The organism is Terriglobia bacterium (genome assembly GCA_032252755.1).
Lineage (GTDB): Bacteria > Acidobacteriota > Terriglobia > Terriglobales > Acidobacteriaceae > JAVUPY01.
On the sequence record JAVUPY010000007.1, the window covers coordinates 1 to 57,671 of the forward strand.

A 57,671-nucleotide genomic window follows, 5' to 3' on the forward strand; every position below is an offset into this window, starting at 1 on the left:
CGCCCGCAGTTCCGCACGGAAGAGAACGCCTTCCTGTCGCAGAACGCGATCTTCACCAGGTGCTTCGCGGTGGCAAGTAAGAATCCTCGCGCGCGGGAGAGGGTCGGGTCGGCCGGCGGCCTCTCCACTGGAAACCGGGCCTGTTGGTGGAAAGTGGTGTCGCATAAAACCGCAGTCTCGGGGGGCCGTTACGCATGCGTAACGATCATTAGAGTGAGAACTTATGCGACACCCGGAGGAAAAAAAGAGGGCCTAATCCTGTGAGCGTTGTTGCGCCCGCCATGCCGCGACGATCCTGCGGGTCGAGTATCCGGCATACAGATACTGTTTCCAGTGGTGGGGGAGAATGCCGACGATCTCGATGTGGCGGATCAGGCCCTCGCTACATCCGGCGATCCTGGCCAGCCTTCGGTGGCTCACGCCGTAGTCACGCAAACGAACGACGGCTTCGCCGCGTTCAAGATCGGTCCATGTCTTCCAGTTCTGGTTGATCTGGAAGGCGAGTTCTTGAGCAGTTTCGTAGTCCATACATACCTTTCGGCAATGAGGTGGTCATGACCCCGAATGCAAATAGAGTCTCTGCTCGTAAGGTAGTATCGTTCCGCTTCGTAAAAGTGAATGGAGCGCCTTCCTGATCCCCCGCCCGCCCCCTCGGCAAACAGGCGATGTGGAGGCAGCGCCTAGAACTGTGATCTTTTGCAGTTCTTGATTGCAGACCGAACTGCGACATAGTAGTTACGAAACCTTTACTTGTCACCGGAATCAAACACGATCGTTCCGAAATCCACTATGGGTGAGGAGTAGAGCGTGTTCGGACTCTGCCGCTTCCATCTCGCGCTGACTACTTCATATTTTCAGCGTTCAGGTCGAATATGTCGGATAAAACGATTTTCACGTCAATCCTGGCTCTGGTGTTCGCGGTCTCAGCTTCGAACTGTGGTGGCATGCACGAAGCCTCCAATCAGATGCCCAGGGAGACTCGCTTTGCGTTTGTGGCGAACTATTTTTCAAACAGCATTTCCAGTTATGAAGTGGACCCGCAAACCGGCAGGTTGACGCTGAGGAACACGCTTCCAGCCGGTGGTGTGAACTCCAGAGTTGTCGTTGTAGAGCCTTCCGGTCGATTCGCTTATGTTGGAAATCAAGGGTCTGACAATATCTCCGTTTTTGCTATCGACACGAGCTCCGGTGAGTTGTCCATGGTTGGTCAACCTGTTCCAACCGGCCACGGACCCCGATTCATGCTTTTCGGACCGACGGGGAATTTGCTTTACGTTGTGAATCAAGACTCCAACGAGATCTCGGTATTTTCGATCAACAAGAGCACGGGAATCTTAACGCTCGTTGACAACCCAGCCCAATCAGACGACCTGCCAGTGGCGTTGGCACTGTATCCGTCGGGACAATTTGCGTATGTAGCAAATGCCAATTCCAGTGACATAACCGTGTACAGGATTGACAGCGCAGGAAGGTTGGGGCTTACCGGTGCAGTTCCGGCCCCCACAAATCCCGTCTGGCTTACGATTCACCCAAATGGGAAGTTCGCCTACACTGCCAACTTTGGGTCCAATGACATTTCCACCTTCTCAGTCGACGCAACGGATGGAAGTTTACGACCGCAGGTCGGGCGCACCACAACGGATGCCCCTACCTCGATCAATATCGATTCGCATGGCCGGTTTGCGTACGTGACTAACACGAGGGCAAATACGATATCCGTGTTCGCAATAGATGCGGACACAGGCGCTTTGACCCCAGTTTCAATCACGCAAACCGGGAACAATCCAGTCGCCTTCATCCTCGATCCCTCGGGGCGATTTGCGTATGCCGTCAACCAAGGTTCAGATGACGTAACCCAATATAGCGTCGACCCTGCCACCGGCTTATTGACCCAGGTTGGATCGTCTGTCGACACTGGTGAGGGCCCGGTATGGCTAACGCTAAGGAAATGAAGAAGCGGAACACCGGCGTTCTCTCAAACCGTGACGGATTCTTGTCGCTGAATCAAGTCACGATTAGAAGCGCTCAGTTGCGCGATCTCGAGCGATTAGCAAGCCTTTGCTGTGCGCTCTGGCCGAAGCGTTCGCTCGAAGACAACTTCGGAGAGCTTCGACTGATTCTCGAGGGTAAAACTGAACTAGTCCTTACCATGCCGCTCGCCATCTTCATCGCAGAAACCAACTCGAAAGAGTTGGTCGGGTTTGTGGAAGTCGACCTGCGTTCGCATGCGGACGGATGCAGTCCCGCAAAGCCAGCAGCATATATTGAAGGATGGTATGTTGCGGAGAGCTTCAGTCGGCGTGGAGTAGGGAAGATGCTGATTGAAAAGGCTGAGGAGTGGGCACGCACTCAGCACTGTCTTGAAATTGCATCAGACGCAACTATCGATAACTGGAAATCCCATCGTGCACACGAGGCCTTGGGCTATGAAGTCGTGGATGCTTGTGTTCATTTCCGCAAGGACTTGGGCGGGCGTCGTCAGCAAAAGTGAGTTCCCGTCTCAGAATATTTGCCGAGCCGTCAATTCTGCTTGGAGTTGAGCTTAACGTAAAGACGCTTGTTAATGCTCCCCTTATTCTCAACGCGCTCCACTGACATCCTGCCGATGAGGGTCGTATTTTCGATGTGAGTTCCACCGCATGCCTGCGCGTCAAACCCTGCGATTTCAACTATCCGAACGCGGCCATCGAAAACGGGTGGGCGCACCTTCAGAGTCCGAAGCAGTTCGGGGCGGGCATTAAATTCCGCTTCGGTAATGGAATAGGCCCGAATGGACCGACTTGAACCGATTTCCCGATTAACTTTAGCCTCGACGTCGTTGCACAACGAAGGCGAGAATCCATCCCACTTGAAGTCAATGCGAGCGTACTCAACATCGATTTGCGCGCCCGTGATCCACGCGCCATAATCGCGAAGTGCAATCGTGTTCACGAGGTGAAGCACGGTGTGATATCTGGACAGCGCAGACCTGCGTGGTAGGTCCAACGAAAGTTGTGCTGTCTTTTGTTCCCAACCCGGATCTGCCCATTCGCAGCAATGCCACAGGATTCCATCAGGATCGGCTTTAACATCATTCACAGTTACCGATGTTTCTTCGGTCGACAGAATCCCTCGATCTGCCGGTTGGCCTCCGCCACCTGGATAAAAGCACGTCTGATCGAGAGCCACATCTGTGCCGCGAACACACAAAATCACGCCAGTCGCATGTGAAGCGTGATCGTCTTCCCAATAAAGTCGTTTCGTTGGGTTCATAAACTTCGCACTCCCTTACCGAGCCAGCGCAATCCCCTAATCAGCCCTAACCGTTCGTTTCAATCTATCTCGGACCTGCAGCAATTGCTACTTGAGCAATAGAACTTCCTGCGGTGGAACCATCCGTCTATCGAAAATGCACTAGGTCCGCCGATTGCCAGGACCAGCAGTCCGGCAATGTAAAGCAGATTCAGCTCATACCCAACTGGCCCAAACTCAGCTCCTGACGCTGTAACTGCTTTCAGGGTTATAGATGAAAATCCGTATCGAAGGTGAACGGTAAACAATGCCGTCAACATAATGACTGTAAATGGCACAGTCAGGAGTGCGACGAACGCACCGGCCATCATGGCAATGCCGCCGAAGAACTCAACAAGAGAGGTAACCCATGCCGTCAGGTGTGGCTGAGGAACGCCGATGGCGGCAAGGATATTAGCAAATCTCTCGGGGCCGCGGTGGAGTTTGGCAAATCCGTGCGCGGCAAATCCGAATCCGATCACCAAACGCAATGGCAACAACGCCAACCTGGTTCGTGTGACATGCGAGTGAAACACTGAAAGACCTCCTTGTGGTTTTCCAATCGTTTGTCGGAGTGTGATTCGACCAGTCCGGAAACTGAGTGGCCGCGCGGATGGACGGACTGCTTACTACGACAATGAGCGGCTAAAACACTCGTCAAAGTTCTCCATGCCCGTTGGATTCGTGGGCGACGCGGATGTTACGTCACTATTGCGTAAATTGATTGTTACTGAGTCTGCGCAATCGAATATCGGTACCTCATTCCAGCGCGAGCCGAGATGAGTTCATGGCTTGGCCGATCTGAGTTCAGCTCGGTGACATTAAAATTACAGAGACCTACCGCCTGTTTACAGACCTATCTCACCTGTACTGAATCTATTCTGTGCGGAGAGTCGTAGTGGAAGGAAGGAGTCGGCAGTACAATTCTCTTTTGTATTGCTGTTCTCAGCGGAATCGTATCACCGCACCGGCTCGTAAATTCAAACAGGAGGGACTGGCAGTGTCTGTCAAGAAATGTGCATGGCTCATGATTGCTGTGATCATTCTCATATTCTTCATCGGCTGTAATGTGTTTAACAGTTCCTGCTGTACGCCCGCTCCGGTTTCCGGGCGGTACTTTGCGGGTGTGTGGCCAATCTGTTTTGCAATAGCTTCAGTGGTACTGCTGCCAGGGTGAGCGCCCCCTCCGAAGGGCGCTCGCACATGGAAGCCATGCCAGGGTTCCGCGGTATCCACTACGGATCATCAGACCATTCCAACTCATCCGGAACTGTGCTCTGCAGTACGCGCAGATCTCCAAGGGGAAAGAGCTACATCAGCGGTTTCTTCCCCGCTGGAAACCAGGACCACAAAGTATTTGAGGTCGCGTTTGATAACTACATTTACACGAAGCTGGACCCGAAGGGGCGCGGTGCAATCTGTATCATCTATCCGTCGTTTGCCAAGGCACAGTTTGCACTGGAGCGCTGGAAAGAGGAAGAGAAGGCCGGCGCAGGGAGTCACCAACTAGTCGAGACCGGGTGGGTATACCAGGGTCCGAACGCTACTCCGGACTATTGACAGCGGGATCAGAACTCTAATCCTGGTCAGCACGCACCTTGAGTTGACCGACGAGAACCTTTCGGAGGTGAACTCTAAACAACACCATAGCCCAGGGGGCTCGACTTACACTTGCGAGGATCCTCATCGCAAATTAGATCGAGGGCGGTTTGGGAACCGGAGTCGACCTAAATCGCGCCATGATATGGAGGTTACCCCGCCGCCTCGATGTAAGCAGTTAGGATCCAGCGCACACAATTGTCGCGAACGTCGACGACTATGCCGGTTGAGGACGGCAGTTGGAAATGTTCCCAACACAAACGCCGTGTTGGCTTCATATCGATTTACGGTACGAATTTATAGCCAATACCGTGAACAGTCAGGAAGTGGGCAGGCTTTGTTGGATCGGCCTCAAGCTTTTTTCGCAGCTTCATAATGCGGTTATCGACGGTACGAGTAGTGGGATAGTTCTGATATCCCCAGACTTCGTCCAGAAGTTGTGCTCGACTTATAACCACTTCTGGATGCGAGACGAAGTATTTCAATGTTTTGAATTCATGAGCTGTCAGGACGATGGACTGCCCGCTACGCAAAACTGTCATCCTTTGGAAATCAATCTCCACTTCGTCGAAGCGCGCCCACGTATCAGTAATGTGCAATCTGGTTGTGACCGAGGGGGGTACAACGTGCAGTTGCTTGTGCTCCAAGTCGCCGATGAAGTGCCTCTTTAACGATTGATTGGCCTCTGCGGCACTGGTGAGCACTATTTCTGCCCGACGATCCTCCTTCTGAAACCTGAACACGATTTCGAAGTAGGATTCAGTTTCGCTGGACAGGAGTGAAACCAGGCTTTCCAGAGAAAGTTCATCCCGTGTTGCGACTTGCAGCATCGAGGTTTTCTCAAACTCTGTCGGTCCCAATGATTTAACCTCCCACATACCCATAACTTTCTCCCCAATGGAAGACGTTCCATGATTTCCTCAATAGGGTCCGTTAACGCCAGTTAATATGCCGCCTAGGTGCGCTGTTGCCGCAATTAACATGACGGCCGTAAATTCAATCGCTAATCGATAGCCCGGCAGTGCTGTCCGTGGTGCACGTCTTGCGATCGTATGGATCCATGCAACGAAAAGGACGACCGCTGTCGCCGAGGTGCCGAGCAGCAGGTGAACCAACAAGACACCCTTTAGTTGTTGCCCTTCTAATGCCCAGCGCCAAGCCAACAAGCCGGAAACCACGGTGGGCAGAGTGGTTGCCGCCGCAAGTAGAAGATTGAGATAGGTGACTATCGCGAATTCTTCCCGTTGTGTCCATTGCCACAGGAAGTCAAAGGCCACGGCGGTGGTGAAAAGCGCAATTGGGAAATGAATTAGCACGACATGTTGTGCATGCCGTGCCAACACCACACTTTTGAGGTCAAAAGGACTCACAAAGGTTCCTTTACTTGACGACTACTTTGCCTGTCATCTTCGGATGGATTGAGCAGAAGTATGGAAAAACCCCTGCTTTGGTAAATGTGAATGAATAGCTTTCATTCGTGTCCAGAACCTTGGATTTGAAAACTTTCTCCGTGCTTACAATGTTGTGAGGAATGTCGTCATGATTCGTCCATGTGACAGTTGTGCCCACCGCAACGGTGAGTGTTTCCGGCCCGAAGCTGAAATTGTCGATCGTTATCTGGGCGCTGGTCGGAGCGTTAGTCGATTCGTCATCGGCTGTCTTGCTCGACACGACCGCCAGTGCGGTAAATTGGAGTATTAGCAAGGCAGCTAAAATCAATAGAGTTCTTCTCATTTCATTTCTCCTTTCTTAGCCCTCAAGCGTTGAATCAACGACAGCGATGGAGTGCTTTCCGTGTATCTGGGTTACGGCGGTTATTCCCAATAGAGATTTCAACTTGTCGGCCGGTACTGTCATCGGTCCAGGGGACTTAGCCATACCGGGTTGCGGTTGGGGAAAGGCAGTGGAGGCGGCCGAATGAAAGGTCACGTTCCCTTCGACTTTTTGCATCACCTGGTGGATATGGCCATTCAGGACTGTCACAGACCCGAATTTCTTCAGATACGAAAGGGCTTCGGCACTATCTTCTGTTCCCCAGCCCCATTCCGGATAGACCGTCCACAAAGGAATATGGGCAAAGACGACAACGGGGGTGCTGTGCTTTAGATGTCGCACGTCGTCCCGCATCCATTTCAGCTGTTCCGGACCGAGGGTTCCAAGACCTCCCGCCTTCAGGTTTAGTACGTTGACGAGCCCAATGAAATGAACACCCTTGTGGTCGAAACTGTACCAGCCATCTCCCTTGGTCCCCCGCCCGCATCTTTCCAGGAAGCCCTTCCCATCGTCAGTAAGGACGTCATGTTCTCCAGGAACGTAGAAGACGTTCTTCGGATTGGCACTCTTGATGATCTGGTCCATCAAGTCGAACTCTTCAGGTTTGGAGAGGTGCGTTATGTCGCCCGTATGCAGGATGAATTCGGGAGAAGAGGGGAGTGCGTTGATTTTGTTTACGGCCGCTATGAGGGTTCCTGTGACATCTGGATTTGCCGGCTTGTTGAACCCCATATGGCTGTCGCTGATTTGGACGAAGCTCAGGTCGCCCATGAATTTGTCGGGCCCTTGGGATATCTCGCTGAGGGCATACGACTGGAGCACACCAGCTTTCATCACACAAATTGCTCCCGTTCCAGCCCATGCCATGCATTTCAGGAATCCTCTACGATCTATCCCATCGGTATGTTGATCGTTATTTAGAAGATATTCATTCGATTCAGCCATCCTCGTCCTCCTGCCACTGTCTAGAAATTTGCGGACGTCTCACCCCGTTCGCGAAGTGTCATCACTTTCATTCAAGTCAACGAGGATCACAATGGATGGGAAATCCTCAGTTAAAGGACTTTGGGTTCCCGGGCATCCTGCTGAAAACGCTGTGGAAAAATTGAAAAGTTCCTTTCGAAATCGCCGTGCATCTAGTAGGTGTTGGCTTTGCAATTCCCAGTGAGAGCCGGTTTACGTGACGCAAGTGAGTCGAGAAAACGAGCGGCTCCGTTTTGGAGTGTTTGAAGTTGACCTCCGTGCGTCAGAACTGCGGAAGCAGGGCCTCAAGATCCGGCTACAGCGACAACCGTTTCAAATCTTGACTATGCTGCTCGAGCGCCCTGGAGAAGTGGTTACGCGCGACGAGTTGCGAAGTGCACTGTGGCCCGCGGATACATTCGTAGATTTCGATCACGGTCTAAATAAGGCCGTTCGGAAATTGCGCGATGCGTTAGGTGATTCGGCAGATAGCCCCAGGTTTGTGGAGACGGTTGCGCGGAAGGGATACCGATTCCTGGCGGAGGTCAGGCCTGTCGAGTCAAATTTTTCGGTTCCGCCGTTAAACTCCGCTGCGGACGAGAATAGTATCGGCTCCGAGACACACGTCTCAACTGAGACTACTGCTGCGACGGATCGGATCAATGTCTCCGTGAAGGCCCTGGCAGTAGGTTTGGTCGTAGTTGTCTGTTTGGCGGCGACACTCTGGCTACGTTCACGGATGGCCTCTACCCCTACCATTCGTTCGCTGGCTGTCCTTCCATTTGAAAGCCTTTCGACTGATGCGAACCAGGATTACTTCGCCGACGGCGTGACAGATCAACTGATCTCTGATCTTGGACAGTTGCACGACCTGCGGGTGATATCCCGAACTTCTGTGATGGGATACAAGCGCGCACATAAGCCATTGCCTGAAATCGGCAGAGAGTTAAACGTCGATGCGATCGTTGAAGGCACAGTAATTCGTTCGGGTACTCAGGTTCGGATCACGGCACAGCTGATTGAAGCGTCTTCAGACAAACATCTTTGGGCACAAAGTTATGACGGCAATCTGAGCGAGACACTTGAACTCCAGAGCAAGGTTGCCGTTGCAATCGCTGACCAGGTGAGAATCAAGCTCAGTCACCAGGATCAAGTCGCACTGGAACACGCGAAACCGGTTAACCCCGATGCGTATGTCTCGTATCTGAAGGGGAGATACTTCTGGAACAAGCGGACCCCCGACACCTTGAAAGTGGCGCTGAGCTACTTCAATCAAGCGATAGAAGAAGACCCCGCTTATGCACAAGCATATACAGGGCTGGCGGATACTTATGCACTCTTGGGAGATTGGCAATATGGTGTGATGTCCCCAAAAGAGGCACTGCCCAAAGCGAAGGAAGCTGCGCTCAAGGCATTAGAGCTGGACAATTCACTTGCGGAAGCACACACATCTCTGGCGTTTTGCTTGCGGAGCTTCGAATGGAACTTCCGCGTTGCTGAAGACGAATTTAAGCGTGCCATTGAACTGAATCCAGGGTATGCCACTGCCCACCATTGGTATGCTTGGCATCTTGCAATCCTCGGGCGCTACACGGAAGCGATTGCGGAAATGAGAAAAGCTCAAAGCCTGGATCCCCTTTCGCTTGTCATCAACGCCGATCTTGCTGAGCTGCTGGAGATCGCTCATTCCTACGACGAGTCAATCGCGCAAAGCAAGAAGACTATTGAACTGGATCCGAACTTTGGTCTCGCTCACAATCACCTAGGACAAGCTTACTTTGACAAGCATATGTACAACGAAGCGATTGCAGAGTTGAAGACGGCTGTACGGTTATCCGGCGGTAGCCCGACTTGCGTCGCAAACCTTGCACGCAGTTACGCGGCCGCCGGAGACAAAAAGGATGCTTTCCGCTTACTTGAAGACCTAAAGACCCGGTCGAGTGAGATGCATTCTTATGGTTCTGAGATTGCAATCGTTTACGCATCTCTTGGAGACAACGACCAGGCAATGGCATGGTTGGAAAAGAGCTACAGCGAGAAATTCAATCCCGGTGTTCTTATGCGGCCAGGTTTTGATCCACTGCGCAGTGACCCTCGATTTCAAGATTTAGTTCACCGCATCGGTCTCTGACAACTGATCTTCGGAATATCCATTCAGATTAAGACCCGGTGACAATCTGTTTACATCCCTACCCGAAACATCTATAGCTCCTGCCAATCGAACCATGTAACCGACAGGTCAAATCGTCGGACTTCTGTGGTATGAAAGGCAAGAAATGATCAGGACAGCCCGGGTTGTGTTCGGTGTCACATTGATGCTGAGCATGGCTTTTTCAAGTTTTGGTGAAGCTCAATCTTCAGCGAGCAGGAACGACCGCTTCGCCCTATTCGTGATGACAAATTCTGCTGTAAAAAATGAAGTCATCTCGTTCACCCCTGGCACCGATGGCCAGTTGCACAAATTCCGTGCTTTTGCGACCGGCGGAAGAGGCAGCGGGGGAGTAACGGATCCATTGGAGTCGCAGGGGTCATTGACTCTCAGCGAAGATCGTGAACTGTTGTTCGCGGTCAATGCGGGGTCTGGAGAACTTACAGTTTTTCGTGTGCAAGGACCTGAACTGGCACGCCTCGACGTAGTTCCCTCTGGCGGTAGCAATCCCACTGCGGTTGCGCAACGTGGAAATCTTGTTTTCGTACTGAATGCCGGAGGAGGCAGCAACGTGACTGTCTTCGCTCTCCAGCCTAATGGGAAGCTTCGTCAAATTGACGGTGCCAAATCGTTCCTGAGTTCAAATAATCCCCGTGCAGGGTCGCTCGCAATCTCCCCGGACAGACGCTTCCTTCTTGTAACAGAGAAAGCTACAAACCAATTGGATGCATTCCCAATCAATCCAAATGGAACGCTTGGTCCTGCAGTAAGGACTCCAAGCGCCGGCCCAGGGCTGTTTGCAGTTGTATTTGCGCCGAACGGCTTGGCAATAACTTCTGAGACCGGGCCGGGAACGCCGGGCAACACTTCCGCAGTTTCGTCATACGCCCTGGCTCCAAACGGGACACTTGTGCCCATCAGCGTAAGCATCCCGACGGCAGGTGCTGCCACTTGCTGGCAAGTCGTGACTCCAAATGGAAAGTTCCTGTATACGGCAAACTCAGCGACATCAACCATCTCGGGATTCCGCATCGGATTGAATGGGACACTCGATCCGCTGCCCGGAACAGTTCTCGCTAATCTGTCGCAGGGCGCTGTAGATCTGGATGTTGCTGTGAGCTCAGACGGGCGCTTTCTCTACTCCCTGAATTCCGGATCGGGGACTGTCGGTGTATTCCAGATTAACCAAGACGGGACACTAAACGAGTTGGGAGAACTGGAGGGGCTGACTGCCACTGCTGGATTTAACGGAATTGCTGCTCGATAGCCGGAAAGGGAGCTGCTGCATCATTGCAGCTCCCTTAGTTAATCTATGTCGCGGTTCTGACGTCTTCAGAGTTGTAGATCCATCCAAATCCTGTCACGAACCGGGATACCATCGCAGATCAGGGATTTGGGGTATCCCTTCTCGACTGTAAAGACGTCCCGTTCCACTCGCAGTAAGCGAAATCCATTCCTCTGGTAGAACCTGATTACATCGTGATCTGCAGTGCTTGTGGATACATGAATTTGCCTCGCCCCATTTCGTTTAAGAAGTGCTATCACTCTTTCAACGAAATAAGTTCCCATCCCGATGCGTTGGATTGCCGGCGAAATCGAGAGACTCTTGATTTCGACCACACCTTCTCCATGTTCCCACAGCAGAAGCTGACCGATCGGGAGTTGGTCAGAATCTCCAAAGTAAAGTAAGAACAGTCGTCCCGTCGGCAGGTATCCTAGTATTTCGCTTTCAGAGTCGTCGGCCAGTCGCATCAAGTCGATGACCAGTGTTCGGTCAAACGACGGGGGTGCCTCGACAAGTCTGATTTCTCGAATCGGTTTAGAAGTACTCACGTTCATCACTTATTAGGAAAACCAGGGCTACTTAACAACTGGTCGACCTGCCAGAGATGACGTCTTGTATGAGCATTGATGATAAGAAGTCCGGTCGCCACCGTGAAATTGAAGCCGGGAACTAGTGGGTTTTTAAACCTAACCCCACAGAGGTCGAGGTCAGCTGTCCGCCGAATGAAACTTCTGAGTGTCCTGTTAGAGCTCTGATAGTGTTCTAGGACTTCCTGTTTATCTAATTGGCTTTTGGGTCGGATACTCGCTGGCGCCTTGATTCGCAATGAAACAGGCGGCTCTGTTTTTTTGAGGAAATACCTGGAGATGAATCCTCCGGGCTCCAATGGTGTATGTCCGAATTGCGCTTTCTTCGACGCCAACTCCAAAGCCTCAAGATATTTCTCATTGGTTAGCGCAATGTGATTGACGCATTCGCAAACGCTCCACCCATTTCTCCCCAATGGCCGCCAGTGTGATTGGTGACTATTCAGCTCACTAAGGACTTTTGTAACATGGCACTCCGCTTCATCGACCGAGGACAAATACGATAGGAGGTCACCAGGGAATTCCTCGATCGGAGCTGAGGATGAAAGTCGAAAACTATTGTTCTCTGCCATATAGCATCTTCTGAAGTAACGACCCGTTCGCAGGGATTGGAAGAATGGGCTGATTTACCAATTCACTCTCAGGGGAGCGATGAATCCAATCCCGCCACGATACAACTCCAAGAGTAGGCCGGGGCGGATCGGGAAGCATTGCTATCAATTCCAAGAGATTGTCATCTGGATCTCGGAAGTATATTGCGGCTGCCGGCATCCAAGCCAGTACGACAGGTGCATCTGCCGGTTTGCCTTCGAAATCCAGGGCCTGGACGCCGGCTTCATGTAACTCGACGAGAGCCTTCGGCAAGTCGCTGCGTGAGATTCTGAGTGCAACGTGAGAGAGCGATTTCTGGGGCGAAGTTCCAACTTCCCACAGCCCGAGCATCGACTGGCCCGGATCACCGACCCACACGAAGCTTACCCGCCTTTCGGGAAAACTTGCCGCTAAAGGCAGCCCCAGAACGCCATTGTAAAAGGCCAATGCCCGGTGAAGCTTTGATACGTTCAGATGAGCTTCAAAGACGCCATGTAGTGGAATCAGCAAGTGTCACCCTCCCCAAGAGAACTATTCGTTGCGTGTGGTCCGGATTCGGTGCCATCCGAGGACGACTGAGAAGCGCTGTCTTTTAGTTGTCTCAAAAGCTCGCGACTTCCGTTGACAGAGCCCATTACAGGGCTCAGCAGGAAATCATGGAACTCACTCCCGAGCCCGTTCAACCGGATATGAGTGGAGACCTGTGCCCAGTGTCTTATCTCGTGAAGCAAGACATGGACGGCGAGCTTCCGCGAAGTAATCTGAACGGTGGCATTCATGATTGACAGTGGGCGAGGAACGTCCCATTCACGGCTGGGCAAAGTGAACACGAATTCTTCGAAAGTTGATCGACTCAGCTGCCCAAACTGAAAGAGTGCTTCAACATCGAGTGACGAGAAAGATGAAGTGTCGCGCGGCGAACGCCCTAGGAGTCTGTCTGAATATCTCAGCTCGGATGAAAATATGTGGTGAATTAAGTCTCCGATGCAGTGAAATCTCCCACCTCTGTGCAATCCAAGGTCGAAGCGCAGTGCATGTTCTCCGTTATTCGTAAGCCATGCGTGCCATTCCAGACGCTCCCATTGCGTGTAGTCCATCAGCGTGGTAATTCCAATCAATACCGACATCTGATCTCCATTGATTGCTCGCTGCACTTGCGCAGCGTATCTGACACTTTGACGTGCAAAACAGGGATCGGAAGTTAAAGTCATGTCAACAAGTTGTCATAGATTCACCTTCATAAAATCCTTGGGCACTAGACAAATTGTTGGCAGGAACAAGACAAGTTTGTGACAGCGAACTGTGTTGGTATCTGTAGTCTCCTTATCGAGCTACATGAAGGAGGAAACTTGCATTATCACGACTCGGAAGACCTGAAGCATTTGGGAAGCCTGAAAAAACTGGCGCCTGTTGAATTTGCAGCGTTTGTTTCGTTCGATCAGACGGTTGGGCAAGATGATGGGAAGATTCCTAGAAAATATCGTGAGCTGATCGCGATTGCGGTCGCGTGCACTACTCAATGCCCCTACTGCCTCGAGGTACATACGCGAGCTGCAAAAGTTGCAGGAGCGTCGCGCGAAGAAGTGGCTGAGGCTAGTTTCTTGGCGGCCGCTTTGAGAGCAGGCGCAGCAGTCACTCATGGCTCCTTGGCTGTGAGGTTGTTTGATCAGGCCGATGTTCCGCAAGCGAATGTTAATGCTGCCGACTAGCAGGAGGTAATGCGCGAAGAGATCTGCCCGATTCCGGAGTCGGATCTCCTCGCGTAGTGATTGCGATTACTGGTCGCCTCAAAACAGAAAAGTACTATGGACAGACGCAGATTCATAGCGATGGTTGGCGCAACGTCAGTTGGTTCAGCAATGGGAGCCAGCAATTTTAGACCCCCATACTCGCCTTCTTCTCGAAAGGTGCGGGCAATTGCATTCGATGCATTTGTGATCTTCGATCCGCGCCCCATTGCAAAGCGGGTTGAAGAAGTATTCCCTGGCCGGGGACCTCAACTGACAGTGCAGTGGCGCTCCCGTCAATTTGAATACACTTGGCTTCGAACGTCTGGAGCACAGTACAAGGATTTCTGGCATGTAACTGATGACGCCTTGACCCAGGTAACAGAGTCAATGGGAGTTGAACTTGATTCGAACGAGAGAGAGTACTTGATGAGTGCCTATCTCGAGCTTCCGATATGGCCTGAAGTACCGGCAGTATTGGAAAAGGTTCGGCACCGGAGAATCAGAATGGCGTTTCTATCTAATTTCACAGCCGAAATGATGCGCACGAATCTCCGCAGGGCAGGTCTTTCCGAATACTTCGAAGATCTCCTAACAACAGATAGGGTGAAATCGTTCAAACCAAGTCCACGGGCATATCAGATGGGGCTCGACCATTTCGGCCTGGCGAGGAATGAGGTACTGTTCGCAGCATTTGCTGGTTGGGACGCGGTCGGGGCTAAGTGGTTCGGATATCCGACCGCCTGGGTCAATCGGGCGAAAATGCCTCCCGAGCGACTCGACCTCACCCCCGACTTTACGTTGGCTGATATGGATGAGCTATCAGAAGTAATTCCGTTTAAGTGAGCGCTAATGGGCAGTGTCGATCGAAGCTGCACCTGTGATTCCACTACGATCTTCCACCCAAACCACAACCATAATGTTGTTCTTCTTCCAGGAAGCATCAAGCTCGGTCGGAACAGCGGAATGATAGGAGCCGGCAGAAATAGTTCCCAATTTCTCTAATTTCCTCACGACTGCGGTGTGGCGCAATATCCGCCCACCATTCTCCCCGGCACGGACATTCGTTGTCACGTTGTCCTCCGTGATCGCCAACATTAATGTAGATTCAGCACGAGTCACACCCCGAATAGTGACATCAAGTAAAGTCGGCGTGGACCATACAAGTTGTAGTTCAATCGGTTTTGCGCGTGTACTCTCTGTGTGAATCGCCTTGCTGATGGCAGGCGCATCGTTTCCTACTATCTCAAGTCGCCCATCAACTACCATCTGGGGTGTATATGCACTTCCAAGCTTGAACCGATGCGAGTAAGCGGATTGGCGATCGGTGAATACACGGGACGAGAAACGGTCCTTCCATCCAAGGCCGTCCCAGTAGTCCACGTGTTCCCCCAGGAGAATCAATTGGAACTCTTCTTGCTTTGCGCGTCGGAATTGCTCAAGGAGGTGGTCCGCAGGCGGGCAACTCGAGCATCCTTCTGAGGTGAAAAGCTCCACAACGACTGGAGTGGGTCTCTTTTGTTGGGAAAAGCCAGCTACGCTAAGCAAGAGCATCGACAGCGGGACAAGAACAGAAATGGCAACACGCATGCCCAGTAGATGGAGCGCACTGTAAGAAGTTACATCGCCGGCCAGACAGTGTCTGAGGACCGGAACCTACACTCGGGCAGCCCTGGCAAACGTTTTCTCTTGTCGATTCTCTTTGGTGCCTTTCCGTCGGAATAACACGTCTAGAGCAAATTTGCCTGGACCAAAAAACAACACAAGCAGGGAAGCGAATAGGAACGTGTAGGGAGCTGCGCCATAGAACTTTTCGGGGTCAGAGATGATTGACATCAAGGCTTCACGATCGGCAGCGTAGAATGCGACAGACATGTTTGCGGTCAAAAGGAATGCGGTCGGGCGCGAGGCGAGACCTACAAAGATAAGCACACCGCCGACGAGTTCGAGGACAGCGACAAACCACGCGTTTGCCGCGGGCGAAGGAATACCCAGAGAAGCAAAGAATTCTGCGACTTGGTGAATGTTTTCGAACTTGCCCCACCCAGTTTGGGCGAACTGCCACCCCCAATAAACTCGCACCGCCAATAACAATAAATCCTGTCCACGATCGGCAGTTTGTAGGAATCTCGCGTACAAGTTTCTAGCGTGTTTTGATAACTGGTGACTCACTGTCTGCTCCTTTAATTCGTTCGTCCGATCCAACCCAGGGCCGCAAAGAGTTCGAAGTTGTTGCGGAGGTGTTCTTCCCAGCAGCTTTCGCTGACGGTCGAATCTCGAAATGCGGCTTCAAGCACGTTTCCAAGAGGAAGCCCTTTGGAAATGTGATCGAGCAACGCGAAAGTGTTCAAATCGATACGCTTGTAATGGACCTGAAAATCTAGTCTATGGACCACTAGTCCAACTGGAAACTGCAGGTTGCGTGGCGCTTTGCGCAGTTTCCTTATGGACCCCTTAGCACTAAGCTGGTCACGTACGTTCAGCAGGGTTTCGTCGACCGAATAGCAAAGTTTCAGAAGTCTGATATGAGGCTGCAGAGCCAATCTGGAATTCGCTGTGAGTTCCGAAAATTGTTCTGTGGCCAAAGGTCGGAATTCCGCGCCATCGAACGCTTCGATGTGAGCCCATTCAAGTCGTGCCATTTCCAGTGCGAGTGGAAGGCGAGGACCGACCAGCCATCCGTGCCTCTCGATCCAGTGCGGAAGTTGCTCCCCAAGGTTGCGGAGGGTGAACGTTCGAGATGGACAATCCTCCAAGTACTGTTTTCTGATCAAATCGAACCGTTTAGCGCCGAGTACTGCTCGTAGTCCGGGGAAGTCCTCGCCAAGAGAATCAAGAACTCGACTCCAGTACGAGCGGGTGTAGATACCAAGGCGTTCCTGGGCGCCGAGCCGGGGAGTGGCGCGGAGCAGCTTCATTGCTCTTGCCTGGCCTGTCCGGCGCACATCTCCCAACGCGGTCACCGGTCGCATTATCGACGTGGCGAAGAGCCGTTGCATTTCTGCAAGTCTGCTCACGAGGCCGCCTCACAACACGTTGCCTGTTCAAGAAACGAGCGAGACTTCAATGCCTCGGTCATCACTTCATCAAAACTCGGAATGCGATCGTCCCACTCCAGAAGTGTGGCGGTAGGGCCGACTCGATCGATGACTCGGCTGTAAAGCCTCCAGACATCATTCACTACGGGATGATCGTGAGTGTCCAGAATGTAATTGTCATAGTTTGAATGACCCGCAATATGAATCTGCGCAACTCGTTCTGTTGGGACCGAGTCGACATAGAGGGAGGGATCGAACTCGTGATTCCTGGAACTCACGTAGACATTATTTACGTCGATAAGTATTCCGCAGTCGGCGCGTTCAACGATCTCGGAAAGAAATTCCCACTCTGTCATCACGGAGTCCGAAAATTCGGCGTAGCTGCTGACGTTTTCTACGATCAGCGGTACCTCGAGAAAGTCCTGTGCACACTTAATATTCGCGACGCATATTTCGACTGCTTCCCAGGTGTAGGGGAGTGGAAGCAGGTCGTGCGAATAGCGACCGTCGACGCTACCCCAGCAGAGGTGATCCGAGACCCAAGGTGTCCCTGTTCGTTTGATCAGCGCTTTCAATCGGCGGAGATGATCTTGGTTCAATCCGTCCGTGGATCCGAGATACAGGGAGACTCCGTGCTGGACAACCTTGTAGTGCTCGAGGATCGAATCGAGTATTGCAAGCGGCCGTCCACCGTCGATCATGTAGTTTTCAGAAATAATCTCGAACCAATCAGCAGCGGGCCGGGTCTCAAGGATGTGACGATAATGCGGGACTCGGAGGCCGATTCCGACTCCGTAGTTAGTGAATCCGTTGAATCGATTTGCAGGCATGATAGTCCTGTTTGCGAATGGGACCGGTGGAACACCGGTCCCGGTGATTAGAAGACGTGCTTTTCTTGGTCTTTGTCCTTGTCATTCTTGTCGCCAAAGAGTGCGGCGGTGTTGACTCCATTGCCATTTGTGTTGGTAGTGAGTGTTTTGGCGAATGCGGAGCCAGAACCAGCCAGCAGTCCTGCCATGGCAGCAGCTAATGCGAGAGACCTGAGATCGTTGTTGCTCATTTCCGGTGTACCTTTCGAAGTTTAATTGCGACCGTCCTCGTGGTCGGCTGCCAGTTCGTATCTGCGGCAACAGCGATGAGAGTGTCTTTATGCGGAAAAGTTACGGGGCAGCTGTGAGTTAATCCACGACCAGCAGATCAAGAAGATGTGTAACTTTTCGGCCCTTTGCAGCGTCGATAAAAGACCGAAGAGAATACGTGCAGGATTCCAGCGCAAAGTCGACGAATTCCGAGGAAGCCACTACTCGAGAGTCGGGTATGATCGCCCGTATCCTCTCGGGCGAGCGCGACCTCTTTCACGATTTGATAAAGCCTTACGAACGGGGCGTATATGTCGCCGCATATTCAATCCTGCAAAACGAGGCAGACGCCGAGGACGTCGCGCAGGAAGCAGTTCTCAAAGCGTTCGTCGGACTAAGGAATTTTCGTGGCGAATCCCGGTTCAATACATGGTTGCTTGCGATCACGCTGAACGAAGCTCGCGCCCGATTGCGACGAGTGCGGAGTTCGAGGTTCGAGTCCTTGAGCGAAAGCATGGAGGAGGACGATGGAGATTACACTCCTGCGGTGCTGGCGGACTGGCGTTTTGTGCCTTCTGAAGCACTGGAGCAACAGGAACTGCGGAACCTGATTCAGGAGGCGATCGCACAACTATCGCTGCGAGATCGCGAAATACTATTGTTGCGCGACATCCGGGAGCTTAGTATCGCGGAAACCGCAAAGGCCCTGGGAAAAACTGAAGGAGTTGTGAAAATACGACTCTTCCGGGCCCGGCTAAGGCTGCAGAAAATGCTTGCACCTCGGCTCGGAACGAATCGTCGCGGGTTGCTGGCTTGGTTCGCGCGGAAGGGGGGTGTTCGATGACAATCAAGTGCAGGGAAGTCTGGGACCAGATTAGCAATTACATCGATGGAACTGTACCGCCTGAGTTGAAGAGCGCGATCGAAAAACACCTCGCCCAGTGCAACTATTGCTCTGCCGTTCTCGACTCGACGAAGAACATCCTGATATTGGTAGCCGATGATCGAACTTTTAAGATTCCCATCGGGTATACAGAAAGGTTGCACGAAAGATTACAGCAGCTAATGGATGAAGAAGGCCACGAGCACTAATTCGGATCACAATCACAACTCGCGATGGAACCACGGATGAGTGATCATTTCCGCCACTATGAGCGTCAAGGTAGTTATAGAAAGCCACAACTGGATTCTTCGCGAATTCTTTTGACGAGATGTGAGGGGTTGTAATCTCCAATGTGCCGCTGGATTTTTTCGGATCCTGTCTTCGTTCCAGAGCAAAAACAGATTCAGGGCGGACAGTATCCCAGCCAGCGTCAACACAGGTATGCGAACCGCGTTGCGATGGAGTCCATGTGCCGGCCCGACCGCACCTGTCGCCAGCAGTGAGCCAAGACCAAGTACTACTCGAACTCCACTGATTGCCACGGCGAAAACACACAGTGCCTCCATTGCTGCAAGAAACAAAGACGACCAGGCTAGTGCCGCTGCCGTAAGTCTGGACTGCTGAAATTCATTTTGAGCGGTGGCGAGTTCTTCTGTTTCAGATCGCATGCACGATTAGACGCGTTGGCGTGTCGGCTGGAGGCAAGATTGTTTGTCTGGTGAGCGACCGACCTAACTTTTACCTCCATAAGACAGCGTCGTGACACCAAGTCCTTCTGGTCCTCCTATGTTTCAGGAAGGCGATCACGTTTGGATCGTACTTGTGCTTTGAACTGGAGGACTCGGATGTTCCGAAGTCGCAAATTGCTTTTTCTTCTTGTTCTGGCGATGCTGGCATTCGAGAGTGTCGCTCAAACGAACAATTCTTACAACCAGACGAATTTAGTGTCTGATGTGAATGGGGTCGCGCAACACACAGACCCGGCGCTGGTGAATCCGTGGGGAATCTCCTTCGTTCCAGGCGGACCATTCTGGATCGCAAACAACGGGACCGGTACTTCCACAATCTATGACGGATCTGGCGCGACCGAACGGCATAAGGTAACCATTCTAGCCGGGCCGAACACCAATGGGCCAGCGGTCGTCACAGGCACCGTTGCAAACACGACGACCGGTTGGATGATCGACGGGATTCCAAGTCAATTTCTATTCGTTTCCGAAGACGGCACGATCACTGGTTGGACCGGCGGAGTGAACGCAAAGATCGTTGTGAACAATTCAGCGACCGGGGCAGTTTACAAAGGCCTCGCCACGGGTACGACTGCAACCGGCAACTTTCTCTATGCTACGAACTTTAGTCAGAATCGAGTTGACGTCTTCGACCGGAATTTCAATCTGGTCCATTTGACCGGAAACTTTAGTGATCCTGACCTCCCGGCAGGCTACGCTCCGTTTGGGATCGCAAACGTTGGGAACAATCGTCTGGTAATCACGTTTGCGATGCAGGATGCCTCAAAGAAAGGTGATGTTGCAGGTGACGGTCATGGATTTGTCGATGTATTTGATACTGACGGAACCTTGGTTGTTCGCTTCGCAAGCCAGGGGACACCGAATTCGCCGTGGGGCATCGCTGTATCGCCTGACAACTTCGGACCGTTCAGCAATGCTATGTTGATCGGGAATTTCGGCGACGGAACCATCAATGCTTTCGATCTCGGGACGCACAATTTTCTTGGCCAGCTGAACAATGGTGCCGGTCGCCCGATGGTGATCGATGGCCTGTGGGGACTGACTTTGTGACAGAGCCGCCGCCGCGGCCGAACTCGGCCGGATAGGAGTTGGTCAGAACCACCACTTGCTTGACCGCCTCGGGATTCTGGTTCTGAATTGCCTGTCCGGAGATTCCGTTGTCGTTGTTGTCGAACCCATCGATCAGGAAGTTGTTCGCTCTTGGCCGAAGACCATCGACGGAATATCCGAAACCGTTGGTGAAGGCATCTCGCTGGCTTATGCTCACAATGCCTGGCTTTGTCAGCGACAGCTCCACTGGATTTTGCGAAAAGATCGGCAGCTCTGTAACAGCCGCTTCCGGCACGATCTGACTGATTTCCGCAGTTTCGGTCTGCAGGAGGCCCTGGCTGGCCTCGACCTCGATCGTGTCAACAGCAGTTCCCGGTTTGAGCTGTGCGTTCAGCGATGTGACAACCGAGGCGCGTACATCAAGCGATGGGATCTTCGCCGGGGAGAATCCCTGTTGCGTAACTGTGACTTCGTAAACACTCGGAATAACGGCTTCTATCCTGAATTCACCGTTGCTTCCGGTAGTTGTGGTGCGTACATCACCACCATTTGTATTCTTCGCCGTGACTGTCGCACCAATGACAACAGCCCCGCTTGAGTCTGTGATGGTTCCGGCGATCGTGCCCTTACTGGTCTGTGCAGGTGAAACTGTTGCAAGTGCCACCAGTATCAGGCAGGAGACAAGAACCATTGCTGAAATGCGTCTCATCCATTCCTCCCGTTGACACTTCCAGCGCGTTTCCGTGGAAGTGTTACTGAGGCCATTGCAAGCAGGCAGCCGAAATCCAACTGCCCCTAAGTAGTTGACTGTGTTCAGAGTCGACTTTGAGAGTCTGCCACTCGTCTGCCCACTCGAAATTCAATTACATCAATGCTAATGATGACTGGAGTGGTGAGTGGATCTCCTGTTCGGAGACAGCGAACCGAATCATCGATTTTCGCCCTATTCATCGGTAGCGATCACAGGTAGGTTTTCGCCAGTGTACTATCTCATCATGAAAATGCCTTCAACAGAGATGTTCGTGACCAACTGGTCCGAACTCGAACCGACGCGGCACGCGGGGGAAAGCGGTTTCGCTCTCTGGCGCACGCAAAATCTTGGAGATATTCGAATCCGCATCCTGGAATACTCTCCCGGTTACCGCGCAGATCATTGGTGCTCCAAGGGGCACGTACTGTTCTGTCTCTCCGGTTCACTTGAAGTGGAATTGAAGGACGGAAGGAAGTTCAGCTTGAGCCCGAACCAGAGCTACCAGGTCGGGGACGGAGATCCACCGCACCGTTCTCATACCAGCGAGGGCGCAACGTTGTTCGTAGTAGATTGAAGAGTCGTGAGTGTCGCGGGCAGCCTGAGCGAGGGGTGCTCAGTACTCCTCTGTGCCGTACGCGTCCTGCTAGTCATCGCAAATACTGGTTGAGATTTAACTGGTCACGGCAGAGGCCGCGACTTTGTCTCAGCGTCGCAGCGCGGTTCGAAAGGGAATTCTTAGCGACGTGTTGTTTGGTTCGATTCCGTCCCTGGCCACCATCAGAATTACAGACTTCTTTCCCGGCAGCAGTTCCTACTCGCCAGTCACTTCATACCTGATCTATTCCATGGTTCTAGCCCGAGAATCGCGCTGATTGTGGCTTATTCCGCCGCCGTTGCGTCTCCCGATAGTTTTCGGAGTCGCCGGATGGCGGCGTAAGCTCTGTTGATGTCTTTAGTTTTTCTTTCTGCGAGTTCTCGTAACTCGATCCCCAGGGTGGCGACTCGGTCAGGATGGTAGTCCGCAACCAGTCTCTTGTATTTGCGTTTGATTTCGTTGTCACTGTCCTGCGGTGATGCGCTGAGCACGGAGTACGGATCATCTACTTCGGGTGAATCGTCGGCAGGAAATGGTCTCGATACTGCTTGACGTGTACTCACGGCAAAAGCTTTCCGCACCATCTGGGCGAGTCGGAATCGTTTCTCCTGCGTGGTGTCGGACTGGCTTAGATGTACTGCTTTGACGAAGCGCCCCTTGTGAATCATGACCAGTGTCCGTTCGGTCACCGGCGTGCCGAAAGTATTGCGCATGACAGAAACAATCGATAACGGTAGACCACGGGATGGGTACTGCCACTGGATGTCGCGACAATCAACGCAGAGAGCACAAAACCATGGCCGTCGCGGCGCACGAGGATCGAGAAGCAGGGCCGTGGGCGCCATCGCCGATCTTATGTATGTCTCAACATCGAAGAGCCGGTTGATTTCGACAGGCTCGGCTGACATCGACTCCTCCCGAACAATGCAGGTAGCTGCTTTACCCATGGTGCCATCACTTACGGTTTTTAGCATCTGTTCTCAACCCTTAAGTATGAAACTCCACGGAGCAACTCCTGCCAACCAGCTAGTGCAGACCGCAGCGGTGTTCACCATGGCTGGGGCGCGGCTCTCGTTCGATCCCGCCTGTCGAAATATCCATGAATTATTCGCGAAACTTGTATACCGTATTCTTATTTGACAAGAGAGAGGTTGGGCAAGACTTGGAAAACCGCATGCATCGTATTCACGTGATCGACTCGCACACCGCTGGGGAGCCAACCCGCGTGGTGGTCTCGGGTATGCCGGGTCTTGGCCCTGGGACCATGGAGGAGAGGCTGCGAGTTTTTCGCGAGAAGTATGACCACTTCCGATCCGCGATAGTGAATGAGCCGCGGGGATCGGATGCAGTGGTTGGCGCCCTTTTGTGCGAGCCGGTTAATCCTGCAGCCGCCGCTGCAGTCATCTTCTTTAACAATGTTGGTTACCTTGGGATGTGTGGGCATGGGACCATTGGCCTGATTACGACGCTGTCGTACAAGGGGCGAATCCGTCCCGGTGTCCATCGAATTGAAACTCCCGTCGGAGAGGTTACGGCGGAGCTGCACAGCGATGGAGAGGTTACGGTTCACAATGTTCCCAGCTATCGCCACGCGCAGGGAGTCGAGGTCCAGGTGCCGGGACATGGGTGCGTGGTGGGCGACATTGCCTGGGGTGGAAATTGGTTCTTCCTGATTGAAGGACATCCGCTTGAGATTTCGATATCCAATCTTGATGCTCTGACCGAGTATTCATGGGCGGTCCGAAAGGCTCTTCAGCAGCAGGGCATTACCGGACGAGACAACCAGGAGATCGATCACATCGAGCTGATCGGTCCCGCGCTGAATCCCGAAAATGACAAGCGGAACTTTGTGCTCTGTCCTGGAAGGGCGTATGACCGCTCTCCATGCGGGACAGGAACCAGCGCCAAACTGGCTTGCCTATATGCCGACGGAAAACTGAAGCCGGGGCAGGTCTGGAGACAGGAGAGCGTGGTGAGCACCGTCTTTGAAGGCAGCGTTCGAGTGCGGGATGGTGTGGTGTATCCAAGCATCAAGGGTTCCGCTTGGATCAACGCTGAAGCGGACCTGATTCTCGATCCCACTGACCCACTGGGTTGGGGAATTCGCAGCGCGGTACGCTGAGTAGAAACGCACGAGATGACCGCGAAATCGACATTCGATATTGCGATAGCGGGCGCCGGGATCGTGGGTGCGGCCTGTGCGGCGGAGTTCGCATCTGCGGGTATGAAGGTCGTCGTAATTGAGCGCGATATGGTTGGATCGGGCGCAACGGCCGCCGGGATGGGGCACATCGTGGTGATGGATGACTCCGAAGCGCAATTTGCGCTGACCCGGTATTCACAACAGCTATGGCACGAGTTGATCCCGCAGCTTCCAGCAGAAGTCGAGTACCAGAAGACGGGGACAATCTGGGTCGCCGCCGACGAAGAGGAGATGGGAGAGGTCTACCGGAAGCGCGAATACTACGCGGCCCGGGGCGTCGCTACCGAGGTCCTGGACGCGAAGAGTCTTGCTGCAGCAGAACCGAACCTTCGGGCGGGTCTTGCGGGCGGACTGCTTGTTCCGGGAGATGCCGTGCTGTACCCTCCCACGGCTGCGGCTTTTCTTCTTCGAAATGCCGGATGCGATTTGTGGGTTGGAAAAGCGGTAGCGCGGCTGGAGAGAGGCCGTGTGATCCTTCAGGACGGCTCTGAAATCCTGGCCGGAACGGTTGTGAACGCGACCGGCTCCGTCGCCCCCGAACTTACTCCCGGCCTCGCTGTGGCACCTCGCAAGGGACACCTGGTAATAACAGACCGGTACCCTGGATTTTTGCATCACCAACTCGTCGAACTCGGATACCTGAAGAGTGCTCATTCGGTGGGTTCCGATTCCGTGGCATTTAACGTTCAGCCTCGTCGAACGGACCAGCTGCTGATCGGTTCCTCGCGCCAGGATGGAACGCAGGACGCCGACGTGGATCGGCAGATTGTTCGGGCCATGCTGTCGCGAGCGGTAGAGTACATGCCTGGCTTGGGAAAGCTGAAGGCGATTCGTACGTGGACGGGGTTCCGGGCGGCTACACCAGATAAGCTGCCGCTCATTGGTTCATCCGAGATTCCAGGCGTCTACCTGGCGACAGGGCATGAGGGGCTCGGAATTACTACGTCGCTCGCCACAGGCAAGCTTCTCGCAGACCAGGTCTTGCGACGGGAGTCAGCGATACCCTTTACACCCTACCTTCCATCACGAGCAACCTTGGTGCAGTCCCATGCCTGAACTAATCGAGATTAAAGTTGACGGAACGCCGGTGCGCGTCCCTGCCGGAGCCAGTGTCGCCTCCGCGATACTCGATTCCGGAACGGTGACGTTGCGACACTCGGTTTCGGGCGAGCCACGAGGTGCGGTTTGCGGCATGGGAGTTTGCTTCGAATGCAGGGTCACGGTCAACGGCGTTCCGCATGTTCGAAGCTGCATGACCCTCTGCGAACCCGGAATGGATATCAGGACGAAGTGATGAGCGAGACTCGTTGGGATGTGGTGGTTATCGGCGGGGGGCCGGCGGGGCTCGCGGCCGCTGCTCGCGCGGCTGAGAGCGGCGCCAAGACCATGCTGATCGACGACAACCCAAGACTCGGCGGGCAGATCTGGCGCGCGGGAATTACGACTGCCAATGGCGATTTCAAGACTTGGGAAGAAAGAGTTCTGCAATCGGGAGTAAATGTTCTTGCAGGAGTTCAGATCGTAGAGTGTCCGGAACGCGGCGTGTTAATGGGCGAGGACTATAAGGGTCTTCACGCAATTCGTTACTCACGCCTGGTGCTTGCCACGGGAGCGCGAGAACTGCTACTGCCGTTTCCGGGCTGGACTCTGCCGAACGTTTGCGGATGCGGCGGTTTGCAGTCGCTCGTCAAATCCGGGCTGAACGTCCGTGGGAAACGACTCGCCGTCGCGGGAACCGGACCGTTGTTGCTGGCTGCCGCAGCTTATCTTCGAAAGTGCGGCGGCGAGATCGCTCTCATAGCCGAACAGGCAAGTCTGGCAAGGCTCGCCGGATTTGCGACTCGACTTTTCTCGAGCCCGGCAAAATTGCGGCAGGCATTTTCGTTCAAAGGGGAACTGGAGGGCGTTGCGCTCCGAACCAGTTGCTGGCCAGTTGAAGCGCGGGGAGATGGCCAACTTAGCGAAGTGAAATTTCGTTCTCGACGCGACCAGTTCACCGTCTCCTGCGACTACCTTGCCTATGGTTTCGGACTCGTTCCGAATCTCGAATTGCCGCGACTCCTGGGGTGTGAGGTCCGAGAGGGTTTTGTGGTGACCGATGAGCGCCAGCAGACTTCAGTTGAAAGTGTTTATTGCGCCGGTGAACCGACGGGAATCGGGGGAGTGGACGCCGCAATCTGTGAAGGCCAGATTGCGGGACTCGCCGCCGCCGGGCGTGAAACAGAGGCTAAGGGGTTCCTGCGTGAACGGTTGCGCGGGAAGAAATTCGAAAAACTTCTTCGCACCACTTTCGTTTTGCGACCGGAGTTGCGCGGGTTGTGCCGCGAGGACACGTTTGTGTGCCGATGCGAGGATGTTACGTTCGGGCGTGTTCGCGAAATGAAAAGCTGGCGTGAGGCCAAACTTCAGACGCGTTGCGGCATGGGCGCGTGCCAGGGAAGGACATGCGGTGCGAGCGCGGAATTTCTTTTCGGCTGGAACGCAGTGCATACTCGCCCCCCCGTTTTCCCCGCGAGAGTTGAGACCCTGAGCGCAGATTCAATGTCACCGGAAGGATAAGAGGAGAACAAGGATGAACTGGAAGGGAGTTTTGCCGGCAATCACAACGCCCTTGCGCGAAGACTTGAGCGTGGATCACGATTCGCTCGCTCAACACTGCCAGTGGATGTTGGAGAGCGGATGCACCGCAATCGTAGCGCCAGGATCGCTGGGTGAGGGCGCAACACTTTCCACAGAAGAAAAGATAGGCGTGCTGCGGAGTTGTGTGAAGGCTGTTGGGGGAAGGGCGCCAGTCATCGCCGCCATTTCATCGCTGCGCACCGATCGCGCTGCTGGATTTGCCGGTGAGGCGGAAAAGGTTGGGTGCAACGGATTGATGGTGTTGCCACCGTATGTGTACCGAGGTGACTGGCGCGAAATGAAAGTACACGTCTCCACCGTGATGAAAGCGACGGCGCTCCCGGTTATGCTCTACAACAATCCCATCGCGTACGGGACGGACTTTCTTCCCGAGCACATCGCCGAGCTTGCGGCGGAGCACAAGAATCTGGAAGCCGTGAAGGAGTCGAGCGCGGATGCGCGACGGGTCAGTGGAATTCGGGCCATGCTGGGCGACCGCCTGTCGGTCTGCGTGGGCGTGGACGACGAAATCCTGGAAGGAATCGGGGTTGGCGCAACTGGATGGGTGGCGGGTTTGGTAAATGCTTTTCCGGTTGAATCGGTAGCGCTGTTCGAAGCCGGCATCAGGAACGACAGAAAACGAGCCGACGAACTGTACCGATGGTTTCTGCCGTTGCTACGTATGGATACAGTTCCGAAGTTCGTGCAACTCATCAAACTTGTTCAGCAGGAAGTGGGGAGAGGAAGCGAACGGGTTAGACCGCCGCGGCTTCCAATCACCGGTCAAGAAAGAGTTAAGGCACTGGGGATTCTGCGAGAAGCGTTGGCGAATCGGCCGAAACTGTGAGGAGCGCATGGACCTGGGCGGAAAGTCATTAATCGGTTTTGCAGAGGCTACTGGTGACGGACCAAAATTCACGGCATTGGATCCCGCGACCGGCACAGCGCTTTCCGGCGAATTCGTAAAGGCGACCAAGGACGACGTTGACCGCGCTGCGCATCTGGCGGTGCAGGCGTCGCCAGTTCTGGCGAAGTTAAGCGGCAAAGATCGTGCAGCCATGCTGGGTGCGATTGCTGAGTCCATCGAGCGGTCAGGCGAGGAAATAGTTCAGCGAGCGCACCGGGAAACAGCACTCACGCTGGACCGCCTGCGCGGAGAAGTAGGACGCACAACGAATCAGCTTCGACTGTTCGCCTCTGTTTGCGAGGACGGTTCGTGGGTGGATGCGCGGATCGATACGGCGCAACCCGAGCGCAAGCCCCTTCCACGGCCAGATCTGCGATCGATGCTGCGACACGTGGGGCCGGTTGTTGTTTTCGGAGCCAGCAATTTTCCCCTTGCGTTCTCTGTGGCCGGGGGAGACACGGCGTCTGCGTGGGCCGCGGGAAACCCCGTCCTGGTGAAAGCGCATCCGGCTCACCCGGGAACCTCAGAACTGGTAGGGCGCACGATCGTCGACGCGCTAAAAGGCTTCGGAGCGCCGGACGGGGCGTTCTCGCTTTTATTCGATGATGGGGTCGAGGTTGGACGCGCACTTGTGACTCATCCCGCGGTACGAGCGGTGGGATTCACGGGCTCGCGGCGCGGCGGTCGGGCATTGATGGATCTTGCGGCGCAGCGGCCTGAACCAATCCCGGTCTTCGCGGAAATGAGCAGCACGAACCCACTATTTATACTTCCGGGCGCGCTGCGTGAGCGCGGAGAAGCAATTGCGTCAGGACTGGTTGCGTCCTTCACGCTGGGCGTCGGCCAGTTCTGCACCAAGCCAGGGCTCGTATTCGTCGACGAGGGGCCGCAAGGCGATACATTTGTGGCCAGGATTGTCGAGGCTGCGGGGAAAGTGAATCGAGGCACGCTTTTAACGGCGGCAATCGCCGAGACGTATCGCTCGGGTGTCGAGCGCAGAAGTGGTAAGGTTCGATTACTGGCCGGTGGCGTGGCTGCCCCCGCATGTGGCGCTGATATCGCAGTATTCGAAACCGAATCTTCCAACCTCACCGAAGAACTTATAGACGAGCTATTCGGTCCCACCGTGTTGATTGTGCGGTCGCGCGGGATGAATGACATGCTCAGGTTCGCCGTCAGAATGCCGGGCCAGCTTACGGCCACGCTGCACGGAACCGCGGCCGATCTTCGCGATGCTGCCGAGTTGATCGACGTATTGCAAACGCGCGTTGGGCGCGTGCTCTTCAATGGGTTCCCGACCGGGGTGGAGGTTTCGCATGCGATGGTCCACGGCGGTTCTTATCCGGCGACTTCCGATTGTCGCTTCACCTCGGTTGGAACTTTGTCGATTCGCCGGTTTGCAAAACCCGTATGCTTCCAGAATTTTCCCGACGAAGGTTTGCCGGACGAGTTGCAGGATCGGAATCCACTCAACATCTTGCGGTTGGTAAACGGATCGCCCACTCGCGACGCAATTACAAGACCCACTTCTTAATCGAGGCGGCGCTTCTCGTTCACGAAGCGCGCGCCGCTTCTCCGCAGGCGTCGCGCATTTGCTTCATCAACAGGCGTTGGGCGCGACTCTGATAATGATTGCGCGAGGTTACGATGCCAACTATTCGGGTGCTATGTTTGCCTGAGATAGGAATGAACTTGCATCCCGGTTGCGGCCGCGCCGCCATGGCCGGTACTGCCGATACGCCCATGTTCGCAGAGACCATTGCCAATATAGAGGCAAACTGGCCGCTCTCGAATACCACGCGCGGCGAGATTCTTGACTTGTGGCAGGCCGCGATCAGGCTGTCGCGAAAGCAATGGCCCTCCTTCAGCAGAAGAAACGATTCGCGATTCAACTCTGCCAGACTGACCGAAGAGCGTGAAGCAAGCTGGTGTTTCTCGGGAAGCACCGCGTAGAACTTCTCCTCGAATAGCTCCAGGCTGTCGAGTTCGTTTCCGGCAATCGGCAAGGCCGCTACGGCGAGGTCAATCGTCCCATCATGCAGGCGCTGCACCAGGGTCGGCGTGATGTCTTCGATGATTTTGATAGTTACGAGCGGATGCCGCGCCGTGAACCCATTCAGTAGCCTGGGAAGCAGGTAGGCGGCGATCGTCGGGATAATCCCGACGACAACTTCACCTTTCTCATTGCTGGACATATCGCGAAGCTCGGTCTTGGCCGCGTCCAACTCGCGAAGGATTTTTTCCGCCTTCGGCAGGAAGGCCTTCCCGAACACCGTGAGCTTGGCGGAGCGAGGCAGGCGATCGAAGAGCCGAGCACCCAACTCCGCTTCGAGTTTCAGGATCTGTTGCGACAGAGAAGGTTGCGCGACGTGTTCTACCTCAGAAGCGCGGGTGAAGGTGCCATGACGAGCGACGGCGCAGAAATACCGGAGCTGGTGAACTTCCATATAGACCCCCGCCAAAATGCGCCAAGACGCAAATCCTATGGGAATTATAGGAAACATATATTTTACCTCTACCGTTGTGGGGCGGAAAATGGGAGCTATGGAAAAAGAACTTGCCACCGCAGCAGGGGCTAGTCCCCAGAGTCAGCAGCAAACCTCCCCATCCGAAGCTAAATGCCCCGTCGCGCATGGCGCTCCAAGAGCCCGGACCAATGCGGACTGGTGGCCCAACCAGCTGAACCTCAAGCTCCTTCACCAGAACTGTCCCTTGAACGACCCGATGGGCAAGGAGTTTAGCTACGCGGAAGAATTCAAGAGCCTCAATTTGAACGCCGTGATCAAGGACCTGCAATCCGTCATGACGGACTCCCAGGAGTGGTGGCCGGCTGACTTCGGCCACTATGGACCGCTATTCATTCGACTGGCGTGGCACGCTGCGGGTACGTATCGTATCGGAGACGGGCGCGGCGGCGCCGGCTCCGGTCAACAGCGCTTTGCGCCTCTCAACAGCTGGCCCGACAACGTGAACCTCGACAAGGCGCGTCGGTTGCTTTGGCCAATCAAGCAGAGGTACGGCAGGAAGATTTCCTGGGCTGATCTTATGGTCCTGGCCGGAAATGTTGCATTGGAATCGATGGGCTTCAAGACCTTCGGCTTCGGCGGTGGGCGTGAGGACGTCTGGGAGCCCGAAGAGCTTTATTGGGGCCCCGAAGGCAAGTGGCTGGAGGACCAGCGCTACAGTGGTGATCGTGACCTTGCCAATCCTCTCGGAGCTGTTCAGATGGGCCTCATTTACGTGAATCCGGAAGGGCCCAATGGCAAGCCGGATCCCATCGCTGCGGCGCGTGACATCCGGGAAACGTTTGCGCGCATGGCAATGAACGACGAAGAAACGGTTGCCCTCATCGCTGGTGGACACACCTTCGGCAAGACTCATGGCGCTGGTCCTGCGACGCACGTTGGTCCGGAGCCGGAAGCCGCCATGGTTGAGGAGCAAGGTCTCGGCTGGAAGAGCAGTTTCGGAACAGGGATAGGCCGAGACACGATCGGCAGCGGCCTCGAAGTCACTTGGACGCAGACACCGACGAAGTGGAGCAACAATTTCTTCGAGAACCTGTTCGGGTACGAATGGGAACTCACAAAGAGCCCGGCTGGTGCGTATCAGTGGACAGCGAAGAATGGCGCCGGGGCCGGTAAGTTCCCGGACGCACACGATCCATCAAAGCGTCACGGACCAAGCATGCTGACAACCGATCTTTCGTTGCGATTTGATCCTGCTTACGAAAAGATCTCGCGACGGTTCTACGAGAATCCACAAGAGTTCGCCGAAGCGTTCGCCAAGGCGTGGTTCAAGCTGACGCACCGAGATATGGGGCCGATCACGCGATATCTCGGGCCGTTGGTTCCGAACGAGCCACAACTCTGGCAGGACCCGCTTCCGCCGGTGGATCACAAGCTGATCGACGAGAAGGATGCCGCCGCTCTCAAGGCGAAGATTCTCGCCTCCGGGCTGTCGATTTCCGACCTGGTATCGACGGCGTGGGCGGCGGCGGCGAGCTTCCGCGGCTCCGACAAGCGTGGTGGCGCAAACGGCGCGCGAATCCGCCTCTCACCTCAGAAGGATTGGGAAGTGAACCAGCCTGCAGTGTTGGCGAGGGTATTGCCAAAACTGGAGGCGATTCAGAAGGAGTTCAACAGCTCGCAGTCCAATGGGAACAAAGGGAAGAAGGTGTCGTTGGCCGACCTGATCGTCCTCGCTGGCGACGCCGCAATCGAAGAAGCCGCGAAAAAGGGTGGCAACGACGTGAAGATTCCATTCTCGCCGGGGCGCACCGATGCTTCACAGGAGCAGACCGATACACACTCGTTCGCCGTACTGGAACCCGCGGCGGACGCTTTCCGCAACTACCGCCGTAAAGGCGAGAAGAGAACAACTGAGGAGCTATTGCTGGATCGTGCGCAGTTGCTGAAGTTGACTGCCCCCGAGATGACAGTTCTCATCGGTGGCATGCGCGTGCTGAGCGCGAACTTCGGGCAGTCGAAGCACGGCGTGTTCACCAATCGGCCCGGAACGCTGACGAACGATTTCTTCGTTAACCTGCTCGACATGAATACGAAGTGGCAGCCTTCTTCCGAAGAAGGCGTTTACGAAGGACTGGAGCGTGCGACGGGCAAACTCAAGTGGACCGGTACTCGGGCCGACCTTATCTTCGGTTCGAACTCCGAGCTCCGGGCATTCGCGGAGGTCTACGGAGCCAGCGACTCCAAGGAAAAGTTCGTGAAAGACTTCGCCGCCGCGTGGTGCAAGGTGATGAACCTCGATCGCTTTGATCTCCCCGCGGCTAAAAGGAGAGTTGCGGTGAGCTAGTCGTCTATCGGGAGGTGCGGGCCTTATGGATTGGCCCGCACTTTCTCTTAGTCTTACCTGTGCGGGATAAGCGACGTTGTGTTCCGGGCCAATCCGGGAATATCGTGAGACTCTCCCATTTCGGGACGCCAACGGGATTCTCCCGCTCCCAGAATTCAAGGAAATATTGCCAAGAGTCGATTACGTACTTAGAGTATTCAAAGCTGAAGTCCGGGAACCCGCCTCCCTATGAAGATACTGGTTGCCGACGACTCTAGGATTTATCAATCGATGCTCAAGACCCTGCTTGAGAGCTGGGGCTACGAGGTCGTTCTAACCACTGACGGCAATCAGGCTCGCGATGTTTTGTTACAGCAGAATGCTCCACGTTTGGCTCTCCTGGATTGCATTATGCCAGGCCTGAGCGGTTTGGAATTATGCGAACTGATCCGGCAAAAGAACCAGGCGTACATTTACACCATCTTGCTGAGCGCGAACGAAGAGCAGGAGCAGATAGTCAAGGGCTTTGAACTAGGTGCTGACGACTATCTACTCAAGCCGTTTCAGGACTTCGAACTCAGGGCGCGTCTGAAAGTCGGGGAGCGGATCGTCCGAACGCAGGAAGAACTGATCGAGGCGCGGGAGTCGCTCAAGTTCGAAGCGACGCATGACTCGATGCTCCGGGTTTGGAACCGCCGGGCGATCGTCGATCTGCTTCTGAACGAACTCAGTCGATCGCGGCGATTCCACACGCCGCTCAGCATCTTTCTCGCGGACATCGACTTCTTTAAGAATGTGAATGACACGTATGGCCACCTTGCGGGAGACGAGGTGCTGCGCGACGTCGTCAAGAGAATGGCCGAGACAATTCGCCGGTACGACAATATTGGCAGGTACGGCGGCGAGGAGTTCCTGGTGGTGCTGCCTGATTGCAATGAGACGCAAGCTTTCGAGGTTGCCGAGCGAGTCCGGGTTCGGGTGTCAGACACCCCCGTATTGGCTGGTGCCCAGGAAATCAGGGTTACGGCGAGTTTCGGGGTCAGCCAATGGCGAGAAGGTGACGGACCGGAAGTGCTTCTCCACAATGCTGACGTGGCGCTTTATCGGGCGAAGGCGGCCGGACGCAACAGGATCGAAACAGAAACTGCCGCGGCGGGTGTTTGAGTGTAACTAATTGATCCCAGTCGTCCCTGCCAAAAAGAGTCCGACCAAAGCGCAAAGAAAGCGCATCGTGAGATCATTATCATCGCATCGGAGGAGGCGTAATGCTTGAGCTGCTCTCAGTGCGAATGCAATTTCCAGCGGATGCCAACATCGTTATTGGCCAATCGCATTTCATAAAGACCGTTGAAGATCTCTACGAGGTGATCGCTACGACGGTGCCGCAGGCCAAGTTCGGCCTGGCATTCAATGAAAGTTCGGGAGCGTGTCTCACGCGTTCAGAAGGGAACGATGCCAGCCTGAAGGAGATCGCCGTGCGTAACGCGCAAGCCTTGGCGGCCGGCCATGTCTTCGTGCTGGTGATCCAGAACGCTTACCCGATTAACGTACTCAATGCGATTAAGGACGTGCCGGAGGTGTGCACAATCTTCTGCGCGACGGCGAACCCGTTGGAGGTCGTATTGGCCCAGAGCGAGCAGGGCCGGGGCGTTCTCGGAGTCATCGACGGAAGCTCCCCGAAAGGCGTCGAAGGAGAGAATGATGTCGCGTGGCGGCACGACCTTCTGCGGAAGATTGGGTACAAGAGATAATCAGGCTCAGGAGATATTCTCAGATGTTTGGTGTGCGTGCGATGCGAACCGGTCCAACAAAGGTGTCACTCCGGCGTTCGCGGCCAGTCCCTCCGTGTTAACCTCAAAAAGACGTTCGTCTGTTGCTTAACTCATGTTTGAACAACGTGCCTCTGGAATTCTCCTTCATCCGACTTCGGTGCCCGCCCACGGCGGAATCGGCGATCTTGGGCCTGCCGCCTATGAGTTTGTAGATTTCCTGGCGGCTGCCCGGCAGACGCTGTGGCAGGTGCTGCCACTTGGACCGCCGGGATACGGGAACTCTCCTTATTCTTCAACTTCGGCGTTTGCCGGAAGCGTGCTGATGGTCAGTCTCGACCGGCTCGCCGAGCATGGGTGGATCGACCGGGGGCGCGTGAATAGTCTGCCTGACTCGGTCGACAGAGTGGATTATGAGCGCGTAGCCGCCACGAAGGTTCCGGTGCTGGAAGAGGCCGCGCGAAACTTCCTGAAGGGCGCGAATGGTGAGGATCGCCGGCGATTCGAGAAGTTCTGCTGGGAGAACGGCTGGTGGCTGGAAGATTTCGTCCTCTTCGATGCGTTGCGGCGCCATCGCAATCGTGAGAGCTGGAATCACTGGCCTCGTGAACTGGCGCTGCGCGAACCGGCAGCGCTGGATCGCGCGCGCAAAGAACTTGCGGAAGAGTTGAGCATCGGGCGCTTCCTGCAGTTCGCGTTTCTCGAGCAGTGGCGCTCGCTGCGCGCGTATTGCGGCTTGCGCGGCATTCGCATCATTGGCGACATCGCGATCTTTGTCAGTTACGACTCGGCCGACGTGTGGACGCACCCGGATGTCTTCCGGTTGGACCGCGAGGGGAACCCGGAGGTCGTCGCAGGAGTGCCGCCCGACGCGTTTTCCGAAACCGGGCAGCGCTGGGGTAACCCGCTCTACCGTTGGGATGCTTTGCGCGATCGCGGGTACGACTGGTGGGTGCAGCGCGTCCGCTGGGCGCTGATGCTGTGCGACTACATCCGCCTCGACCACTTCCGGGGATTCCAGGCTTACTGGGAGATTCCGGCGAGCGAACCGACAGCGGTCAATGGGAAATGGGTTCCCGGGCCAGGCGAAGATTTGTTCCAGGTATTTCAGAGGCAGCTGGGAGACCTGCCATTCATCGCCGAAGACCTCGGCATGATCACTCAGGATGTATATGAACTGCGCGAGCGGCTGAAGATTCCCGGCATGCGCGTAATGCAGTTCGGTTTCGACAACCCGGGCGCGCATATCTATTTGCCGCACAAATTCGTGCCCAACACCGTTGTGTACACGGGCACGCACGATAACGATACAACGCCGGGATGGTGGCAGCATGGCATTTCCGGCGAAGGGCGTCGATTCGCCAGTGCCTACCTTGGACAAGCTGAAGACGGGATGCACTGGGCGATGATTCGCGCTGCGGAGTCCTCGGTCGCGCGCCTTTGTATCGTTCCCATGCAGGATGTGCTTGGGCTGGGGTCGGATGCTCGCATGAATGTACCAAGTTCGTCCAACGGGAACTGGAGCTGGCGGTACAAGCCGGGATCACTTCGACCGGAATTAGCGCAAAAGCTCGCGACGCTGGTGGAAGCTGCCGACCGAGGCGGCCCGCCGCAACAAGTTCCAGAGTTGCGGGAATATTTCGTCGTGTGAGGCCGAAAGTCTGCGGACTTCGCCAAGCTTTCGGCTTGCGACTCTTTAGCTTTCAGCTTCCCAGCAGTGCCACAGGGAATCGCCGAAAAACGTCAGCGACGAGAAGTGTATGCTCACGCGTGACGTGAATAGTCTCTCCGGTCAGCACGTTGCGCAACTCCCGGTTGGCAGCTTCGGGCGGCAAAACGATTTCAGCATTTCCCCAAATATCGCCGGAGATGGCACGCAGCTCTCCCCCGGCTAGAGTCAATGGGAATCGCGGAACAACTGTGATCGCGACGTTCCCATCGCCCATTCTCGCGAAGCCGAGGATGTGCCGTTCATTCTGAACCGTACCGTGGATCGGCACGTAGCGTCCGTTCTGGAAGAGGCGGATGTTGGCCTGGCGGTATTGCAACGCGCGAGACGTGACCCACAACTTAATTCTCCCGTCCGGCCAATCGCGCAAAATCTCGTCCAGCAGGACAGGATCGCCCGAGCGTCGCGATAATTCCTCCAGCATCGTTTCACGCAGGCGAAAATCCACAGGCCGCCGATTATCCGGATCGACGAGCGAGAAGTCGAACAGTTCCTGGCCCTGGTAGATGTCTGGGACTCCCGGCGCGGTGATCTTGATCAACGTCTGCGAGAGCGAATTGATTGCGCCGAAATAGGCAATGCGTTCCACGAAGGACTCGATTAATTTCAGAAATGCGTTGGGCCGCGATTCCGATAGCGGCATCAGGATCCGCTCAAGGAATTTCCCCAGCAATTCAACGTAGTCCGAATCGGGGTTTACCCAACTTAAGTTCACCTTGGCTTCGTGCACAGCCTTGTCCATGTAGTCGCGGATGCGACTGGTGTATGCGGTGCGCTCTTCAGCGCTGAATTTCGCGGACGGCGCTCCGTTCACCTTCCGAACCGGCCACGTGCCGATCAATGTCTGGTAGAGCAGGTACTCCTCGTTGTAATCCGGTACTACTCTGCCGTCCGAAAGCGTCCGTTTTCTAGTCCGATTGATCCTTCTCCAGCGCATCACCTGCGCTGCCCACGGTCTCGGGATTTCGCTCAGTACGTCCAGGCGCATGCGAACATCTTCACTGCGCTTGGTGTCGTGCGTCGAGGTGGTCAGCATCGAGTACGGCCAGTTCTCGAGCCGCTTCAGATTGCCGCGATGAAATTCCTCCACTTCGATTCCGAATTCGCGGGGTGAGCCGCCGACATCGTTCACGGATACGAACCGGTTGTAGACGTAACACGAGGTGTCTTCCAGGCCCTTGGCCATTACCGGCCCGGTGAGTTGCTGGAATTTCAGGGCGAAATAGAGCTGCTTACGGTATCCGTAAACAGGCGCCCCACCGTCGGCCCCGCGCAACAGCAAAATTTCCTGCAGAAAATCGAACACCGGTGCCGGAGTCGATCCGTTGCGACGCTTGGCGCGCGCGATAGCCTGCTGAATGTATTCGCGATCGCGATCGCTGATGAATCCACGTTCGTCGATGTAGGTCCGGTAGATGGGGAAGCAGGCGATGGTCTCGATGATCGCGTCGCGCAGGGTTTTGCGCGTGAAGTCGCGGGCGCGTCGGTCGGTAAGGCTGATCTCGTCGAGCATGTGACCGAGCACGTTGACTTCGCTGCTCAGCGCCGAGTTCATGATCAGCTTCTTCGAGTCGTAAATCAGTGTATCGACGTCGATGCTTCCGCCAATGAACCGGTGATAGAAAGCGGTAAATGCCTTACGATTGCGACTGTCTATAAAGATGCCGTTGACCAAGTTCATGAAGTCGTAGCCGACGGTGCCATCAACCTGCCACTTCTCGGGAAGGTCCTCGCCGGGTTCCAGAATCTTCTCTATAACGACGTAAAGCGGGGCACGACTGCGAACCCAATCGTGCTGGCCGAAGATGGTCTGAACGTCGAGTTCGATCCCATTTTCGGCCTGGGGTACCTTCGGCTCGGGACCGCAGCACTGACTCGCGGCGTAGAGCATCTGCAGGCGCGTGAGGTATTGCGGCGGATTGAAGAGACCATCAGGGTGGTCTACTCGCAGGCCTTGCATACATCCATCGGCGAGAAGGCGGCGGATCAATTTCTGCGTTGCGGCGAACACCGCAGGGTCTTCCATTCGGAGTCCGACCAGATCGTTGATATCGAAGAAGCGGCGGTAGTTGATTTCCTCGCCGGAGACACGCCAATGCGCGAGCCGGTAGCTCTGGGCTTCGAGCAGTTTGTGCATGGCGTCGTAGCTTCGGGCGTCACCCGGGATCCCGTTCACCCGTTCAATTGCGCGGCTTATCAGGCGACGCACTTCCGGGGAGTCATCCACCAGTTCCTTCAGGCGCTCTTTGAGGAAAGGGATTTCGCGTTGTCGCTTTATGGCGCGATCGCCTTCGGCGGTATCGTGACAGGGGAGTTCGGAAAGCGACACGAGGAGGCTCTGGAATTCGCGTATGACATCGCTGGTGCCCAAGTCTCCCAGGGGCTCGAAGATCAGCGGGATCGTTTGCGGATCGAGTGGGAGCACCTTTTCGTAGTAGCGAACGATAAACCTACCGTCGTCGTACTGCAGTGCCAGTTTGCCGGTTTCGAGTTCCTCCCCGTACTGGTCGCCCAGAATGGGCAAAAGGACCTTGTTCCGGAGCTCCGGTTTGAGCGGGTCCCAATCGATGTCGAAAAAAGCCGCGAACCGGGAAGCGCGCCCATTCTCGAGCACATCCTGCCACCACGGGTTGGTTCCGTAACCAACGCCCATGTGGTTGGGCACAACGTCGAGGAGCAGGCCCATGTTGTGGGTGCGCAGTTCCTCCGCCAATTCGTGGAACTCTTCTTCGGTCCCGATCTCGGCGTTGAGCTTGTTGTGATTGGTAATGTCGTAGCCATGAGCGCTGCCAGTGCGAGCTTCCAAGAGCGGAGAGGCGTAGCAGGTGCTGATCCCGAGCGCGCGCAGGTAAGGAACGAGCGCTTTGGCATCACGAAATCCGAATTCCTGGTTGAACTGGAGGCGGTAGGTTGCGCCGGGAACGAGTTGGATCTTGTGCGCTGTGAGCCGATCGAGGCATTCGGAAATACCGGAAGTTTCGTAGAGGATCGGTTCTGTTTGCGAGCGCATCCTAGACCTTAGATGTAAATTCGTATGTGAACGGCTGTAGCGGAGTAGCTGACTTTACGATACAGCCGAGGTCTGTTAACAATACAATGGAATTGTTTGCGGCAGCTGCGCTATTCCGCATCCCATATTTTCCAGTGCGCACCAGGAGGATTCATGCCCGTAGCCAGCGGTGAACTTATCCGTATGATGAACTATGTCGACGATATCGCGGCAACCCTGCGCCGCATCCAGGCCAGTCTGGCGTTTGTGACGCCGGAAGAGAAAAAGAGGCTTGCCGAATACATGCAGAATTGTAATCCGAACTGGGTTAAGGTAGTGGACTCGCTGGAGCGCGGCTGAGGTGCGCGAAATCCGCACTATCGCCGTGATCAGCGCCGGACCTGCAGGGCGAAGCATCGCCCAGTTGGCTGCTCTCGGTGGCTTCCGAACCATTCTCGAAGACATTCTGCCTACCAGCCTGCGTCGCGCCGAAGGCGAGATCCGCGGCAGCCTCGAGAGCGCCGTGAACTCGGGACTGGTCGCGCACGCGGAGTCAGAGGCGGCGATGGCCAGGCTCGAATTTGCGACGTCGCTGGAAGAAGCCGCGAGGGAGGCCGACATGGTTATCGAGGCCGTCCCGGACGAGTTCGAATCCAAGGAGGAAATTTTTCGGCTGCTCGATCGGATCTGCCGGCCGGGTACGCTCCTGGTTTCCAGCAGCCTCTCCTTGCGCGTGAGCGATATCGCGGCAATTACGGAACGGCCTACGGATATTGTCGGTATGCGCTTTGTGCGCGCAGATTCAGGCAACGGCAGCGAAATCGAAGTGATTGCCGGAGCGTGTACCGCGGAAGAGAGCTCAAACTCGGCGATAGCAGTAGCGCGTCACATGGCCACTGGCGCTGTGCTGATTTCAGAAGCCGCCGCAGCTCAGTAGACCGCCAACTTCCGTAAACCGAACCTGCTTGTCAACTTGTGAGTTTTTGCAGGTGCTGGAAGCCGTGCGTGGCGTAAATTACCATGCCGAATGTCGTCGCGTTATATGCCATGTGCACAAGAACCGAAGCGGCCAATGATTCCGCCCTCGCCCTCACAAGCGTGAGCACCACGCCGACGATAAAGATCCCGAGCAGCGGTGACCAACTGAATGCCAGCTGTCCGCCATGAAGAAGAGCGAAGGGCAGAGCGGTCAGGAACACGCTCCAGAAGAGATTCATCGTTCGGTCAAGTGCAGGGAACAGCAGCCCACGGAAGAACAATTCTTCCGCCGGCGGTGCAATAAAGGTACCGAAAATTGTGAGCAGCCACGCCGCCAGTGGGGTGCGGAATAAATCCTCGAGAGGAACATGTTTCGGCTGAGGAAGCATATGTCCCAGGGCCTGAATCGCGACGCACAGCAAGATGCCGCCGCTTATGTAAACAGGCCACGAAATCCGGGGCCAGCGCCAGCGAATTCCTTCGGCAAATGGAATTCCGTAGTGGCGCACGATCAGGCGGTAAACAAACCACAAGGTGATCAGGTATGCCAGCAGTTGTGATACGGTCGCCAGCCGTGCATCGGTTACCACGTCCGTCATCGGCATGCCGCGGAACCACGGCAAGCCGGTGGCGATCATGATAACGAGAACGATCGAGAAGATGATCGCGACGAATGCGATGATGGCGATTTTGGCGACATCCGCAAGCGTCCAGACGGGGAAGCGCTCCATTTCAGCAATGAACGCGGAGAGCGCGGGCGAACTGGGTTGAGTAATCTGAGAGTCGTCCTGGGGCACGGGGAAATTTTATAGAAACATCAGGAAAACGGGTAATCGGGCGTTCCCGCATCTCGCGATTAGCCGATCATTTCGTAGCCGACTGGGGCGAATTTGGCGTCTGCTTGGTCGGCTGGACCGTCCCGTAATCCTGCCCGCCGGGTGCGACGGCCCGCGCAACGATAGCTTGGAAAGCGTTTCGGAATGCGGGGTACTTGGCCATCAGCGCATTAATCAAGTCCATATTCTCCTGCCAGGTTTTGGCAGTGTCGCTGATATCAGGGGAAGCGTACTTGACGACGAGGTCGAGTTCATTGCCCACCGGGAGGGGAAACATCGTCATAAGCGGATATGTCTTCCCGTTCGCGTTGAAGTTTACGGTTTGGTTTTGCCCGACGGGAAGATCCTTTGGTGCGACCTGTTGCATCTCGTCGTAGAGTTTGTCCAGTTGCAGTGTGCTCATGAACGGAACTGGCGCAAGCAGATCGCGCGCCTGCCAGTAGTAGAAATAGGCAGTGGCGTTATCACCCTTCTGCTTGTAATCCCGAGCCTGCTGAACATACCAATCGCCGTTGTGGGTGGCTGCTGTTCCCGCTTTGGCGTAGTAGCCTGCCAGCTTCCACTGTTGTCCCATTTGCTGCAGGACGAAGGACAGCGTGAAGGGTTCCTTAGATCCTTGGGCGTCCACGATTGCCAGGGCGTACATGCCAGCCGGAAGGTTAGGTATGAAAAATGCGCTGCTTGTGGCTGTATGTCCGTAAGCGCCGAATACGCCGCAATAGAACTCGGCACGCTGGACGGTGCCGGTTGCGTTGGAGGCGTCAAGCAGGAACACGCTCCGAACGTTCGGCTGCGAGCCCTGCAGGCCGGCGAGATTGTCGCGGACCGCATTTGAGATTCCGCCGAAATTCTGGGCAACCGAGAGAATGGAGTTCTGCTGTAGCCCGGCGGAATCAGCATTGGCAGCCATCTGGAAGTACTGGCGCGCCGCCGAATCAATGGCGCTGCGGGTCGTCGGGTCCATGTCCTTGCCTTCGGTGCAGCGCTGGCTCCACGCAGCAACGGTACACAGCAGGACCAACAGCAAAGGCCATAGTCTCGGACGGATCATCGGGTTCTCCTCAAGCGTTAGGGTACTCCGCCAGTCAAGCAGATTCGACTCTAATGAGAATAGATGCGGGAGATAAAAATTCAGATGTTCAGAGCCGCGTACCATTCCGGTGGTAGAATCTGTGCATTGTGGCTCGTAAAGCACCTGCTTTGTTGAAGATGCTCAACCGGAATTGGTGTGGCACGGGAATGCTCGTACTGCTGATCGCGGGGCTTGGTTCCGCGTTGCAGACGCAGACCGCGCCAACGCCGAGGAACGTTCAGCAAAGCCCGACCCGGGAACACGGCAAGACCAGTGCGAAAGCGAAGCCCACGGGCAAGAAGTGGAAGACCAAAAAGCCTGCGGTTGAAGTGCCGCCGCCACCACCAGCGCCGCCGCCCACTCCGGAACAGATGCCGGCGCAGCCGCCAGAGGTCGGCTATAGCCGCGGACAACTCACGATTAACGCGGATAATTCGACGATGAATGATGTTCTTGCCGCGGTGAGGCGCGTGACAGGCGCGACCATTGAGAAGCCACCAATAGGCGGGAATGACCGCGTCGCTGTCCACCTCGGGCCCGGAGATCCGAAAGATGTTCTTACGGCGCTCTTCAACGGATCGCGGTATGACTACATCATCCTGGGTCCGATGGGGCAGCCTGGCGGGGTGCAGCGCATCATCCTGACCGCGAGATCGAACGCTCCCTCGCAGCCGGTAACCTCCAATGCCGCCATGCAGGCGCGTCCCAACGTTGCGCCGCCCACGCCAGCAGCCGAGCAGGAGGAGCCAGATAACGCTGAAACCGAGGATATGACGGTTCCTGAGCAGAACGCGCCGGAAGCGGAAGAACCGCAACAGGAGCAGCAGCCGCCGCCCCAGGGCTACCCTCAGCCCGGTGCTCCAGGGCAGCCGCAGATGCAGAATCCACAAGGCCAGGAAGAACAGGGACAGGAACCGCAACAGCCGCGGGTGAAGTCCCCCGAAGAGTTGCTGCGCGAGTTGCAGCAGATGCAGAAGCAGCAGCAAAACCAGCAACCGCCGCAGTAGCGAATCAATCATCTTTCGGCTGCCATTTGTCCATCCGTCACATCCTCCCTGTGATAGGTCTCACTGCAGCCATGTATATCCCTGAATAACGTGGGCATTGGGATTTGTGCGCCTGAGCGCACCCCTGCGAGGGAATGTCATGGCACTGCTCGACTCCAAAACCGGAAAAACTATTCGTGACTACTCGACCGAGGAACTCGTCGAGCAGGCGAAAATCATGCGCGGCTACGACCTTGCAACGCTTTGCTGCGCCGGATCGGGCCACTCCGGCGGCACGCTCTCGATGATGGATATCGTCGCGGCGCTTTATCTCAAGGTCGCGAACCACGACCCAAAGAATCCAACCTGGGAAGACCGCGACCGCATCATCTGGTCGGGCGGACACAAGGCTCCGGCGCTGTACATTGGTCTGGCATTCGCGGGCTTCTGCGAAAAGAAAGATACCGCACTGCTGCGGCGACTCTCATCTCCATTCCAGGGACACCCGCATTGGCTCAAACTGCCGGGTGTCGAGGTATCGTCCGGGTCGCTCGGGCAAGGGCTGTCGATCGCAGTAGGTAACGCTATCGCGGCGAAGCTCGATAAGAAGGACTACCACGTCTTCTGCATCATGGGCGACGGTGAGCAGCAGGAAGGCAACGTTTGGGAAGCCGCCATGGAAGCGGCCCATTACAAACTCGATAACCTCGTAGCCATCATCGACAACAACCACCTGCAGATCGACGGCAACGTGGCCGACGTAATGAACATCGAGCCGATCGATACGAAATACGAAGCTTTCGGCTGGGAACTCATTCGCATCAATGGCCACGACATCAAGCAGGTCCTCTTTGGTCTCGGAGAGGCCAAGCGTCGTAAGAACGGCAAGCCGATCTGCCTGCTCTGCGATACCGTCAAAGGCAAGGGCGTCAGCTTCATGGAGAACGTCGCCGGGTGGCACGGCAAGGCTCCTAATAAAGAAGAGATGGCGAAGGGCTTGGCGGAACTCGGTGTCGCCGACAAGGTCCCGGTAGACGAATTATTCGCGCACGCGGCGGCATTCCAGAAAGAAGTCGACAAGAAGCTCGACACCAAGATGCCAAAGTTTAAGAAGAACTACTGGTGGAACGCGCAGCCCGAGACGATGCAGGTAAAGATGAAGCCGACGCGCATGGGCTTCGGCGAGTCGCTCTCGGAGAACGGCAGCGATCCGCGCGTGGTCTGCCTCGGCCTCGACATCTCCGGTTCGATTACCATCAGCGAGTTCTACGCGAAACATCCGGAGCGGAAGAACCGCTGGCTGTCGATGGGCATCGCGGAGCAGAGCGCAACGGCGGCTTCGGTAGGACTGGCGAAGGAAGGGAAGCTGCCCGTATTCGGCACCTACGGGACGTTTGCCGCGGCACGCAACCTGGACCAGATCCGCGTCTCGATCTGCTATGGCAACTTCAACGTGATGATTGCGGGGGCGCACGGCGGCGTCAGCGTTGGCCCCGACGGCGCAACGCACCAGGCGCTCGAAGACCTGTTCGCCATGTGCGGTCTACCGAACATGAATGTCGTCGTTCCCTGCGACTCTGTGGAGACGAAGAAGGCCACGACGAACCTTCTCTTCGACATCAAGGGACCGAAGTACATCCGCTTCGCGCGGGAAGCGACTCCGATCGTGACGGACGAAAACACGCCATTCGTTTTCGGCAAAGCCAACGTAACCCGTTTCCGCAGCGAGAACGCCGAATTTGCCAAAGCCTTCGAGACGAAGCTCGCGAGCGAGTATCGCAACGAACACGAAGACCTGACGATCGTCGCCTGTGGGCCTATGGTTCCGGAGGCGATGCGCGCAGCGTGGATACTGAAGAAGGATTTTGGTTATGAGACGCGCATAGTGAACATCCACACTATGAAGCCGATCGACTCGGCGGCAATCGTTCGCGCAGCGAAAGAAACGGGCGTGGTCGTCACCGCCGAGGAACACCAGATCGGAGCACTGGGCTGGCGCGTCGCGAGCGTAATCACCGAGAGCCCCGAAGTCTACGGGACGCCCGTGATCACGGGCTACATTGGCGTGAAGGATCGCTTCGGTGACTCCGGCGCGCCGTGGGAACTCGTGAAAGAATTCGAAGTCTCCGCCGAACACATCGCGCAAAAGGCCGTAGAACTCATGAAGGCGAAAAAGATGGCCACGGAAAAGGAACTGGTGGCTGCGAAGTAATCGGCCGACCGGAGGATCGGAATTTCCGAAGAGCAAATCCGCAGACTGCAGAAGGCTTGTCCCAATGACAGGCCTTCTTTTTGTATGCTGTTGAAATGGAAAACCTACCGCGGAAGCCGGTTTCGCGCGACACGGCCGAGCACTACACGTGGGGAGACGGTTGCGACGGGTACTTTCTGCTGAAGCGGCCGGAAGTGCACGTCATCGAGGAGCGGATGCCGCCCGGGACCAGCGAACAGTCGCACTGGCACGACCGCGCGCGCCAGTTGTTCTATGTGCTCGAAGGCGAATTAACGATGCGATTCGATCATGGCGACGTTCGTATTTTTCGCGGGGCCTCGCTCGAAATCGAGCCCGGTACCATCCACCAGGCGAGAAACGAAACCGTCGACGACGTGCGTTTTCTCGTCATTTCCGTGCCGCCGAGCCACGGAGACAGAAAACACGCCGGTAGCTGAACTGCCGAAGAAGGTGTGAATGGTGGGATGCGCTGCGAAATTCAACAGCTTTTCAGCACTAAATCTCGCCGCTAGATGCGCCCAATTGCCATTCGCTGAAAAGCCGCTTCACCCAAAGTCGTGACTGCGTTCACAGCTTCGAATCCCAATTTGGGAAACAATAAGTACCTGATTTGGAGAGATACGTGTGCCTGCTCCGTGCTCGGAGCCTTGGGAAATTCCCAAAATTCATTACTTGGAGCGTACATCTTGAGCACTGCGACTTTATCCCCCACGGCCAAGCGGTCGGATCTGAAAGTGATCCAGCCTGAAACGACTTACACGGGCGCGCCGATAAAGAAACTTCAAAAGGGGCTGCCGAAGAACATCGAGTCGCTGTGCCCCGAATGCGCCAAGGTGATCCCCGCGCGCGAGTTCGAAGAGAACGGGAAGGTCATGATCGAGAAAACCTGCCCCGAGCACGGCTACTTCAAAGACTGCGTCATGTCGGACGTCGACATCTACCTCAAGATTGAGGAATGGGAGTTTGGCGACAACCGTGGCCTGCAGAATCCTGCCATCAACAAGGGCGCCGAGTCAGTCTGCCCAGACGATTGCGGCATGTGCTCGCTGCACACCTCGCACACCGCGCTGGCGAACGTCGACCTGACGAACCGCTGCAACCTGACCTGCCCGGTGTGTTTCGCCAACGCGAACGCCGCAGGGTATCTCTACGAGCCCGATATGGACCAGATTCGGGTGATGCTCCAGGCATTACGCGACGAGAAGCCGGTCGATGGGCGCGTCGTTCAGTTCTCGGGCGGTGAGCCGACCATCCATCCAAAATTTGTTGAGATTCTCGCGATGGCGAAGCAGATGGGCTTCACACATCTTCAGGCGGCGACCAACGGAATCCTCTTCGCCGCGAGCCAGGAATTCACCACGCGCTGCAAAGAAGCCGGCCTCTCCACCTTATATCTGCAATTCGATGGCGTGACCGACGACGTCTATCGCAGGACGCGTGGCGAGCCGCTTTTCGAAAAGAAGATGCAGTGCATCGCGCACTGCCGCAAAGCCGGAATCAAGATCGTCTTCGTGCCGACGATCGTGAAGGGGCTCAACGATCACGAACTCGGCGACATTCTCCAGGTCGCCATCAACAACGTCGACACTGTGAGCGGCATCAGTTTCCAGCCGGTGGCGTTCACTGGCCGCATCTCGCGTCGCGAGCTCGAAGAGAAGCGCTTCACCCTGACCGACCTGGCGCACGCCCTGGCCGACCAGACCGGCATGTTCAATCACTACGACGACTGGTTCCCTCTCTCCAGCGTGACGCCTTTCAGCAAGCTGAAGGCGAAGCTGGAAGCCCGCGAGGTGCCGACCATCAGCTGCCATCCGCACTGCTCGCTCGGCACCTACATGTTCGTGGACGAGAAGTCGCGCAAGGCGGTCCCGGTCACCCAGTTCGTCGATATTCCGGCAATGCTGCAGGATATCGAGGAATTATCCAAGAAAGCGGGCAGTGGGCTCATGAAGTACTACCACGGTTCCAAGGCTTGGTTGGCGCTGCATCGGCATTTCAAGCCGGAGTTCGCGCCACCCGGATTGACCTTTCAGAAGTTCCTCGACACGCTCCAGGGCCTTACCGACAAAAAGCTCGGCCGCGACGGCATGGACGGCACATTCACATACCGCACGCTGCTGGTCGCCGGCATGCACTTCATGGATCTCTACAACTACGACGTCGAGCGCGTGAAGCGATGTGTCATTCACTACGCCGCGCCCGACGGCAAGCTGTACCCGTTCTGCACCTACAACTCGGGTCCGACCTACCGCGAGAAGATCGAGAAGCAGTTCTCGGTTCCCTTCGAAGCGCAGTTGAAGCGGTTCGGCGGAAACGGAAATGGCTGCGGAGGCTGCTGAAACGGCCAGGTAAGAAACTGAACAGTTAAGCGAAAAGCGCCCTCCGACCGGGGGGCGTTCTTATTGTATCTGCTAAGTTACAATGCCCATCATGACCAAGAGTCCGCGCTACGTCGCAACCTTTGTAATCCTGTGTTGCGTCATCACCTCTACCGCTTGTACCAAGTGGGGCGAGAAGAAGAACGCCAATTGGCACCAGGCGACATCGGGCGAACGGCTCGTCAATCTATTCTGGAACGATGTACAGCATAAGAAATGGCAGGAACTGGACAGGCATGTGGGGCCGGAGTTCCTGGGCACCAACCAGTTGCTCACCTTGGACAAACCGGCGCTGCTCGATCACCTGTCACATCTCAACGTCGATCACTTCCAGATCGGCGAGGTTCAGACCCGTCCGGCCGGCAATGACCTTCTCGTCAGCTACGTCATCACGCTACGAATGAAATCGGCCAGCGGCCCGGGTCCCGAAATGCGGCTGCGAATGCTTTCCGTGTGGCAGGAACTGAAGCATGGCTGGGTCGTAGTCGCCATGTCATCCTCGCCGATACAGTAGAAACTCACCGATCATCTTATTTCCTAAAATGTAACAAAAAGTTACATGCTGGTTGGCGTCATCCTTTCCGAAATCTTTCAAATGCTCCCCTAAGCCATTGTTAATACAGGTACCTATCCTTAGGTAATCTGGTGGAACTCTGCTTGCACAGGTACAACTAGTCTGGGCCGAAGTCCGGTCTGAGATCGCTGTTGGAAGAGAGCTTCACGATGCAGAAATTCGAAGTGGAAGGTCGGCGTGGATTCACCCTGCTGGAACTGGTCGTGGTAGTTGCGATCATGCTCGCCATTGCAGCTTATGCCATTCCGAACGTGCTCAGGGCGATGGCTGACTACAAGCTGAAGAACACGATGATGCAGGTAGCGGCAATCTGTCAGCAACAGCGAATGCAGGCCGTGCGAACCAACAGCACATTGCAGGTAAACAGTGCGGCACTCGCCAGTGCGCTTCCGAGGGGCGTCACCGCATTCGCCACCGGCGCGCCTACGTTGGACCCAAGTACTTTTTCGGGTTCAAGTGCTTATGAACCCGAAGTCGCGACTGTACCTGTTCAGTTCAATTCCCGTGGCCTGCCCTGCGTGGGCACTGCCAGCGCCTGTTCGAACTGGGATACGTCCGGCAAGGGCCAGCAAGTTGGCTTCCTGATCTATTTCAAGATGGACAAAACCATGGGCGGAACCGGCTGGGGAGCTATCACGATTATGCCCGCTGGACGAATCAATACCTGGTTTTATGACGGCGCCAGTTACGAAAAGATGTGAGGCTGCAATGCGAATGAACCTGCGGAGAAAAGCACACACGATGCGCAGTCAGCGGGGCATGACGCTGATCGAGTTGATGATTGCCCTGACGGTACTCACGGTTGGCCTCGCAGCGCTCCTGGGGTTGTTAATGACCGCGATCGCCAGCAATAACCGCAACCAACTCGACACAGGAGCGACTCTTGCGGCACAGGCGGTACTGGAATCCATCGCGGCACAACCTGGTGGAAACGATATAACCATGACCGACTGTGCGGGAAATGTGTACACCGTAAAGACTGCTCCGGATAACACCGTCACGGTTGCTCCGAACAGCAGTACCACGGTGCCGCCCGGCAACGTGGACTTTACTCAGTCTCGCTCGGGCATAACGACTGGATATTCGATGTACTACGTGAGTTGCGGCACCGGCGGACAGCAATCTACGTACGATATTCGTTGGAACATCCAGACAATCGCGAGTGGGACCGGCTATTCGGAAAAGCTGATTACCGTGGGCGCCGCGCAAACAGCAGCTGCGAATGCCCAGGGGACGTCGGCACAGGCGCAATTTCTGATTCCAGTAACACTGCGGACCATCTCGGCGACGGGCAATTGAGGTATTTATGACGAAACGAATCCGAAACATGAATGCCGGCTTTTCCCTCCTGGAAATGGTCTTTGTTGTTGCCATTCTGATGCTGGTGATGGCAGTAGTTTTCCGGCAAATCGTGCTCGTACAGAAACGTTCCCGCACAGAAGAAACCAAAGTGGATGTGACGCAGGAATCGCGGGAATTCGTGGACCAGCTCGTACGAGATGTGCACAGTATCGGCTACCCGACAACGAAGATGTACAGCTCAGTCCCGACTAATAGTTCAACAATTGCGGCAGGTATGGTGAAGGCCGCCTATGACGAGCTCTGGTTCGAAGGCGACGTCGACGGCGACGGCTATGTTGATGTTATCGACTACAAACTGCAGGCCGACGCGGATGGGAACTGCCCCTGCACGATTTCGCGAAGCCAAACCAGTAAGACTAACGTTACCTCGATGAATCAGAGTCACGAGAATTACTACACGGCTGTGAGCGGGGTGATCAATAGCGGTGGCGCCGATGGCGGAGCTTCGAATACGCCGGCGTACACGATTTCTGGAACCACCGCTGCCGGCGGTTCCACCGTGTCGAATGACACGGTCTATTCGACATACAAGAATGCGAACCTGTTCACGTATTACGACGCGCTGGGAAACGAGATTTCGCCGGCGGATTTGAGCACAACACAGGGACAGCAGAATCTTCCCCAAATACGTTCAATCCGGATCAACTTAAACGTACTGGCGAGCCGGTCAGACTTACAGACCGGCAAAAAACCAGTGATGTCGTATTCGGCGGCTGTGCGCCTGCCGAACCAACAGTAGAGGAGGCGGCATGACGAACTCGACAGGAACTCCCAAGAAGAAACGCAAAGAGAAAGGCATTGCGCTGCTGATTGTGATTTTCGCGCTGCTGCTGGTGACGGGCATTGCCCTGGCGATGATGTCGACCTCGGATACGGAATCGCAGATCAACCGGAACTATCGCGATTCGCAGAAGGCTTATTTCGCGGCACTGGCCGGTATCCAGGAAGCGCGTGTCCGCCTCCTGACTGACTCATCGGTGGCGCCGTCGGGAGCTCCTTCGGCGTCGAACAACATGAGCGCGATTTATATCTTGAACCCCAATGCCATTGACGCCACAAGTGATATTCGGCCCTGGGATACCTCGAACAAGTTCTTTGACGACGAACTCTGCCACGAATTCTTGCCTGGACTTTATGTCATCGGCGACAACTCGGCTACTCCGAATCTCGGGTGCCAGCAGTCGCCGGGCACAACCGGTTGGTATACACCCCGAGACAGTAGCGATCCGAACCGAGGAACCTCGGCTGCACTGGATCTCAAATGGGTACGCATTACACCGAAGGAAAATCGGTCGGCTGGATTTACTTCCGACACTCTGAATTACCGGGTGGCAAGTTCCCTTTATGACAGTCTCAGCTCAGCGACGTGGGACCCGATCTGCTGGGATGGCAAGGAGCAGGTTCCTTTGAACACGGTGCCGGGGATGACCAGTTGTAAGGACGAAAGTCAGGGCAAGTATTGGGAACCGGTTTACCGAATCGTTTCGCTCGCTCAGACGAGTTCGGCAGGCTTTGGAACTGGCTCGCGACGAATGGTCATCGCCGAAGTGGCAAAGACTCCGCCACTGGTCACGAACGCTGCCGTCGATTCGCAGGACCACGTGACGCTCAACGGTCAACTGAATGTCAACGGGTTTGATAGCTGTACCTGCGACATGAATTACAGTAAGAACAACGGCTATGTCACCACGAACTGTACGACTACCACGGTTGGAGGCGTGCAGACGACGACATGTCCGAACCGGACACCGTACACTTGCGACAACTCAAAATACGCAATCTATGCCTCGGGAACGATTGACAAGGCGACGAGTTCTGAAAATCTGGTTGCGGGTACGAACCCTGCTGTGGTTCAGAACCAGCCGTGGATCTATGACATCAATGACTATATCAACACCTACAAGCAGGGAGCGGTCTCTGTAACTGGTTCTCCTTACAACTACACCTGCACTGCTCCGACGTATGACAGTAATGGAAACCTGATCAGCAATGGCACGTGCGGTACAGAGTCAAGCCAGACCTTCGGTATCCCGCCAAATTTCCCATTGAGCTATAACTCGGACGGAACTCTGAATACATCAGGACAGACGCCCTCCCCCTACAACCAAGTTACCTATGTTCCCGGCGATCTCCAATTGACGAGCAGTTCCCAGGGGAACGGAATCCTTATCGTGGACGGCGATCTCGACATCCACGGTGGCTTGAATTTCTACGGCCTCATCCTGGTGAAGGGCGTGGTTAAGTTTACGGGTGGTGGCTCCGATCACACCAACATTATCGGCGCAGTGCTCGCCGGGCAAGAATCATACGTCGACAACACCCTCGGCGGCAGTGCCGTGATCAACTTCAATTCTTGCGCCCTCAAACAGAACCAGATTCCGCAGCCGCCGCGACTGCTGAGTATTCGAGAGGCGACCTACTAGAGGTGATTATGAAAACAAGACATTGGATTTTGGCCAGTACCTTGGCGCTCCTTGCTGTCGCGCTGGCGCAACCGGCGGCGGCCCAGAATGATAGTGCGATCGTGCAGGCTGCGAAGCAGAAGTCGAGCGAGAAGAAATCCGGACACGTCTACACCAATGACGACTTCCCGGATTCCCAGGCACCGCCGGATAACAACACAGCGAGCCAGGGCGATGCATCTGCAATGACGGACCAGGGTGACGGAGCCAAGGCCGATGTTTCAGGCGATAAGACCGACGCAAAGGCCGGAGACAAGAAGGCAGACCCAAAATCAGCCGATGCTGCCAAGGCTGCCGACGACCAGAAACTCAAGGATCTGGAAGGTAAGCTCTCCGACGCCAAAAAGGGTGAGCAGGATCTCCAAAGAAAACTGGATACGTTGCAGCAGAAGGCCGACAGCACTCAGGACCAGTTCCGGAAGAATATGTACCTCGACATGATCTCCAACCAGCAGATTACGTTGTCGGAATTCCGCCGCGAACAGGAATCCTTGACCGCGCAGATCGAACAGGAAAAGAATAAGAGCAAGGACAAGACAGCAGATCAGGAAGACAAGGCCTCGGATCAGAAATAGGAATCGGCTCTGTGATCAAGGCTGGCCTTTCGGCCAGCCTTTTCCACTGATCTCAAGAGAGTGGTTGCCGGCACGAGTGGCGGCTTCGTAAAATTATTCTCCAGATGTCGCGTTCCGGTGGGATCCTCGACAACCAAGACTTAGCTCGAGTTCAAAACACGCTCCTCGCCTGGTACCGCCGCGAGCGGCGCGACCTGCCTTGGCGCGAAACCCGCGATCCCTACCGCATCTGGATTTCCGAAATCATGTTGCAGCAGACGCGTGTGACTGCCGTGCTGAAGTACTATCGGCGCTTCCTGGCGCGATTTCCTGACGTGCACACGCTCGCCGTGGCCAAAGAAGCCGATGTGCTCGCCGTGTGGAGCGGTCTGGGTTACTACCGGCGCGCCCGTGCGATGCACGCGGCCGCGCGCAAGATTGTCGCGGAGTTCGGTGGCAACTTCCCCGGCACCGCGGGTGAGCTTTTAAATTTGCCGGGCATCGGCCGATACACTGCGGCTGCCGTCGCGAGCATTGCCTTTGGAGAACCGGTTGCCGTCGTGGACGGTAATGTCGAGCGCGTCCTGGCGCGCTTCCTCGGGCAGGATCTCCGTCAGAGAAACGAAGCGTGGCAGCACGCGTCGGTCCTGCTCCCGGCGAAGTACCCGGGAGACTGGAACCAGGCGATGATGGAACTCGGTGCGACCGTGTGTCTGCCGGAGCAACCGAGGTGCCTGCTCTGCCCGGTAAAGAACTGGTGCGCGGATCCCGGCCGGCAAACGAAGAAGCCGCGAGGCGACCGTCATAAGCGGGAGTTGATCTTCGGTCTGGCGCAACGGCGAGGCTCCGTTTACCTTATCCAGCGGAATTCCAAGGACAGGTTGATGGCTGGGATGTGGGAAATCCCACCCACCGAAAAAGCAGATGATTCTCCGCTGTTCCTCTTGCGCCACTCGATCACGAACAGCGACTACACCGTACTGGTGTTCCCGCTCGCGGCCGCCGAAGTTCGTGGCGGGAGATGGATCGCGCTGAAGAAATCACACGAGTTGCCTCTGACCGGGTTGACGCGAAAGATTTTGCGGGCGGCGAATCTGTGGAAGAGTCCATGAATCTAAGGTTTTAGGGCAAGGAGAAAAAATGGCTGCACTAAAACCAGGCACAAAGGCACCCGCAGTCGAGCTTCCTCTGTTGGGCGGACGCACGTTCTCACTGGGAGATTCGTTGTCCAAGGGACCCGTCGGATTGGCCTTCTTCAAGGTTTCCTGCCCGGTGTGCCAGTATGCATTTCCATACTTTAATCGAATGGCAGATCTCATCCAGGGAAAACGCCTCACCTTTGTGGGGATCTCGCAGGACGACGGCCCCAGCACGGCAGAATTCGCAAAGAGCTTCGGCGTGCATTTTCCACTCGCGCTCGACGATGTGCTCCGTTACCCGGTGTCCAACGCTTACGGCCTCACCAACGTTCCGACGCTGTTCATCATCGACGAGGACGGGAAAATTTCGCACACCATCATCAGTTGGTCGCGGCAAGACATGGAATCCCTCTACGCGGAGTTCCGCGACAGCCAGAACGCCACCCGCAAGCTGTTCCAGCATGGGGAGAACGTCGCCGAATTTAAGGCCGGTTGAGAGTCCAAAAACTGATCCGCGGTCGCGGATCACGAACCCGGAAGGTAGTTCGATTGATTCACGAAAAGTGCTATCCAGTCGCGAGTTCTTGATTCCTCCCGTACAATCAGTCGTTAGAAAACTCAATCCATTTGTGGGTCAGGAATGCGAAGAGGAATCTTTTTTCTCGTATCGTGCGCCTTGCTGCTGAGCATGGCGTTGGCTCAATCAAGAACTCATCGAGCGAAGAAGTACACCACGATGCCGCCAGGCGCGATGCAGGCCATGCACGACGTCAGCGATGGCCGCATCAAAGCCGACATTCGATTTTTGTCGAGCGATGTTCTTGAGGGGCGCGGCACCGGCGCTCGTGGCGGTGATATCGCAGCGCACTACATCGCGAACCAGTTCGAGGAAGCCGGTCTGAAGCCTCTCGGAGCAAATGGCACTTATCTCCAGGACGTGCCAATGCTCGGCGTCACTACGCTCCCCGAGAGCACGATGACTATCACCACCCCCAAGGAAACGATGAACCTGAAGCAGTGGGACGATTGCGTCATCATGGATGACTCGGGGAATTCGTTGAGTGACACCGCTTCGGATCTCCTGTTCGTCGGCTACGGGATCCGCGCCCCGGATTACAACTGGGACGACTACGCGGGCGTGGACGTCAAGGGCAAGGTCTTGCTGATGCTCGTCAACGAGCCGCCGTCGAACGACGAGAACTTTTTCAAAGGCAAGGCGCTGACCTACTACGGCCGGTGGACTTACAAGTACGAAGAAGCGGCGCGGATGGGCGCGGCCGGCGTCATCCTCATCCACAAAACCGACATGGCAAGCTACGGCTGGGATGTCGTGCGTAACTCATGGTCGGGCGAGCGCTCTTATCTTCGCGATGATAAGAATCCGAAGCTGCGGCTTGCCGCATGGGTGCAACATGATGTCGCCACAAAGATGCTGGCGGATGCAGGGCAGAACCTGGATCAACTGATTCAAGCGGCGCAGCAGCGTGGATTCAAGCCTGTTCCGCTTCCCCTCAAAGTTCAGGCCCACGTAGTCAGCAAGGTCAGGCCCTTCGATGCTTATAACGTGATCGGCGAAGTGCCGGGGTCGAATGCCACGTTGAACGACCAGGCCGTTATCATCTCCGCCCATTATGATCATTTGGGTATTCGGCCTGATATGAAGGGCGACAACATATACAACGGGGCTCTCGATAATGCTTCGGGAACCGCAATGCTGATGGAGATGGCGCGAGCCGCTAGCGGGGCTCCGCAGAAGCCAAAGCGCTCGATTATATTCGCCGCAGTCACCGGGGAGGAGCAGGGGCTCTTGGGATCGGAGTATCTCGGCCAGCATCCTCCAATTCCGGACAGAAACATCTCCCTAAACATCAACTTTGACTCCATTCCGCCGCTGGGCATTCCCAAGGAAGTTAGCGCTGGCGGATATGATCGGACGACTTTTGCCCCGATCTTCCAAAAGACGGCTGCCGATTTCGGCATGACGATTGTGCCGCCCGGGCATCCAGAATCCGGTGGTTACTATCGTTCCGACCATTTCAGCTTTGCGCGCGTCGGAATCCCGGCTTTCTCGGTAAATACCGGTGGACGCTTCGAAGGACATCCCGAGGAGTGGGTGAAGGAGCAGCAGAAAAAGAACTCGGCCAACTACCATGAGCCCTCCGATGAGTTCCAGGAAAACGGTGACTACCGCACGGATGGCGTAATGGCGCGGTTCGGCCTCGCGCTGGCATGGCAGGCGGCGGACCTGCCGAACTTGGTCGAATGGCACCAGGGCGATGAGTTCGAGGCCGCCCGGAAGGCGGAAGCGGGCCGAAAGTAGCCTCCGGACAGCTGGAAATGGGCGCATCGCCTCGGCGGTGCGCCTTGGTTTTTTGGTTCCGAAGGTAACCTAGCGCAGGTGTTGCCGAGGTGGTAACTTCGGAACGCTAGTTGTAGCTCGAATCGATAACCGCGATGGTGAAGGCTCTGCGAGAGTCTCGCCGCGCTTAGCAGAACGGACCACCGGGGCCTGGTGCCCCGCCATGAGGTGAAATGCCTCGCTTTCCTTTTTTTGAGCGGGTGAATGTTGCCGACCACGTCAAACAATTGGCGCTGGCGACGTACACTCCCGAAATCAAGTTGGAAGGCCTGCTGACCGGTGTCGACAACGTGCGGCATGATGTCCACCTCAGCCCAAAATTCGCCGAGACCGCCCGCGCGCACCTCGTAAAGCTGATCGCGAAATACGGCAATGTCGAGGATTTGACTCAGTCCGAGCCACTTGCCTCCGCAAATCAAAATAATGTCCCGGTGTGGTCGCGTCCCAAGATCGATCCTGTAAAACCCAAACCTGCCGACCCGAGTGCCGAGTTCAAGCGGATGCTCGCCGATCTTCAACTGGCGTCGCTACACCAGGCGAAGGCGGACGGAAATATCTGCCGCGATGTCCTTTGCCGCCTGGCAGTCATTAAGTTTTTGCGCAACGAGCTTTCGACCCAATTCGTGCAGGTGCTTGAACGTTGCCGCGCCAAGCTTCGCGAATACGAAGGGCCACGGAGTAATCCCAAGGGCATTGCGCTGCGCGACCGTTTCCTGAAACTTCAAGTCTCGAAGAAAATCGTACAGCGCAAAGCCGGCCAAGAACTCTTTGCCACGCTGCGTGAGGTTGAAAAGGAATCGCTGGCACGCATGCGCCGGGTGCTCTTTGGCGATGCCGAACTCGGCGTCTATGAACTCTTCATGGACCGCCTGCTGTTCAGCGAAAACGGCCGCGACGATTATTTGAACGCCGAACACTACGTCATGCTCGGCAACTACGACAAGGACGTGGACCGGTTCGAGTTCGTTGTAGAAGCCGCGGAAGAGTTTTTCGAGAAAATCGGTCTTCTGGATGCACTGGATCTAGAGCAGGATCGCGCGCGACTTGATGGTTGGCTGAATGCGCCGGAGAATGCACAGGAGTTGGTTGCGGGCGGCTCCCCTGACGAGGATTCCGTAAAGGGGAAGGGCCAACGCGCTGTCCTGACGGCATGGACGCAGACTCTGGAAGACGCCGGAATCCTTCCCTACGTGATCGCCTCTTACGAGGTGGTTCCGTTATTGGCAGAATATTCGCCGGTCATCAATCCGCAGCAACTCAAAAACGCGCTGATCTCGCGGGCGGAGCGCAAGCGCGTGGAGCAATTGCTCGAGGAGCACGGAAGGATGTCCGCGGAGAAACTGCAGACTGCCGTGCGCCGCATGGAAAACTATTCATTTCCCGAGCGAACCAAGACGGCGGGCCGTTTCCTCGTCGATTTCATGCGCTACCATCGCGACCTGCGGCGGTTGGAGGCAGTAAATTCCGCGGTTGACGCTATTAATGTCGTAGCGAACGACAAACTTCGCGAACTCTCGTCCATCAATAACACGCTCTACGAATTTCTCCTCACCGAGGAACAAAAGCCGGCAGAAGAAAGAATTGCCAGCCATGTGATCCTGAAAGCCGATATTCGCGATTCGACTTATCTCACGCGAACGCT

Annotated in this window: 56 protein-coding genes (1 of these 56 running past the window's edge); 37 read left to right on the forward strand and 19 right to left on the reverse strand. The window is 55.6% G+C overall.

Annotated features, from left to right (window positions below; all coding sequences use genetic code 11):
* Positions 1-252 precede the first annotated feature (252 nt).
* Positions 253-528, reverse strand: coding sequence for a hypothetical protein (locus ROO76_00570; GenBank protein ID MDT8066634.1), 276 nt, complete (start codon positions 526-528; stop codon positions 253-255).
* 437 nt (positions 529-965) lie between these two features.
* Between ROO76_00570 and ROO76_00575 the strand changes: the two genes are divergently transcribed.
* Positions 966-1,952: a beta-propeller fold lactonase family protein gene (locus ROO76_00575; protein ID MDT8066635.1), complete on the forward strand. Its 987-nt coding sequence runs from the start codon at positions 966-968 to the stop codon at positions 1,950-1,952.
* Positions 1,931-2,491, forward strand: a complete 561-nt coding sequence (locus tag ROO76_00580; protein MDT8066636.1) for a GNAT family N-acetyltransferase — start codon at positions 1,931-1,933, stop codon at positions 2,489-2,491. Before ROO76_00575 ends, ROO76_00580 begins: the two co-directional genes overlap by 22 nt.
* A 29-nt stretch (positions 2,492-2,520) precedes the next feature.
* Here the strand turns inward: ROO76_00580 and ROO76_00585 are convergent, their stop codons facing one another.
* Both ROO76_00585 and ROO76_00590 read right to left on the reverse strand, forming a co-directional pair.
* Positions 2,521-3,252: an alanyl-tRNA editing protein gene (locus ROO76_00585; protein MDT8066637.1), complete on the reverse strand. Its 732-nt coding sequence runs from the start codon at positions 3,250-3,252 to the stop codon at positions 2,521-2,523.
* Positions 3,253-3,311: 59 nt separating this feature from the next.
* A complete protein-coding gene (locus ROO76_00590) occupies positions 3,312-3,806 on the reverse strand; it encodes a DoxX family protein (GenBank protein MDT8066638.1) in 495 nt (164 codons plus the stop codon).
* Positions 3,807-4,473: 667 nt separating this feature from the next.
* Here ROO76_00590 and ROO76_00595 point away from each other — a divergent pair.
* The gene (locus ROO76_00595; protein ID MDT8066639.1) at positions 4,474-4,830 is read left to right on the forward strand and encodes a hypothetical protein; all 357 of its coding nucleotides are present in this window, start codon (positions 4,474-4,476) and stop codon (positions 4,828-4,830) included.
* 323 nt (positions 4,831-5,153) lie between these two features.
* On the opposite strand, the gene ROO76_00600 is transcribed toward ROO76_00595, so the two are convergent.
* The 4 genes from ROO76_00600 to ROO76_00615 are packed head-to-tail and all read right to left on the reverse strand — an operon-like array spanning position 5,154 to position 7,587.
* A complete protein-coding gene (locus ROO76_00600; protein ID MDT8066640.1) occupies positions 5,154-5,753 on the reverse strand; it encodes a response regulator transcription factor in 600 nt (199 codons plus the stop codon).
* Between the two features lie 36 nt (positions 5,754-5,789).
* The gene (locus tag ROO76_00605) at positions 5,790-6,239 is read right to left on the reverse strand and encodes a DUF2231 domain-containing protein (GenBank protein ID MDT8066641.1); all 450 of its coding nucleotides are present in this window, start codon (positions 6,237-6,239) and stop codon (positions 5,790-5,792) included.
* Between the two features lie 10 nt (positions 6,240-6,249).
* A complete protein-coding gene (locus ROO76_00610) occupies positions 6,250-6,603 on the reverse strand; it encodes a cupredoxin family copper-binding protein (GenBank protein MDT8066642.1) in 354 nt (117 codons plus the stop codon).
* 15 nt (positions 6,604-6,618) lie between these two features.
* Positions 6,619-7,587: a metallophosphoesterase gene (locus ROO76_00615; GenBank protein MDT8066643.1), complete on the reverse strand. Its 969-nt coding sequence runs from the start codon at positions 7,585-7,587 to the stop codon at positions 6,619-6,621.
* Positions 7,588-8,275: 688 nt separating this feature from the next.
* Between ROO76_00615 and ROO76_00620 the strand changes: the two genes are divergently transcribed.
* Positions 8,276-9,736: a tetratricopeptide repeat protein gene (locus tag ROO76_00620; GenBank protein ID MDT8066644.1), complete on the forward strand. Its 1,461-nt coding sequence runs from the start codon at positions 8,276-8,278 to the stop codon at positions 9,734-9,736.
* A 145-nt stretch (positions 9,737-9,881) separates the two neighbouring features.
* On the forward strand, positions 9,882-11,021 hold the full coding sequence (locus ROO76_00625; protein MDT8066645.1) for a beta-propeller fold lactonase family protein: 1,140 nt from the start codon (positions 9,882-9,884) through the stop codon (positions 11,019-11,021).
* Positions 11,022-12,181: 1,160 nt separating this feature from the next.
* On the opposite strand, the gene ROO76_00630 is transcribed toward ROO76_00625, so the two are convergent.
* Positions 12,182-12,727 carry a VOC family protein gene (locus ROO76_00630; protein ID MDT8066646.1) on the reverse strand — a complete coding sequence of 182 codons (546 nt, stop codon included), beginning with the start codon at positions 12,725-12,727 and terminating at the stop codon, positions 12,182-12,184.
* Between the two features lie 839 nt (positions 12,728-13,566).
* On the opposite strand from ROO76_00630, the gene ROO76_00635 reads away from it, so the two are divergent.
* Both ROO76_00635 and ROO76_00640 read left to right on the forward strand, forming a co-directional pair.
* Positions 13,567-13,926: a carboxymuconolactone decarboxylase family protein gene (locus ROO76_00635; GenBank protein ID MDT8066647.1), complete on the forward strand. Its 360-nt coding sequence runs from the start codon at positions 13,567-13,569 to the stop codon at positions 13,924-13,926.
* A gap of 96 nt (positions 13,927-14,022) precedes the next feature.
* Positions 14,023-14,790, forward strand: a complete 768-nt coding sequence (locus ROO76_00640; protein MDT8066648.1) for a haloacid dehalogenase type II — start codon at positions 14,023-14,025, stop codon at positions 14,788-14,790.
* 3 nt (positions 14,791-14,793) lie between these two features.
* On the opposite strand, the gene ROO76_00645 is transcribed toward ROO76_00640, so the two are convergent.
* The 5 genes from ROO76_00645 to ROO76_00665 form a co-directional block, all read right to left on the reverse strand.
* Positions 14,794-15,534 (reverse strand): DUF1223 domain-containing protein, encoded by a 741-nt coding sequence (locus tag ROO76_00645; GenBank protein ID MDT8066649.1) that lies wholly within the window; start codon positions 15,532-15,534, stop codon positions 14,794-14,796.
* Between the two features lie 66 nt (positions 15,535-15,600).
* Positions 15,601-16,116: a DoxX family protein gene (locus ROO76_00650; protein MDT8066650.1), complete on the reverse strand. Its 516-nt coding sequence runs from the start codon at positions 16,114-16,116 to the stop codon at positions 15,601-15,603.
* 11 nt (positions 16,117-16,127) lie between these two features.
* Positions 16,128-16,961, reverse strand: coding sequence for a DNA-binding domain-containing protein (locus ROO76_00655; protein ID MDT8066651.1), 834 nt, complete (start codon positions 16,959-16,961; stop codon positions 16,128-16,130).
* A complete protein-coding gene (locus tag ROO76_00660; GenBank protein ID MDT8066652.1) occupies positions 16,958-17,812 on the reverse strand; it encodes a DUF692 domain-containing protein in 855 nt (284 codons plus the stop codon). The genes ROO76_00655 and ROO76_00660 overlap by 4 nt, the downstream gene beginning before the upstream one ends.
* 47 nt (positions 17,813-17,859) lie before the next feature.
* Positions 17,860-18,042: a hypothetical protein gene (locus tag ROO76_00665; protein ID MDT8066653.1), complete on the reverse strand. Its 183-nt coding sequence runs from the start codon at positions 18,040-18,042 to the stop codon at positions 17,860-17,862.
* A gap of 257 nt (positions 18,043-18,299) precedes the next feature.
* On the opposite strand from ROO76_00665, the gene ROO76_00670 reads away from it, so the two are divergent.
* The 3 genes from ROO76_00670 (at position 18,300) to ROO76_00680 (ending at position 20,743) form a co-directional block, all read left to right on the forward strand.
* Positions 18,300-18,905: a sigma-70 family RNA polymerase sigma factor gene (locus tag ROO76_00670; GenBank protein ID MDT8066654.1), complete on the forward strand. Its 606-nt coding sequence runs from the start codon at positions 18,300-18,302 to the stop codon at positions 18,903-18,905.
* Positions 18,902-19,153, forward strand: a complete 252-nt coding sequence (locus ROO76_00675; protein ID MDT8066655.1) for a zf-HC2 domain-containing protein — start codon at positions 18,902-18,904, stop codon at positions 19,151-19,153. Before ROO76_00670 ends, ROO76_00675 begins: the two co-directional genes overlap by 4 nt.
* A 636-nt stretch (positions 19,154-19,789) precedes the next feature.
* On the forward strand, positions 19,790-20,743 hold the full coding sequence (locus tag ROO76_00680) for a TIGR03118 family protein (protein ID MDT8066656.1): 954 nt from the start codon (positions 19,790-19,792) through the stop codon (positions 20,741-20,743).
* On the opposite strand, the gene ROO76_00685 is transcribed toward ROO76_00680, so the two are convergent.
* Positions 20,643-21,452: a carboxypeptidase regulatory-like domain-containing protein gene (locus ROO76_00685; GenBank protein MDT8066657.1), complete on the reverse strand. Its 810-nt coding sequence runs from the start codon at positions 21,450-21,452 to the stop codon at positions 20,643-20,645. The genes ROO76_00680 and ROO76_00685 overlap by 101 nt on opposite strands.
* A 286-nt stretch (positions 21,453-21,738) precedes the next feature.
* Here ROO76_00685 and ROO76_00690 point away from each other — a divergent pair, with 286 nt between their 5' ends.
* A complete protein-coding gene (locus ROO76_00690; protein ID MDT8066658.1) occupies positions 21,739-22,068 on the forward strand; it encodes a DHCW motif cupin fold protein in 330 nt (109 codons plus the stop codon).
* 305 nt (positions 22,069-22,373) lie between these two features.
* On the opposite strand, the gene ROO76_00695 is transcribed toward ROO76_00690, so the two are convergent.
* Positions 22,374-22,997, reverse strand: coding sequence for a DnaJ domain-containing protein (locus ROO76_00695; protein MDT8066659.1), 624 nt, complete (start codon positions 22,995-22,997; stop codon positions 22,374-22,376).
* Positions 22,998-23,263: 266 nt separating this feature from the next.
* Between ROO76_00695 and ROO76_00700 the strand changes: the two genes are divergently transcribed.
* The 6 genes from ROO76_00700 to ROO76_00725 are packed head-to-tail and all read left to right on the forward strand — an operon-like array spanning position 23,264 to position 29,352.
* Positions 23,264-24,211, forward strand: coding sequence for a 4-hydroxyproline epimerase (locus ROO76_00700; protein ID MDT8066660.1), 948 nt, complete (start codon positions 23,264-23,266; stop codon positions 24,209-24,211).
* Positions 24,212-24,226: 15 nt separating this feature from the next.
* On the forward strand, positions 24,227-25,348 hold the full coding sequence (locus tag ROO76_00705; protein ID MDT8066661.1) for an FAD-dependent oxidoreductase: 1,122 nt from the start codon (positions 24,227-24,229) through the stop codon (positions 25,346-25,348).
* On the forward strand, positions 25,341-25,586 hold the full coding sequence (locus tag ROO76_00710; GenBank protein MDT8066662.1) for a (2Fe-2S)-binding protein: 246 nt from the start codon (positions 25,341-25,343) through the stop codon (positions 25,584-25,586). Before ROO76_00705 ends, ROO76_00710 begins: the two co-directional genes overlap by 8 nt.
* Positions 25,586-26,851 carry an FAD/NAD(P)-binding oxidoreductase gene (locus ROO76_00715; protein MDT8066663.1) on the forward strand — a complete coding sequence of 422 codons (1,266 nt, stop codon included), beginning with the start codon at positions 25,586-25,588 and terminating at the stop codon, positions 26,849-26,851. The genes ROO76_00710 and ROO76_00715 overlap by 1 nt, the downstream gene beginning before the upstream one ends.
* 13 nt (positions 26,852-26,864) lie before the next feature.
* Positions 26,865-27,758, forward strand: a complete 894-nt coding sequence (locus tag ROO76_00720) for a dihydrodipicolinate synthase family protein (protein MDT8066664.1) — start codon at positions 26,865-26,867, stop codon at positions 27,756-27,758.
* A 7-nt stretch (positions 27,759-27,765) separates the two neighbouring features.
* Positions 27,766-29,352, forward strand: coding sequence for an aldehyde dehydrogenase (NADP(+)) (locus ROO76_00725; protein MDT8066665.1), 1,587 nt, complete (start codon positions 27,766-27,768; stop codon positions 29,350-29,352).
* 19 nt (positions 29,353-29,371) lie between these two features.
* On the opposite strand, the gene ROO76_00730 is transcribed toward ROO76_00725, so the two are convergent.
* On the reverse strand, positions 29,372-30,265 hold the full coding sequence (locus ROO76_00730; protein ID MDT8066666.1) for a LysR substrate-binding domain-containing protein: 894 nt from the start codon (positions 30,263-30,265) through the stop codon (positions 29,372-29,374).
* A gap of 97 nt (positions 30,266-30,362) precedes the next feature.
* Between ROO76_00730 and katG the strand changes: the two genes are divergently transcribed.
* The 4 genes from katG (at position 30,363) to malQ (ending at position 36,029) form a co-directional block, all read left to right on the forward strand.
* On the forward strand, positions 30,363-32,630 hold the full coding sequence (gene katG / locus ROO76_00735) for a catalase/peroxidase HPI (protein MDT8066667.1): 2,268 nt from the start codon (positions 30,363-30,365) through the stop codon (positions 32,628-32,630).
* 228 nt (positions 32,631-32,858) lie between these two features.
* Positions 32,859-33,773, forward strand: coding sequence for a diguanylate cyclase (locus ROO76_00740; GenBank protein ID MDT8066668.1), 915 nt, complete (start codon positions 32,859-32,861; stop codon positions 33,771-33,773).
* A 101-nt stretch (positions 33,774-33,874) separates the two neighbouring features.
* The gene (locus ROO76_00745; protein MDT8066669.1) at positions 33,875-34,360 is read left to right on the forward strand and encodes an adenosine-specific kinase; all 486 of its coding nucleotides are present in this window, start codon (positions 33,875-33,877) and stop codon (positions 34,358-34,360) included.
* Between the two features lie 133 nt (positions 34,361-34,493).
* Positions 34,494-36,029: a 4-alpha-glucanotransferase gene (gene malQ, locus ROO76_00750; protein MDT8066670.1), complete on the forward strand. Its 1,536-nt coding sequence runs from the start codon at positions 34,494-34,496 to the stop codon at positions 36,027-36,029.
* Positions 36,030-36,081: 52 nt separating this feature from the next.
* Here malQ and treY read toward each other — a convergent pair whose 3' ends face one another.
* Positions 36,082-39,117, reverse strand: coding sequence for a malto-oligosyltrehalose synthase (treY, locus tag ROO76_00755; protein ID MDT8066671.1), 3,036 nt, complete (start codon positions 39,115-39,117; stop codon positions 36,082-36,084).
* 153 nt (positions 39,118-39,270) lie between these two features.
* Here treY and ROO76_00760 point away from each other — a divergent pair, with 153 nt between their 5' ends.
* Positions 39,271-39,456 (forward strand): hypothetical protein, encoded by a 186-nt coding sequence (locus ROO76_00760; GenBank protein MDT8066672.1) that lies wholly within the window; start codon positions 39,271-39,273, stop codon positions 39,454-39,456.
* Between the two features lies 1 nt (position 39,457).
* Complete coding sequence (locus tag ROO76_00765) at positions 39,458-40,033, forward strand: 3-hydroxyacyl-CoA dehydrogenase NAD-binding domain-containing protein (protein ID MDT8066673.1); 576 nt, start codon at positions 39,458-39,460, stop codon at positions 40,031-40,033.
* Positions 40,034-40,064: 31 nt separating this feature from the next.
* On the opposite strand, the gene ROO76_00770 is transcribed toward ROO76_00765, so the two are convergent.
* Together ROO76_00770 and ROO76_00775 are read right to left on the reverse strand one after the other, a co-directional pair.
* Positions 40,065-40,871 carry a CPBP family intramembrane glutamic endopeptidase gene (locus ROO76_00770; protein ID MDT8066674.1) on the reverse strand — a complete coding sequence of 269 codons (807 nt, stop codon included), beginning with the start codon at positions 40,869-40,871 and terminating at the stop codon, positions 40,065-40,067.
* 67 nt (positions 40,872-40,938) lie between these two features.
* Positions 40,939-41,961 carry a hypothetical protein gene (locus tag ROO76_00775; protein MDT8066675.1) on the reverse strand — a complete coding sequence of 341 codons (1,023 nt, stop codon included), beginning with the start codon at positions 41,959-41,961 and terminating at the stop codon, positions 40,939-40,941.
* A gap of 128 nt (positions 41,962-42,089) precedes the next feature.
* Between ROO76_00775 and ROO76_00780 the strand changes: the two genes are divergently transcribed.
* The 14 genes from ROO76_00780 to ROO76_00845 all read left to right on the forward strand — a co-directional run.
* Positions 42,090-42,989: a hypothetical protein gene (locus ROO76_00780; protein MDT8066676.1), complete on the forward strand. Its 900-nt coding sequence runs from the start codon at positions 42,090-42,092 to the stop codon at positions 42,987-42,989.
* A gap of 139 nt (positions 42,990-43,128) precedes the next feature.
* Positions 43,129-45,180 carry a transketolase gene (locus ROO76_00785; GenBank protein MDT8066677.1) on the forward strand — a complete coding sequence of 684 codons (2,052 nt, stop codon included), beginning with the start codon at positions 43,129-43,131 and terminating at the stop codon, positions 45,178-45,180.
* A gap of 95 nt (positions 45,181-45,275) precedes the next feature.
* The gene (locus tag ROO76_00790) at positions 45,276-45,638 is read left to right on the forward strand and encodes a cupin domain-containing protein (protein MDT8066678.1); all 363 of its coding nucleotides are present in this window, start codon (positions 45,276-45,278) and stop codon (positions 45,636-45,638) included.
* 249 nt (positions 45,639-45,887) lie between these two features.
* Positions 45,888-47,540, forward strand: coding sequence for a radical SAM protein (locus tag ROO76_00795; protein MDT8066679.1), 1,653 nt, complete (start codon positions 45,888-45,890; stop codon positions 47,538-47,540).
* 91 nt (positions 47,541-47,631) lie between these two features.
* Positions 47,632-48,093, forward strand: a complete 462-nt coding sequence (locus ROO76_00800; protein MDT8066680.1) for a nuclear transport factor 2 family protein — start codon at positions 47,632-47,634, stop codon at positions 48,091-48,093.
* Between the two features lie 209 nt (positions 48,094-48,302).
* Complete coding sequence (locus ROO76_00805; GenBank protein ID MDT8066681.1) at positions 48,303-48,854, forward strand: prepilin-type N-terminal cleavage/methylation domain-containing protein; 552 nt, start codon at positions 48,303-48,305, stop codon at positions 48,852-48,854.
* A 40-nt stretch (positions 48,855-48,894) separates the two neighbouring features.
* The gene (locus ROO76_00810; protein ID MDT8066682.1) at positions 48,895-49,452 is read left to right on the forward strand and encodes a prepilin-type N-terminal cleavage/methylation domain-containing protein; all 558 of its coding nucleotides are present in this window, start codon (positions 48,895-48,897) and stop codon (positions 49,450-49,452) included.
* Positions 49,453-49,459: 7 nt separating this feature from the next.
* Complete coding sequence (locus ROO76_00815) at positions 49,460-50,254, forward strand: type II secretion system protein (GenBank protein ID MDT8066683.1); 795 nt, start codon at positions 49,460-49,462, stop codon at positions 50,252-50,254.
* Positions 50,255-50,264: 10 nt separating this feature from the next.
* Positions 50,265-51,938 (forward strand): hypothetical protein, encoded by a 1,674-nt coding sequence (locus tag ROO76_00820; GenBank protein ID MDT8066684.1) that lies wholly within the window; start codon positions 50,265-50,267, stop codon positions 51,936-51,938.
* An 8-nt stretch (positions 51,939-51,946) separates the two neighbouring features.
* Positions 51,947-52,552, forward strand: coding sequence for a hypothetical protein (locus ROO76_00825; GenBank protein MDT8066685.1), 606 nt, complete (start codon positions 51,947-51,949; stop codon positions 52,550-52,552).
* Between the two features lie 104 nt (positions 52,553-52,656).
* Positions 52,657-53,643: an A/G-specific adenine glycosylase gene (gene mutY, locus ROO76_00830; GenBank protein ID MDT8066686.1), complete on the forward strand. Its 987-nt coding sequence runs from the start codon at positions 52,657-52,659 to the stop codon at positions 53,641-53,643.
* 28 nt (positions 53,644-53,671) lie between these two features.
* Positions 53,672-54,166: a TlpA disulfide reductase family protein gene (locus ROO76_00835; GenBank protein MDT8066687.1), complete on the forward strand. Its 495-nt coding sequence runs from the start codon at positions 53,672-53,674 to the stop codon at positions 54,164-54,166.
* Positions 54,167-54,358: 192 nt separating this feature from the next.
* The gene (locus ROO76_00840) at positions 54,359-55,990 is read left to right on the forward strand and encodes a M28 family peptidase (protein MDT8066688.1); all 1,632 of its coding nucleotides are present in this window, start codon (positions 54,359-54,361) and stop codon (positions 55,988-55,990) included.
* A gap of 212 nt (positions 55,991-56,202) precedes the next feature.
* Positions 56,203-57,671: the 5' portion of a hypothetical protein gene (locus tag ROO76_00845; protein ID MDT8066689.1), read on the forward strand. Its footprint extends 802 nt past the window's final position; only the first 1,469 of its 2,271 coding nucleotides appear in the window; the start codon lies at positions 56,203-56,205; the stop codon falls past the right edge of the window.

Bases quoted from the DNA above. Each gene is read 5' to 3' on its own strand.
- ROO76_00790 (MDT8066678.1), top strand. From the start codon at position 45,276: ATGGAAAACCTACCGCGGAAGCCGGTTTCGCGCGACACGGCCGAGCAC.
- ROO76_00575 (MDT8066635.1), top strand. From the start codon at position 966: ATGCCCAGGGAGACTCGCTTTGCGTTTGTGGCGAACTATTTTTCAAAC.
- ROO76_00800 (MDT8066680.1), top strand. From the start codon at position 47,632: ATGACCAAGAGTCCGCGCTACGTCGCAACCTTTGTAATCCTGTGTTGC.
- malQ (MDT8066670.1), top strand. From the start codon at position 34,494: ATGTTTGAACAACGTGCCTCTGGAATTCTCCTTCATCCGACTTCGGTG.
- ROO76_00785 (MDT8066677.1), top strand. From the start codon at position 43,129: ATGGCACTGCTCGACTCCAAAACCGGAAAAACTATTCGTGACTACTCG.
- ROO76_00595 (MDT8066639.1), top strand. From the start codon at position 4,474: ATGGAAGCCATGCCAGGGTTCCGCGGTATCCACTACGGATCATCAGAC.
- ROO76_00580 (MDT8066636.1), top strand. From the start codon at position 1,931: ATGGCTAACGCTAAGGAAATGAAGAAGCGGAACACCGGCGTTCTCTCA.
- ROO76_00730 (MDT8066666.1), bottom strand. From the start codon at position 30,265: ATGGAAGTTCACCAGCTCCGGTATTTCTGCGCCGTCGCTCGTCATGGC.
- ROO76_00695 (MDT8066659.1), bottom strand. From the start codon at position 22,997: ATGTCAGCCGAGCCTGTCGAAATCAACCGGCTCTTCGATGTTGAGACA.
- ROO76_00815 (MDT8066683.1), top strand. From the start codon at position 49,460: ATGACGAAACGAATCCGAAACATGAATGCCGGCTTTTCCCTCCTGGAA.
- ROO76_00705 (MDT8066661.1), top strand. From the start codon at position 24,227: ATGACCGCGAAATCGACATTCGATATTGCGATAGCGGGCGCCGGGATC.
- ROO76_00720 (MDT8066664.1), top strand. From the start codon at position 26,865: ATGAACTGGAAGGGAGTTTTGCCGGCAATCACAACGCCCTTGCGCGAA.
- ROO76_00615 (MDT8066643.1), bottom strand. From the start codon at position 7,587: ATGGCTGAATCGAATGAATATCTTCTAAATAACGATCAACATACCGAT.
- ROO76_00690 (MDT8066658.1), top strand. From the start codon at position 21,739: ATGAAAATGCCTTCAACAGAGATGTTCGTGACCAACTGGTCCGAACTC.
- ROO76_00610 (MDT8066642.1), bottom strand. From the start codon at position 6,603: ATGAGAAGAACTCTATTGATTTTAGCTGCCTTGCTAATACTCCAATTT.
- ROO76_00625 (MDT8066645.1), top strand. From the start codon at position 9,882: ATGATCAGGACAGCCCGGGTTGTGTTCGGTGTCACATTGATGCTGAGC.
- ROO76_00835 (MDT8066687.1), top strand. From the start codon at position 53,672: ATGGCTGCACTAAAACCAGGCACAAAGGCACCCGCAGTCGAGCTTCCT.
- ROO76_00825 (MDT8066685.1), top strand. From the start codon at position 51,947: ATGAAAACAAGACATTGGATTTTGGCCAGTACCTTGGCGCTCCTTGCT.
- ROO76_00725 (MDT8066665.1), top strand. From the start codon at position 27,766: ATGGACCTGGGCGGAAAGTCATTAATCGGTTTTGCAGAGGCTACTGGT.
- ROO76_00840 (MDT8066688.1), top strand. From the start codon at position 54,359: ATGGCGTTGGCTCAATCAAGAACTCATCGAGCGAAGAAGTACACCACG.
- ROO76_00760 (MDT8066672.1), top strand. From the start codon at position 39,271: ATGCCCGTAGCCAGCGGTGAACTTATCCGTATGATGAACTATGTCGAC.
- ROO76_00685 (MDT8066657.1), bottom strand. From the start codon at position 21,452: ATGAGACGCATTTCAGCAATGGTTCTTGTCTCCTGCCTGATACTGGTG.
- ROO76_00775 (MDT8066675.1), bottom strand. From the start codon at position 41,961: ATGATCCGTCCGAGACTATGGCCTTTGCTGTTGGTCCTGCTGTGTACC.
- ROO76_00585 (MDT8066637.1), bottom strand. From the start codon at position 3,252: ATGAACCCAACGAAACGACTTTATTGGGAAGACGATCACGCTTCACAT.
- ROO76_00640 (MDT8066648.1), top strand. From the start codon at position 14,023: ATGGACAGACGCAGATTCATAGCGATGGTTGGCGCAACGTCAGTTGGT.
- katG (MDT8066667.1), top strand. From the start codon at position 30,363: ATGGAAAAAGAACTTGCCACCGCAGCAGGGGCTAGTCCCCAGAGTCAG.
- ROO76_00680 (MDT8066656.1), top strand. From the start codon at position 19,790: ATGTTCCGAAGTCGCAAATTGCTTTTTCTTCTTGTTCTGGCGATGCTG.
- treY (MDT8066671.1), bottom strand. From the start codon at position 39,117: ATGCGCTCGCAAACAGAACCGATCCTCTACGAAACTTCCGGTATTTCC.
- ROO76_00570 (MDT8066634.1), bottom strand. From the start codon at position 528: ATGGACTACGAAACTGCTCAAGAACTCGCCTTCCAGATCAACCAGAAC.
- mutY (MDT8066686.1), top strand. From the start codon at position 52,657: ATGTCGCGTTCCGGTGGGATCCTCGACAACCAAGACTTAGCTCGAGTT.
- ROO76_00810 (MDT8066682.1), top strand. From the start codon at position 48,895: ATGCGCAGTCAGCGGGGCATGACGCTGATCGAGTTGATGATTGCCCTG.
- ROO76_00805 (MDT8066681.1), top strand. From the start codon at position 48,303: ATGCAGAAATTCGAAGTGGAAGGTCGGCGTGGATTCACCCTGCTGGAA.
- ROO76_00645 (MDT8066649.1), bottom strand. From the start codon at position 15,534: ATGCGTGTTGCCATTTCTGTTCTTGTCCCGCTGTCGATGCTCTTGCTT.
- ROO76_00710 (MDT8066662.1), top strand. From the start codon at position 25,341: ATGCCTGAACTAATCGAGATTAAAGTTGACGGAACGCCGGTGCGCGTC.
- ROO76_00675 (MDT8066655.1), top strand. From the start codon at position 18,902: ATGACAATCAAGTGCAGGGAAGTCTGGGACCAGATTAGCAATTACATC.
- ROO76_00745 (MDT8066669.1), top strand. From the start codon at position 33,875: ATGCTTGAGCTGCTCTCAGTGCGAATGCAATTTCCAGCGGATGCCAAC.
- ROO76_00600 (MDT8066640.1), bottom strand. From the start codon at position 5,753: ATGGGTATGTGGGAGGTTAAATCATTGGGACCGACAGAGTTTGAGAAA.
- ROO76_00700 (MDT8066660.1), top strand. From the start codon at position 23,264: ATGCATCGTATTCACGTGATCGACTCGCACACCGCTGGGGAGCCAACC.
- ROO76_00665 (MDT8066653.1), bottom strand. From the start codon at position 18,042: ATGAGCAACAACGATCTCAGGTCTCTCGCATTAGCTGCTGCCATGGCA.
- ROO76_00740 (MDT8066668.1), top strand. From the start codon at position 32,859: ATGAAGATACTGGTTGCCGACGACTCTAGGATTTATCAATCGATGCTC.
- ROO76_00670 (MDT8066654.1), top strand. From the start codon at position 18,300: ATGATCGCCCGTATCCTCTCGGGCGAGCGCGACCTCTTTCACGATTTG.
- ROO76_00660 (MDT8066652.1), bottom strand. From the start codon at position 17,812: ATGCCTGCAAATCGATTCAACGGATTCACTAACTACGGAGTCGGAATC.
- ROO76_00820 (MDT8066684.1), top strand. From the start codon at position 50,265: ATGACGAACTCGACAGGAACTCCCAAGAAGAAACGCAAAGAGAAAGGC.
- ROO76_00715 (MDT8066663.1), top strand. From the start codon at position 25,586: ATGAGCGAGACTCGTTGGGATGTGGTGGTTATCGGCGGGGGGCCGGCG.